This window comes from Edaphobacillus lindanitolerans, assembly GCF_900156305.1.
GTDB classification, from domain to species: Bacteria; Bacillota; Bacilli; order Bacillales_A; family Planococcaceae; genus Bhargavaea; species Bhargavaea lindanitolerans.
In genome coordinates this window covers 1-57,671 of record NZ_FTPL01000001.1, presented here as the reverse complement: position 1 = coordinate 57,671, position 57,671 = coordinate 1, and the positions used below count along the sequence as shown (strand labels likewise).

The 57,671-nt window shown below is 55.3% G+C and carries 43 protein-coding genes, 1 other RNA gene, 1 pseudogene and 1 riboswitch (1 of these 46 running past the window's edge); of the genes and pseudogenes, 39 read left to right on the top strand and 6 right to left on the bottom strand.

The genetic code is table 11. From position 1 onward, the window contains the following. The 5 genes from B0B07_RS00230 to B0B07_RS00210 all read left to right on the top strand — a co-directional run. Positions 1–2,118 carry the 3' portion of a DEAD/DEAH box helicase gene (locus tag B0B07_RS00230; protein WP_076757432.1) on the top strand. It extends 150 nt beyond the left edge of the window, so 2,118 of the gene's 2,268 nt are visible here — the last part of the coding sequence; its start codon lies off the left edge, out of view; the stop codon is at positions 2,116–2,118. Between the two features lie 6 nt (positions 2,119–2,124). After that, a complete protein-coding gene (locus B0B07_RS00225) occupies positions 2,125–3,387 on the top strand; it encodes a ribonuclease H-like domain-containing protein (RefSeq protein WP_076756377.1) in 1,263 nt (420 codons plus the stop codon). 283 nt (positions 3,388–3,670) lie between these two features. Beyond that, positions 3,671–3,970, top strand: coding sequence for a cell division regulator GpsB (gene gpsB, locus B0B07_RS00220; RefSeq protein ID WP_076756376.1), 300 nt, complete (start codon positions 3,671–3,673; stop codon positions 3,968–3,970). A gap of 121 nt (positions 3,971–4,091) precedes the next feature. Then, positions 4,092–4,472, top strand: an RNA gene (rnpB, locus tag B0B07_RS00215) — RNase P RNA component class B. A 114-nt stretch (positions 4,473–4,586) separates the two neighbouring features. Next, on the top strand, positions 4,587–5,717 hold the full coding sequence (locus tag B0B07_RS00210; protein ID WP_076756375.1) for a THUMP domain-containing class I SAM-dependent RNA methyltransferase: 1,131 nt from the start codon (positions 4,587–4,589) through the stop codon (positions 5,715–5,717). Positions 5,718–6,161: 444 nt separating this feature from the next. Here the strand turns inward: B0B07_RS00210 and B0B07_RS00205 are convergent, their stop codons facing one another. Beyond that, positions 6,162–7,154, bottom strand: coding sequence for a nuclease-related domain-containing protein (locus tag B0B07_RS00205; RefSeq protein ID WP_076756374.1), 993 nt, complete (start codon positions 7,152–7,154; stop codon positions 6,162–6,164). Between the two features lie 333 nt (positions 7,155–7,487). Here B0B07_RS00205 and B0B07_RS00200 point away from each other — a divergent pair, with 333 nt between their 5' ends. The 8 genes from B0B07_RS00200 (at position 7,488) to B0B07_RS00165 (ending at position 17,840) form a co-directional block, all read left to right on the top strand. Beyond that, entirely contained in the window at positions 7,488–8,006 is a 519-nt protein-coding gene (locus tag B0B07_RS00200) for a sigma-70 family RNA polymerase sigma factor (RefSeq protein ID WP_076756373.1), read from the top strand. Continuing rightward, complete coding sequence (locus tag B0B07_RS00195; protein ID WP_076756372.1) at positions 7,999–9,306, top strand: DUF4179 domain-containing protein; 1,308 nt, start codon at positions 7,999–8,001, stop codon at positions 9,304–9,306. Before B0B07_RS00200 ends, B0B07_RS00195 begins: the two co-directional genes overlap by 8 nt. Before the next feature lie 186 nt (positions 9,307–9,492). Next, positions 9,493–11,379, top strand: coding sequence for an ATP-dependent DNA helicase (locus B0B07_RS00190; RefSeq protein ID WP_076756371.1), 1,887 nt, complete (start codon positions 9,493–9,495; stop codon positions 11,377–11,379). A 137-nt stretch (positions 11,380–11,516) separates the two neighbouring features. After that, on the top strand, positions 11,517–15,164 hold the full coding sequence (locus B0B07_RS00185; RefSeq protein WP_076756370.1) for a dynamin family protein: 3,648 nt from the start codon (positions 11,517–11,519) through the stop codon (positions 15,162–15,164). After that, positions 15,161–15,988: a sulfurtransferase gene (locus B0B07_RS00180; protein WP_076756369.1), complete on the top strand. Its 828-nt coding sequence runs from the start codon at positions 15,161–15,163 to the stop codon at positions 15,986–15,988. The genes B0B07_RS00185 and B0B07_RS00180 overlap by 4 nt, the downstream gene beginning before the upstream one ends. Positions 15,989–16,060: 72 nt before the next feature. Beyond that, complete coding sequence (locus tag B0B07_RS00175; protein ID WP_076756368.1) at positions 16,061–16,765, top strand: DUF421 domain-containing protein; 705 nt, start codon at positions 16,061–16,063, stop codon at positions 16,763–16,765. Beyond that, entirely contained in the window at positions 16,762–17,358 is a 597-nt protein-coding gene (locus B0B07_RS00170) for a metallophosphoesterase family protein (protein ID WP_076756367.1), read from the top strand. Before B0B07_RS00175 ends, B0B07_RS00170 begins: the two co-directional genes overlap by 4 nt. 80 nt (positions 17,359–17,438) lie before the next feature. Next, positions 17,439–17,840: a VOC family protein gene (locus B0B07_RS00165; RefSeq protein ID WP_076757431.1), complete on the top strand. Its 402-nt coding sequence runs from the start codon at positions 17,439–17,441 to the stop codon at positions 17,838–17,840. A gap of 47 nt (positions 17,841–17,887) precedes the next feature. Here B0B07_RS00165 and B0B07_RS00160 read toward each other — a convergent pair whose 3' ends face one another. After that, positions 17,888–18,283: a reverse transcriptase-like protein gene (locus B0B07_RS00160; protein ID WP_076756366.1), complete on the bottom strand. Its 396-nt coding sequence runs from the start codon at positions 18,281–18,283 to the stop codon at positions 17,888–17,890. Positions 18,284–18,396: 113 nt separating this feature from the next. Here B0B07_RS00160 and B0B07_RS00155 point away from each other — a divergent pair, with 113 nt between their 5' ends. Next, entirely contained in the window at positions 18,397–18,585 is a 189-nt protein-coding gene (locus B0B07_RS00155; RefSeq protein ID WP_076756365.1) for a zinc-finger domain-containing protein, read from the top strand. Between the two features lie 99 nt (positions 18,586–18,684). Here the strand turns inward: B0B07_RS00155 and B0B07_RS00150 are convergent, their stop codons facing one another. After that, the gene (locus B0B07_RS00150) at positions 18,685–18,894 is read right to left on the bottom strand and encodes a cold-shock protein (protein WP_076756364.1); all 210 of its coding nucleotides are present in this window, start codon (positions 18,892–18,894) and stop codon (positions 18,685–18,687) included. 179 nt (positions 18,895–19,073) lie between these two features. Between B0B07_RS00150 and B0B07_RS00145 the strand changes: the two genes are divergently transcribed. From B0B07_RS00145 to B0B07_RS00110, 8 genes are all read left to right on the top strand, one after another. Next, positions 19,074–19,796, top strand: a complete 723-nt coding sequence (locus B0B07_RS00145) for a gamma-glutamyl-gamma-aminobutyrate hydrolase family protein (protein ID WP_076756363.1) — start codon at positions 19,074–19,076, stop codon at positions 19,794–19,796. Positions 19,797–20,025: 229 nt separating this feature from the next. Then, positions 20,026–20,805, top strand: coding sequence for an enoyl-ACP reductase FabI (fabI, locus tag B0B07_RS00140; protein WP_076756362.1), 780 nt, complete (start codon positions 20,026–20,028; stop codon positions 20,803–20,805). Positions 20,806–21,023: 218 nt separating this feature from the next. Next, a riboswitch (FMN riboswitch) is annotated at positions 21,024–21,158 on the top strand. A gap of 135 nt (positions 21,159–21,293) precedes the next feature. Continuing rightward, positions 21,294–22,451 carry a bifunctional diaminohydroxyphosphoribosylaminopyrimidine deaminase/5-amino-6-(5-phosphoribosylamino)uracil reductase RibD gene (gene ribD, locus B0B07_RS00135; protein ID WP_076756361.1) on the top strand — a complete coding sequence of 386 codons (1,158 nt, stop codon included), beginning with the start codon at positions 21,294–21,296 and terminating at the stop codon, positions 22,449–22,451. Then, complete coding sequence (gene ribE / locus B0B07_RS00130) at positions 22,379–23,041, top strand: riboflavin synthase (RefSeq protein ID WP_076756360.1); 663 nt, start codon at positions 22,379–22,381, stop codon at positions 23,039–23,041. Before ribD ends, ribE begins: the two co-directional genes overlap by 73 nt. Before the next feature lie 83 nt (positions 23,042–23,124). After that, positions 23,125–24,318 carry a bifunctional 3,4-dihydroxy-2-butanone-4-phosphate synthase/GTP cyclohydrolase II gene (locus B0B07_RS00125; protein ID WP_076756359.1) on the top strand — a complete coding sequence of 398 codons (1,194 nt, stop codon included), beginning with the start codon at positions 23,125–23,127 and terminating at the stop codon, positions 24,316–24,318. Between the two features lie 25 nt (positions 24,319–24,343). After that, on the top strand, positions 24,344–24,808 hold the full coding sequence (gene ribH, locus B0B07_RS00120) for a 6,7-dimethyl-8-ribityllumazine synthase (RefSeq protein WP_076756358.1): 465 nt from the start codon (positions 24,344–24,346) through the stop codon (positions 24,806–24,808). Between the two features lie 660 nt (positions 24,809–25,468). Then, the gene (locus B0B07_RS00115) at positions 25,469–29,869 is read left to right on the top strand and encodes a S8 family peptidase (protein WP_076756357.1); all 4,401 of its coding nucleotides are present in this window, start codon (positions 25,469–25,471) and stop codon (positions 29,867–29,869) included. 176 nt (positions 29,870–30,045) lie between these two features. Next, entirely contained in the window at positions 30,046–30,243 is a 198-nt protein-coding gene (locus B0B07_RS00110) for a DUF2188 domain-containing protein (RefSeq protein ID WP_076756356.1), read from the top strand. Positions 30,244–30,580: 337 nt separating this feature from the next. Here B0B07_RS00110 and B0B07_RS00105 read toward each other — a convergent pair. Both B0B07_RS00105 and B0B07_RS00100 read right to left on the bottom strand, forming a co-directional pair. Then, positions 30,581–30,787: pseudogene (locus B0B07_RS00105) on the bottom strand (general stress protein); the annotation flags it as partial. Positions 30,788–30,833: 46 nt separating this feature from the next. After that, entirely contained in the window at positions 30,834–31,232 is a 399-nt protein-coding gene (locus B0B07_RS00100; protein WP_076756354.1) for a KGG domain-containing protein, read from the bottom strand. A gap of 299 nt (positions 31,233–31,531) precedes the next feature. Here B0B07_RS00100 and B0B07_RS00095 point away from each other — a divergent pair, with 299 nt between their 5' ends. From B0B07_RS00095 to pdxA, 10 genes are all read left to right on the top strand, one after another. Further along, positions 31,532–32,167, top strand: coding sequence for a hypothetical protein (locus B0B07_RS00095; protein WP_076756353.1), 636 nt, complete (start codon positions 31,532–31,534; stop codon positions 32,165–32,167). A gap of 417 nt (positions 32,168–32,584) precedes the next feature. After that, positions 32,585–34,510, top strand: a complete 1,926-nt coding sequence (locus B0B07_RS00090) for a 3'-5' exonuclease (protein WP_076756352.1) — start codon at positions 32,585–32,587, stop codon at positions 34,508–34,510. Positions 34,511–34,679: 169 nt separating this feature from the next. After that, positions 34,680–36,125 carry a YcdB/YcdC domain-containing protein gene (locus tag B0B07_RS00085; protein ID WP_076756351.1) on the top strand — a complete coding sequence of 482 codons (1,446 nt, stop codon included), beginning with the start codon at positions 34,680–34,682 and terminating at the stop codon, positions 36,123–36,125. 129 nt (positions 36,126–36,254) lie between these two features. Continuing rightward, positions 36,255–37,187, top strand: coding sequence for an HPr(Ser) kinase/phosphatase (hprK, locus tag B0B07_RS00080; RefSeq protein WP_076757430.1), 933 nt, complete (start codon positions 36,255–36,257; stop codon positions 37,185–37,187). A gap of 174 nt (positions 37,188–37,361) precedes the next feature. After that, a complete protein-coding gene (locus tag B0B07_RS00075; RefSeq protein ID WP_076756350.1) occupies positions 37,362–40,160 on the top strand; it encodes a sensor domain-containing phosphodiesterase in 2,799 nt (932 codons plus the stop codon). Continuing rightward, a complete protein-coding gene (locus tag B0B07_RS00070; protein ID WP_076756349.1) occupies positions 40,157–41,794 on the top strand; it encodes a thiamine pyrophosphate-binding protein in 1,638 nt (545 codons plus the stop codon). The genes B0B07_RS00075 and B0B07_RS00070 overlap by 4 nt, the downstream gene beginning before the upstream one ends. Before the next feature lie 351 nt (positions 41,795–42,145). Beyond that, entirely contained in the window at positions 42,146–43,726 is a 1,581-nt protein-coding gene (locus tag B0B07_RS00065; RefSeq protein ID WP_159438405.1) for a sigma-54-dependent Fis family transcriptional regulator, read from the top strand. A gap of 173 nt (positions 43,727–43,899) precedes the next feature. Beyond that, positions 43,900–44,892: a 2-keto-3-deoxygluconate permease gene (locus tag B0B07_RS00060; protein ID WP_076756347.1), complete on the top strand. Its 993-nt coding sequence runs from the start codon at positions 43,900–43,902 to the stop codon at positions 44,890–44,892. Between the two features lie 12 nt (positions 44,893–44,904). After that, entirely contained in the window at positions 44,905–46,182 is a 1,278-nt protein-coding gene (locus tag B0B07_RS00055) for a four-carbon acid sugar kinase family protein (protein WP_076756346.1), read from the top strand. Then, a complete protein-coding gene (pdxA, locus tag B0B07_RS00050) occupies positions 46,175–47,188 on the top strand; it encodes a 4-hydroxythreonine-4-phosphate dehydrogenase PdxA (protein WP_234982220.1) in 1,014 nt (337 codons plus the stop codon). The genes B0B07_RS00055 and pdxA overlap by 8 nt, the downstream gene beginning before the upstream one ends. 259 nt (positions 47,189–47,447) lie before the next feature. Here the strand turns inward: pdxA and B0B07_RS00045 are convergent, their stop codons facing one another. Next, on the bottom strand, positions 47,448–48,047 hold the full coding sequence (locus B0B07_RS00045; RefSeq protein ID WP_076756344.1) for a hypothetical protein: 600 nt from the start codon (positions 48,045–48,047) through the stop codon (positions 47,448–47,450). Positions 48,048–48,211: 164 nt separating this feature from the next. Here B0B07_RS00045 and B0B07_RS00040 point away from each other — a divergent pair, with 164 nt between their 5' ends. From B0B07_RS00040 to B0B07_RS00005, 7 genes are all read left to right on the top strand, one after another. Next, a complete protein-coding gene (locus B0B07_RS00040; protein ID WP_076756343.1) occupies positions 48,212–49,336 on the top strand; it encodes a DUF4145 domain-containing protein in 1,125 nt (374 codons plus the stop codon). A 97-nt stretch (positions 49,337–49,433) separates the two neighbouring features. After that, positions 49,434–50,183, top strand: coding sequence for an alpha/beta hydrolase (locus B0B07_RS00035; RefSeq protein ID WP_076756342.1), 750 nt, complete (start codon positions 49,434–49,436; stop codon positions 50,181–50,183). Positions 50,184–50,311: 128 nt separating this feature from the next. Next, positions 50,312–50,683, top strand: coding sequence for a hypothetical protein (locus B0B07_RS00030; RefSeq protein WP_076756341.1), 372 nt, complete (start codon positions 50,312–50,314; stop codon positions 50,681–50,683). A 108-nt stretch (positions 50,684–50,791) separates the two neighbouring features. After that, on the top strand, positions 50,792–51,358 hold the full coding sequence (locus B0B07_RS00025) for a hypothetical protein (RefSeq protein ID WP_076756340.1): 567 nt from the start codon (positions 50,792–50,794) through the stop codon (positions 51,356–51,358). 101 nt (positions 51,359–51,459) lie between these two features. Then, positions 51,460–51,708: a hypothetical protein gene (locus tag B0B07_RS00020; RefSeq protein WP_076756339.1), complete on the top strand. Its 249-nt coding sequence runs from the start codon at positions 51,460–51,462 to the stop codon at positions 51,706–51,708. Between the two features lie 516 nt (positions 51,709–52,224). Continuing rightward, the gene (locus tag B0B07_RS00010; protein WP_076756337.1) at positions 52,225–56,547 is read left to right on the top strand and encodes an AAA domain-containing protein; all 4,323 of its coding nucleotides are present in this window, start codon (positions 52,225–52,227) and stop codon (positions 56,545–56,547) included. Positions 56,548–56,734: 187 nt separating this feature from the next. Further along, positions 56,735–57,286 (top strand): restriction endonuclease, encoded by a 552-nt coding sequence (locus B0B07_RS00005; RefSeq protein WP_076756336.1) that lies wholly within the window; start codon positions 56,735–56,737, stop codon positions 57,284–57,286. Positions 57,287–57,671 lie beyond the last annotated feature (385 nt).

The window sequence follows — 57,671 nt, the reverse complement described above, 5'->3', positions numbered from 1 at the left end:
AAGGCGCTGGAATCGCGCGGGATCGGCTCGCTCTACACCCACCAGCGGGAGGCGTTCGACCTGGCGACCTCCGGCCGTTCCATCACAGCCGTCACGCCGACCGCGTCCGGCAAATCGCTCTGCTATCATCTGCCGGTCCTCCAGTCCGTGCTGGAAGACCGGGCGGCCCGCTCACTCTACCTGTTCCCGACAAAAGCGCTGGCCCAGGATCAGATGGCGGATCTCCACAGTCTCATCGAAGCGAGCGGAGAGGACATCCTGAGCCATACGTATGACGGAGACACGAGCCCGGGCATCCGCCAGAAAGTGAGGAAGTCCGGGCACATCATCATGACGAATCCGGACATGCTCCACTCGGGCATCCTGCCCCATCACACGAAATGGGTCTCGCTGTTCGAGAACCTGAAGTATATCGTCATCGATGAACTGCATACGTATAAAGGGGTTTTCGGCAGCCATGTCGCCCATGTGCTCCGCCGTCTCATCAGGATCGCCCGTTACTACGGCAGCGATCCGGTCATCATCTGCACGTCCGCCACGATTGCGAACCCGAAGGAACTCGCCGAAGAGCTCGCAAACCGGGAGATGGCGCTCATCGCAGACAACGGCGCTCCGGCAGGGAAGAAGCACTTCATCTTCTACAACCCGCCCGTCACCCACCAGACATTCGGCATCCGGCGCTCGGCCGTCCTTGAAGTCCGTGACCTTGCCAGACGGCTCTATGAGGAAGAAGTGCAGACCATCGTCTTCGCAAAAAGCCGGGTGCGCGTGGAAATGATCGTCACGTACATGAAGGAAATGACAAAAAAGAAACTGACCGACAAAACAATCCGCGGCTACCGGGGCGGCTATCTGCCGTCGGAGCGTCGGGAGATCGAAAGGGGCCTGCGCAGCGGCGAGATCCGGACGGTCGTCTCGACAAATGCACTTGAGCTCGGAGTCGATATCGGCCAGCTCCAGGCGTGCATCATGACCGGCTATCCCGGAAACATTGCGAGCGCATGGCAACAGGCTGGCCGAGCCGGCCGCCGGCAGGAAGAGGCGCTCATCATCTACGTCGCCCAGTCGATGCCCCTCGATCAGTATGTAATCGAGCATCCGGACTACCTGTTCGGACAATCCCCGGAAGAGGCGAGGATCCATCCGGACAATCTACTCATATTGATGGATCACCTGAAATGTGCGTCGTTCGAACTGCCGTTCCGGCTTGATGAACCATATGGAGAATTTGAAGTCCAGGAGCTGCTCGCCTACCTGGCGGAAGAAGGGATCCTCGTGGAAGCCGGCGGCAAATGGCACTGGATGAGCGAACGGTTTCCGGCGAGCGAAGTCAGCCTGCGGTCCGCATCGCAGGAGAACGTCATCATCATCGACAAGTCGGTTCCACGCGACACGACCGTCATCGGCGAGATGGACCGGTTTTCTGCGATGACGCTCCTCCATGAAGAGGCGATCTACATCCACCAGGGCACACAGTACCAGGTCGAGGAACTCGACTGGGAAGAAAAGAAGGCCTATGTGCGCGAAGTCGACGTCGATTACTTCACCGACGCAAACCTGGCCGTCGAGCTGAAGGTGATCAGCGAGGATGAAACGGAAAGCCTGGCAGGTAGGACCGCTTCATTCGGAGACATCGCGGTTCTCGCCATGCCGACGATCTTCAAGAAAATCCGGTTTGACACGCATGACAACATCGGGTCGGGGCCGATCACGCTTCCGGCCGAGGAAATGCATACTTCCTCCGCCTGGCTGTCGTTCGACCGGCCGGCGGACTGGAGCGAGTCGGACCTGACCGACACGATGACCGGCGCGGCCTATGCAATGCATTCTTTCATCCCGCTGTTCGTTTCGTGCGACCGGGCGGATATCCATGTCGTTCCGCAGGTGAAGGCGGTCCACACGGGCATGCCGACCTTCTTCGTCTATGACAGCACGCCGGGTGGAATCGGACTGTCCAAGCGGGTGCATGGCATGTGGGAGAACCTTCTCGCCCGCACCGCGCAGCACGTCGAGGCATGTCCGTGCGAATCCGGCTGCCCGGTCTGCATCGGTGCCCAGGAATCCGGAGGCCGCGTGAAGCGGCGCGTCACCGAGCTGCTCGGGAAACTGTCGGGGTGAAGCGACATGTCCTATGAAAACAAGCTGATGCAGATGAAGAAGATGCTGAAGAAGAAGGCGCCCGAAACACAGGCGAGGGAAACGGCTTTCCAAAAGCCGGATGCCCCGGAATACGCCGGGCGTTGGCAGGAGGCAGGACTTGAGCGGATCGACAATCAATTCGGCACGGTGTTCCTCAGGACCGTCCGGTATTCGCCGGAAACGGTGCACGGCACTTCTCCGCTCGGGGAACTGGAGGAAGCGGCCGGCGTCTGGGCCGGATCTGACGGCATCCATCCATTTGCAGAAGGGGATGTCCGGAGGCTGCTGTTTTTCGATACAGAGACCACCGGGCTGAAGGGGACGGGCTCGCTGATCTTCATGGCCGGCCTGCTGTCGGTCCGGGATGGGGAGTTCGTCCTCGACCAGTATGTGCTGGCAGGACCTGCGCATGAGACGGCCTTCCTTTATGAGACGGGTCTTTGGAAGCCCGGTTTTACCGTGGTGACCTATAACGGGAAAAGCTTTGACTGGCCGCAGCTGAAAACCCGCTGGACGATGTGCCGGGAGCATTTGCCGAAGCTCGGGGATCCGGATCACATCGATCTCCTGCAGGGGACCCGGCGGATCTGGAAAGGCGGCCTCAAGAGCTTCTCGCTGAAGTCGATCGAAGAGGAAATCCTCGGATTCCGGCGGGAGGACGACATTCCCGGCTTTCTTGCACCGATCATTTATACGGACGCCGTGAAGAGCGGCAGTCCCGATCTGCTCCTGGGCGTTCTCCGGCACAATGAGTGGGATCTGCTGTCGCTCGTCACCCTGTTCGTCCGGCTGACCTCCCTGCTCATGAAAGGAAACGAGGAGCCGACCCCGTTGCCGCACACGAACATCGGGAAGTGGTTCGGAGACCTCAAGGCCTATGGCCGGAGCCGCGAAGTGCTCGAGGAAGTGACCGACCTCTTCTTCGACGAGACCGACGAGGCACATTATCATCTCGGATTTCTGCTGAAGCGGGAAGGGCGCTACCCGGATGCGGAGGAAGCGTTCGAGCATGCATTCTCCGGAAAGCTCGATGAGTCGATGTCACTGAAGGCGCTCGAAGAGATCGCCAAGCTGAACGAACACCGGCTCGGCAACCTCGTGAAGGCCGAGATCAACTGTCTTCGGGCCATCGGGCTGCTGGAAGGAATGGACAGGCTGAAGCCGAAACAAAAACAGCGCTGGAAGGCTGCGTTTGAAAAACGGCTTTCGCGCATCCGCAGCAAAAGAGAAAAACAGTCCGGCAGTTGATTTCCCGTCATCCATCGGACGTGTATGGTAGAGTCGGAAGTGCGGGGGAATCGTTGTGGCCGTGCCGGCCGCTCTCCCGGCAGAGCCCGTGAAGCACCGTGAGACCGGAGCAGCGCCGAATATGAGGATGGCATGCCTCGGCGGAATCACCGGAATAAACCGAATATTTCCCGGGCAAGCGCATGAACCGACATAATTGCGCCGCCTTCCGACAAGGATGAACACCGGGGACCAAAATATGCTATACTTGAGCAAAGCATGCCTAGACGGAAGGACGAGAACGATGGAGACTAAACTGACCGCCAAAAAAATCCTTGAGCATGAATTCAAGACCGGTGTACGCGGCTACAAGCCCGACGAGGTCGATCATTTCCTCGATGAAATCATCCAGGACTATGAAGCATTCAACCAGCGGATTGCCGCCCTGCAAGAAGAGAACCACCGGCTGCAGGCAGAAATCGAAGAATTGAGCAGCCGCCCTGCCGCACCTCAGCCGCAGGCGGGCACGACCAACTTTGACATCCTCAAACGGCTGTCCAACCTGGAACGCCATGTGTTCGGCAGCAAGCTCGACGGGAACTGACTCCCGGAACCCGGCTGTGCCGGCGGGGATTCGGATTTGCCGAATTGAGCGGTAAATGGAACTTCTTCTGCCGAATTGAAAGCGAGGCCACACTGTGATATGATGGGTGTTGCCAAAGTCGCCATTCAGGCAATCGCTGCAACTTCGGGTTGTAGAGGAAAGTCCATGCTCACACGGACCTGAGACGGCCGTAGTGTTCGTGCCCGGCGAAGTCATAAGCCGGGGCAGGCCCGCTGGGTCTGACGGCGGGAGTAACGCCTAAGTCCTTAGGGATATGGCCGAGGCTCCCTGAAAAGTGCCACAGTGACGTAGCCGCATCGGAAACGGTGCGGGTGGAACGCGGTAAACCCCTCGAGTGAGAAACCCAAATTTTGGTAGGGGCATCCTTCTGAAGGAATCCAACGGAGGAAGGGACAGGCAGCTGCCTGTAGATAGATGATTGCCGCCGGAGTACGAGGCGAGAGCCGCTACAGTACGAAGGAACAAAACATGGCTTACCGAATGGCGACGGTACATATGAATTTTCCGGAACGCTCTCCATGACAGGGGAGCGTTTCTTTTGTACGATACATACAGCAGACTCGGCGGGCATGCCCCGCACGGAAGGGTGAATCGGATGACGACATTCAAGCTGGTGGCCACCACCGCGATGGGACTGGAAAAGCCGGTGGCGGATGAAGTGAAGGCGCTCGGCTATGAGCCGACGGTCGAAAACGGGAAAGTGTATTTTGAAGGGGACGAGACGGCGATCGCCAGGACGAATCTGTGGCTGCGGGTTGCGGACCGGGTGAAGATTGTGTTCGGGGAATTCAAGGCCACAACGTTCGATCAGTTGTTCGAAGGGACAAAAGCGCTGCCGTGGGAGGATCTCCTGCCGGTCGACGCAGAGTTCCCGGTTGCGGGCAAATCGGTGAAATCCCAGCTCGGCAGTGTCCGGGACTGTCAGGCGATCGTCAAGAAAGCGATTGTGGAACGGCTGAACGGGGCCTATGGCCGCCGCGGCATCCTGCCGGAAACCGGACCGCTCTTTAAACTCGAAATTTCCATGCTGAAAGACATCGCGACGCTGACCATCGACACGAGCGGCGCCGGCCTGCACAAACGCGGCTACCGGGTCGGACAGGGGGAGGCACCTTTGAAGGAAACACTGGCCGCCGCGCTCGTCCAGCTGACGAGATGGACACCCGACCGCCCGTTCCATGATCCATTCTGCGGATCCGGGACGCTGGCCATTGAAGCCGCGATGATCGGCCAGAATATGGCCCCCGGCTACAACCGTGAATTTGTGAGCGAAGGCTGGCCGTGGATGGACCCGAAAATCTGGGAAGACGTCCGAGCACACGCGGAGTCCGTCGCCGACTACGATGTCGAACTCGACATCACCGGGACCGACATCGACCACCGCATGATCAAGATCGCCCAGGACAACGCCGCCGAAGCCGGATTTGCCGGGCTGATCGACTTCAAGCAAATGCAGGCCGCCGACTTCACCACGCTGAAGGAAAACGGCGTCATGGCCTCCAACCCGCCGTACGGTGAACGCATCGGCGAAGTCGAAGAAGTGGAAGAGGCCATCCGCACACTGGGACAGGCCATGGAGGCTTACCCGACCTGGTCCGTCTACATGCTCTCCTCCATGGAACATTTCGAAGAACTGTGGGGCCGCAAAGCAACGAAGAAACGAAAACTCTTCAACGGCTTCATCCGGACTGACTACTATCAATTCTGGGGCCAGAGGAAGAAATAAGTTTGGGGAAACCGGGCGGATGCCCGGTTTTTTCTTTTGGGGAGCGGGTGACGCGGTGGAATTGGGCCTGGGAAGCGGGTTCGGAAAGGAGGTCATCCGGGAAGCGGGTCCGAAAAGGGCCGAAGCGGGTCCGAAATGTCCCCAAACGGGTTCGGAAAGGAGGTCCTCCGGGAAGCGGGTTCGAATAGGGCCGAAGCGGGTCCGAATTGCCCTCAAGCGGGTTCGAAAAGCAGATCCTCCGGGAAGCGGATTCGAATAGGTACGAAGCGGGTTCGAATTGCCCTCAAGCGGGTTCGGAAAGGAGGTCCTCCGGAAAGCGGATTCGAAAAGGGCCGAAGCGGGTCAGAAATATCCCCAAGCGGGTCCGAAAAGCAGGTCCTCCGGGAAGCGGGTCCGAATCGCCCGCAAGCGCCCTGAAAGTCCTGGACTTCCGCGCACCATCGGCTAGAAAGCGGGGATGATTAATTTACCTTCATCATCAAGAATCACTGCTGAGTAATTCAGCTGATACCAAGTGGCAACAGATTTGCCGTGCTTGGTGAAAAGGGGGAAGCGCAGCAAACCCTGGGCTTTGGATTTACTCACCCCTAAATAACCTTGTGCCTGTTCGATCGTCAATGTGCTGCTGCGAATCAAAAAGTAATCCACCAGTTTCTCGACAAAAGGAATCCACTGTCGGTTTCCGCAGGAAAGACAAATGCCCTTTCGGTTGGCAGCGCCGCATAGCATTCTGCCGGCGCATTGATTACAGAGAGGGGCATCGGATAGTTTCTCTGTCGCAACATGGAAATAAGGAGCGAGCGGATAGGGGTGAAATCGTTCTTCCTGTCTTCTCATGGCCTCTGCTGCCCATCGGAGAGTTTGATCGGTCACGGATGCGTCGCCGTTCAATTCTTTTTTTAGAAGAAAGGGTATTTCGGTCACCAGGTGGATTGGCGTTCCCTCCGGAAAGCGGACATCCACATTTTTGGACGCCAAGATGACTGCACCTTTCACCGGAAGCGGGATATCATGCATGAAAAGCCAATATGAAAGGGTATCGATCGCCAGATCAAGCTGGATCAGCGGGGAGCTGAAGTAATGGATTTTCCCGTCACTGCCGGTCCGTTTCAGGCGGGCCGGATTTTCTTCAAGCTCCAGACAACCGTATATATTTTTCACTTCCATCACATAGGCGATGGTCGTTGTCAGAATGAGGGTGTCGATCTGGACGGTTTCATTGCCAGGAATGGTCAGATGGAGATCATGAAGAATGATGGTTCCTTCTGGGAAGGGTGCCCTGCTGGTATAGCGGTCCGCGCGAACTTCACCTTGGTGGCCGAATGAAGTCGTGGTCTGTTCTGTCAAAATCCTCGTCCTCATCGGGTCTGCTGGATCCATGAGCGCCAGCAATCGCCCGGTCGCATACAAAAACAGTGGATAAGGTCGCTTCGCCATTCAACTCACTCCTTTTCCGCCATTAGACCCCGACGGATGCCCGAATGCAAATCGTCAAATTTCAATTTTGCCTGTAGAATTCGTGCCAAAATCGAATCTTTGATATTACCCGTTTGTGCAGAAGCCCTTCACCACGCCGTATCCCTCCTAATGAAATTCCAATTTTGATGGTCAGTGAAAATCCATCTCCCACACTGTCGCTCTTTTGTGACTTTCCTTTAATCTCTCTACACTGCCAACTCCCCAAAAATAAATCCAAACCCCCTTGAACTTTCCCGCCGTCCCGCTGTCTAATGAATAGAGACAGCAAGAATCGGGGGAGGTGGCAGGGGAATGGAAGAGACGGAGTGGGCAGCACGGGCTGCGAAGGGGGACCAGGAAGCCTTCATCCGACTGATGGAACTTCACAAAGCAACACTTTACCGGACGGCATTCGCTTTTCTGAAGGACCAGCATGCTTCGATTGAAGCGGTCCAGGAAGTGACTGCCCGCGCCTACAAGGCGGTCCGGCGCCTGAAAAATCCGGCGTTCGCCAAGACGTGGCTGACCCGGATCATGATCAACTACTGCCAGGATGAGCTGAAGCGGAGGGGAAGGGAGCCATCATCGGACCGGCTGCCGGATCCCGGGGCACGCGACGCGTACGACCGGTTTGAATTGGACGAAGCGCTTGAGGCACTTCCGGGCGAGTCCCGTCGGCTCATTCATCTGAAATATTTCGAGGAGATGAAAATCCGGGAAATCGCCGAACTGGAGCAGATCCCGGAAGGCACGGTGAAGTCGAGGCTTCATTATTCGCTCCGGCAGCTCCGTGAATTCTTTACCGGGAAAGGGGGCAACGCGGATGTTTGAAGAGGAAGAAAAGAAGCTGGCCCAAAAACGACATGCGCTCGATCACCTGGAAATCCCTGAGAAGGCCCTCAGTCATGCCATCCGGGCCGGTGTGGCCCAATCGGAAAAGAAGATGAAGAGAGCGCGCAAATCCGTCTTCACTTTGGCTGCCGTTGCCGTCCTGCTCCTCGCCTTCGTGACATCCGTCCGCGTCTCGCCGGCGTTCGCCAATATGGTAGCCAGCCTGCCGGGCATGTCGGCCATTGTGGACATGATCCAGTCCGACAAGGGCATGAAGGCGATCATCGACAATGAATATTACGAGGAAGTCCATGCAACCGACTCGGATGGAAACATCACAATCACGCTGAACGGCGTCATCGTGGATCAGTCGGGGATGGTGATCACCTACACGGTCGACTCGGCAACAGGCTTGAAGGACCCGTTGTTTGAAACCCCGGAAATCTATGCGGACGGCAAACTGATCGAGCCACAGGGGATTTCCTGGAATTACCCGGCCGCGGCCGATGCCCGTACGAGTGAACAGCTGATCGACTATCATTTCGCAGACCCCCTGCCGATCGGCACGACAGAATTTGAGGTGAGAATGCAGATCCGGGACGATGAATCCCATCACTTCAGACTGCCGTTCTCGATCAAAAAGCCGGTCGCACAAGGGAAGGTCTTTCCGCTGGACCGGACAGTCATCGTCGAGGGCCAGAAAATCATCATCCGGTCCATCACGATCCATCCTCTCCGGGTGGAGGTTGCGGTTGATTTTGACGAAGCGAACACGATGGACATCCTTCAGTTCGAAGACATGCGGATCGTGGACGGCAAAGGGGAGACCTGGAGCAGCATCAGGAACGGAATGTCTGCCACGGAAGAGGAGGACGGAACCCAAATCTATTTCCTTCAGAGCAACTACTTTGAGAAACCCGAACTCATGGTGTTCCGGATGAATGAAATGCAGGCGATCGACAAAAACGAGAAGCTCATCATCGATACCCGCCTCGGCAAAGTCATCCAGACACCGTCAGACGGAAAGCTGGAAGTGACGGGAATCTCCCCTCGGCGGATCGAGACCAAACTCCGGACCGGCGGGGAATTCGGATACGGGTATCTGATGGAAGCAACCGATTCAAACGGAAAACCGGTTGACCAGAAAAGCGGGGGAATGTGGAGCACGGACGGAAAAGGGGACACCTTTACGTACAACGACATGGAATTCGCAGATACCGACTATGCCAACCCGATCACCGTCCGTTTCTTCGCCTATCCGAACTATATCCGGGGTGACGTCACGCTCCGGCTCGATTGAACTGCGCTAAGTAAATACGGACGGTCGGGCAGGAATGATTTGTGGCTGAGCGGGATACACTAAGTGCGGGTGCTCCGCGTGTTTATCTTTCATCCCCGGACTTTTCATGGTATAGTATAAAAACTGTGCATTTTTCCGGCACCTTGCCGGAAAAGTGCATTTCATTACGTTTACAGGGGGCTTTCGATGAAACAGGCGATTCCGTTTGCGCTCGACCGGGACCGGTCGTTTTTTGAGTCGATGGATGACTGGATCGGCGATGTATTGTATGACGAACTGACCGAGAAGGGGTTCGATCTGCGTGATGAGCAGGTGTTCATGGCGTTCCAGATCGGCCAGGCGCTGAAGGAGAAATCGGTCCTGTTCGCAGAGGCGGGGGTCGGCACCGGGAAGACGATCGCCTATCTGCTTCCCGCGGTCGCCTACGCCCGGTATACTGGCAAGCCGGCAATCATCGCCTGTGCCGATGAAGCGCTCATCGATCAGCTCGTGAAGGAAACAGGCGACATCGGAAAACTGGAACAGGCGCTCGGCCTGACCGTCGATGTCCGGCTGGCGAAGTCACGCGAACAATATTTGTGCCTGAAGCGGCTCGATGAAGCCGGGAAAGGCAATGAAACGGCTAAATGGATCGACGGTGAACTGCCGGACTATGTGCACGGCCACTCTTCGATGATGAAGCTGGAACCGTACGGAGACCGGTCATCGTTCCCGGACGTATCCGACGATGATTGGAGCCTCGTCAATTACCATCCGCTCTGGCAGTGCAGCTCGTGCGATCTCCGGAACCGCTGCGGCCAGACCCTGCACCGGGCGCACTACCGGGAAGCGGCGGACCTGATCATTTGCTCGCAGGACTTCTACATGGAACACCTGTGGACGAAGGAATCACGGATCCGCCAGGAGCAGCTGCCGCTCCTGCCCGAGCCGTCCGTCCTCGTATTTGATGAAGGTCATCTCCTTGAATATGCGGCACAGAAAGCCTTCACCTACCGGGTGCAGGAACGGACGCTCGACACAGTCCTCTCGCGCATCATGGTCGACGGCGTCCGTGAAAAGACGCTCGTCCTGATGGAGCGGCTCATCGACTGCCATGCCGCCCTGTTCCTCGCCCTCCATGAACATGCAGAAGGGGAAGGAGAACGGCGCAAAATCGGCCGGACGGCGCAGATCGAAGCAGATGCCGCACAGGCCGTCCGGCTCGCCGTCGACATTCTTGAGGAACTGGTGTTTGATGCAGACCTGTATGTCATCCCGGACTATGACCTCAAAATCGCCGAAGAATACCTTGAGCAGTACATTCATTCGATGAAGCTGTTCACCGAAGGGGGCGAAGCGGTCGATTGGCTGGAAAATGAGAACGGCGACGAAACACTCGTCATCATGCCCCGGCTGGTCACCGACATGCTCGGAGAGCTGCTCTTTACCGGAAAGCTTCCGGTCATCTTCTCTTCGGCGACGATGTCGGTCGGCGGCAACTTCTCCTACCTGGCCGACTCTCTCGGAATCCATGACTTCAAATCGTTCTCGGTCGAATCACCGTTCGATTACGAAGAAGTGATGCAGATCCGGATGGAGGAGCCTGCCGACAAAGCGGCGGAAATTCTCCGTTCGATGGAGAACGGCGGCCAGACGCTCGTCCTCTTCCGTTCGAAGGCCTCCATGGAAGCTTTCCGGCGGCAGACAGCCGGCGATCCCCGTTTTCTGTTTGAAGGGGACCGTGCGCTGACCGCACTGGTCCGGGACTTCCAGGACGGCAAAGCGCAGGCGCTCTGCTCCTGGCATCTGTGGGAAGGACTGGACATCCCCGGAGAAGCCCTCACCCGGGTGGCGATCCATGACATGCCGTATCCGCCGGACGACCCGCTTTTCGAAGCGAAGCGCAGGTTCGCAGGCGACCCGTACGTGGATATCGATCTGCCGTACATGCTGCTCAGGCTCCGCCAGGGCATCGGCCGGCTCATCCGCACGTCGGACGACCACGGGGAAATCCTGCTGCTGACCGACGAGAAGGACAGCCGCGCAAAGGAAGACATCCAACGGGTCCTCCCGGTCCGGCCGGCAACCGTATAAGATCGGCAAAGGCCTTCCGCCGTCGGCGGAAGGTCTTTTTATGGTCTTCGGATCCGTCCAAAATCCCGGGGAGGTCCTCAACGCCCTTTGAAAATGTTATGATGAACCCAGTAAAACAGACAGAGGAGTTTCCATCCATGGCAGAAACGAAACATGTACCGATACAAGAGCAGGCAACACTAATCGAAGAAGCGGGCCGGCTGTCCGTGCTTTTCCGGCGGGACGGCGACAAAGAGCGCGAAGACCGGGCAGAGCGGTTTGCGCGGAAAGTGATCCGCAATGAATTTGTAATCGGGTTTGCCGGTCACTTTTCGGCAGGTAAGTCGAGCATGATCAATGCGCTCACCGGAGTGGACCTGCTTGCGACCGGACCGATTCCGACGAGCGCAAACATCGTGCGCATTCACAAGGCGGAGGAAGACTTCGCCATCATCCACCGGACGGACGGTCCGCCCGTCCGATTCACCGGAAACCTGGATCTGCAGTACATCAAGGAGTTCTCGAAGGACGGAGCGGGTGTTTCGGACATCGAAGTGGGGCATGCCGGATCGGCGCTTCCCGACGGCGTGACGGTGATGGATACCCCGGGCGTCGATTCGACCGACGACGCACACCGGTTGTCGACCGAATCGTCACTTCACATCGCGGATCTCGTTTTTTACGTGATGGACTACAACCATGTCCAGTCCGGCCTGAACTTCACCTTCACGAAAAACTTGATGCAGTACAATGAGAACGTGTATCTGATCGTCAACCAGATCGACAAGCACCGCGAGCAGGAGCTCAGTTTTGAAGATTTTCAGGAGTCCGTCCGCAGTTCGTTCGCCTCATGGGGCGTCCATCCAAAAGGAATCTTTTACACCTCTCTCAAGGACCCCGGCCTTCCCCACAATGACTTCAATCAAGTGAAGGCACTCATCAACGATAGCATCGGCAATCGGGATGAGTCTCTCCTGAAAACGGGCGCCGGCACGCTCCGCAAGTTGGCGGACGAGCATCTTGAGTTTCTCGGCGATGAAGTCGGGGAGCGGAAAGCGACATACGCAGAAATCATTACAGAAGAAGAGTGGAACCGCCGGTCCGAAATACTCCAAGAGGCGGAAGAAGCCGCACGCCGCGTCGAGCTGCTTTCGCCTGAACTGTGGGAAGACACGTTTGAGTCGGCCCGGAAACATCTGCTTGAAAATGCGGCACTCATGCCGTTTGAAGTGCGCGACGGGATGAAGGAATACCTGGAGTCCCGGTCGTCTTCCTTTAAAGTGGGATTCCTGTTCAGCTCCAAAAAGACGGAGGAGGAGCGACATGCACGCGAGGAGCGGATGCTCGGGCAGTTCCGCAAAACCGCCGATGCGCAGGCGACAATCCATCTCCGGTCTTTGATGAAACAGTCGCTTCGTGAAGCAGGCGCGCTGACTGATGAACAGGCGCTCGATATCGACCGGATGGACTTTGAAGTCCCGCTTTCGGTCATCGAGGGCGAAGTGCCCCAGGGTGCGCTCGTAACGGGCGATACGGTACTGAATTTTACGGAGGCCGTGCGGCAGGCGGTGATCCGCTGGTATATCCGTAAAACCGACAGTTGGAAAAAAGAACAGGCCATCAGGATTGCCGAGGCGGCCAACGACTCGACGGACCGGCTGGAACAACAGGCAGGATCCCTGTCGGACAAGGCGGGCGCCATCCGCGCCATCGAAGAAGCGGAAGAAGCGATGGACCAATTCAGGAAAGCCCTCGCATCCAAAGACACCAAGCTCCGTGAAGAAGCCGTGCAAACCGTCGCCGGCTGGCAGGAGAAAGAGCAGGCTGCCCGCAGATCGGTCGTCGATTTCGATCCGTCGATGGCACCCGAAAAGCCGGAGACCGCGGAAACCGGCGAAAAGACGGATCTGTCCGGCAGACCGGCGGTTTCCGAAGCGGCAGCCGACGAAGCCGTCCGCAATGCGCAGCTCGTCTCTGAACAAGTGCATGCCATTCCCGGATTCGCCGAAACGGCGGAATACCTACGGCGGAAGGCAGACCGGCTGGGAAGCAAAGATTTCACGATCGCCCTTTTCGGTGCGTTCAGTGCCGGCAAGTCGTCATTTTCCAATGCGCTGATCGGTGAACAGGTGCTGCCGGTGTCTCCGAACCCGACAACGGCCGCCATCAACAGGATCCGCCCCGCGGACACTGCAAATGGGAAGGCGAGCGGGACGGCCGATATCCATCTCAAGACAATCGAGGCGATGACCGAAGACGTGATCCGGGCATTTTCCGAGATCGGCCTCACGGTCCGTTCTTTGGAAGAGGCCCATCGGCTGGCAGACCAAGCGACGGCGAAAGAGGACATTGAGGACGGCAAGCAATTGCACCGCTCATTCATCCGGGCGTTCAAGGCCGGCTATCAGGTGCATGGCCCATTGCTCGGCAAAACGGTCAATGTCGCGGAAGCCGAGTTCCGGGAGTATGTCGCTGACGAAACGAGAAGCTGTTTTGTCGAGTCGATCGACTTTTATTATGACTGCGAACTGACCAGACGAGGAATCACGCTCGTTGACACGCCCGGGGCGGACTCGATCAACGCCCGGCACACGGACGTCGCTTTTGAATACATCCGGAATGCGGATGCCATCCTGTTTGTCACTTATTACAACCATGCATTTGCGGCGGCGGACCGTGAATTCCTCATCCAGCTCGGCCGGGTCAAAGATGCGTTTGAAATGGATAAGATGTTTTTCCTCGTGAATGCCATCGACCTTGCAGCCGACGGGGAAGAAGCGGATCTCGTCAAACGGTACGTGGCCGGCGAACTCCAGCGGTTCGGCATCCGCAATCCGCGCCTGTTCGGCATTTCAAGCCTGCTGGCGCTGGAAGAAAAGACCGCCGGGAAGGAACTCGGTTCCGGCATGGACGAATTCGAGAAAGACTTCCATCATTTCCTCGGCGAGGAGCTTAATGCACTCGCCGTGCAGTCCCTTCTGGAAGAAAGCCGGAAAGCGGTCAGTTCGCTCGGCGAGCTGATTTCCCGGACCGAGCAGAACCTGTCAAGGAAGGATGAACGGCTGGAGGAGCTCCGGCTTTACGAACAGGATCTGCGGAAACGCTATGCCCAGTCGGGGGCGCCGGTCATCATGAACGATGTGAAGGCCGAGCTTGACGAATTGGTCTATTATGTCTTGCAGCGGGTGTTCTACCGGTTCACTGAATTCTTCCGGGAAGCGTACAACCCGGCGACGTTCTCTTCACGCCCTGCAAAGGAGGCCCTGTCGGTTGCATTGAGGGAAGCGCTCGGTTCGGTCGGATTCGATATCGTGCAGGAGCTGAAGGTGACGGACCTGCGGCTTGCGAAATTTACGGCCCGCAAACTCACCGGCCGCTTCACGGCCGAGCAGCGGACGCTGCGTGAGATGGACCCGGTGTTCGGCCTCACTCCGTTCGAGCCGGATGAAAAAGACAGTCTGTCATTCCCTGAGGTTTACCCGGACCCGTCGGTTTATTCGGGTGTCAACCGGATTTTTAAAAATGACAAAGACTTCTTTGAGGGCGGCACGAGGGACAAACTGAGGGATGCACTCGAGGAAAAGGCGAAGAAAGATGCGGAGCAGTATCTCACTATCCAAAAAGAACGTATGCTGAAAAGCTTTGATCAGTGGACGGAGCTTGAAGCGGAAGGGCTCCGGCAACACCTTCTGCAGGGGGCACTTTCGAAAATTGCGTCGGAACGGGAGGTTCTGCAGGAAACCGGAAACCTCGCGGGCTGGAAAGAGATTTACGAAAACTTATCCCGACTGGAGGAAACAACATGACGGAAGTGTTTAAATCAGTGGATGACCTGGCGGAAGGCTACTGGAAATTGATCGATACCCGGTTTTCCCTTCAGGATCCGGATGCCGGTTCAAAGGCATACAAGGCCGGTCACATCGCGGGAGCGGTCCACTGGGATCTGGAAAAGGACCTGTCCGACATGCACTCGAAAAATGGCCGTCATCCGATGCCTTCCCGGGAGCATCTCACGGAACTGTTCAGGCGGAGCGGCCTTGGGCTGGATGACCGGATCCTTATCTATGACGGAGGCGGGGAGCCGTTCGCCGCACGTGCCTGGTGGCTGGTCCGATACGGCGGATTCCGGCAGGCCTACATATTGAGGGAAGGCCATGAAGGGCTTGTGCGAGCCGGCTATCCGCTTGAAACGGAAGAAGTGACGCCCAAGCGCAGCGAAGTGAAGCCGGAATGGCAGGAGCGGCTTTACGCGGACCGGGAACAGGTCCGGGACATTGTGGAAGGTCGGTCTCCGGGCGTGCTGCTCGATGCCCGTGCCGCAGATCGTTATGCGGGAAAACATGAGCCGCTCGATCCGGTCGCAGGCCATATCCCGGGGGCCCGGAACTTCGACTGGAGCCGGCTCATCACGGACGGTGAACTCTCAGCCGATGAGGAGACCGTCCGTGCGATCCGTGAAACCGTCGGACCGGATGAATCCGTCACGGTTTATTGCGGAAGCGGCGTCACGGCCGCACCGCTCCATGCGATGCTGACCCATCTGGGACATAAGGATCTCCGGCTTTATGTCGGCAGCTACAGCGACTGGGTGAGCGAGCCGGACGCACCCGTTGAAAACGGCGGCCGATAAGCCGGCAATTTGATTGATTATCAGACAGGCAGGGTACTCCATAATGAGGAAGACGATTATGGAGGAATGCCAATGGACTATTTGACGAATGCTTTGAAACTCATTGTCGCGCTGATTGCGCTTCTGGTAATCGTCCGGCTGCTCGGCAGGAAAGAGCTGGCCGAAATGACGCCTTTTGATATCGTTTACCTTCTCCTGTTTGGCGGCATTGTGGAAGAAACCTTGTTTGACAGCAAAATATCAGTCTGGAACTTACTGTTCACACTTGCCGTCTGGGCTTCCCTTATATTTTTGATTGAAAAGGTCGCACAACGCTCGGACAAAGGCAGGGTGATCCTGATGGGCAGGCCGGTCTATCTGATCCGAGACGGAAAATTGGACACAGAGGCGTTCAAGTCGAATGCGCTTGAAATGGAACAGTTGAGGATCATGCTGCGGCAAAGCGGGATCTTCTCTCTCCGTGAGGTAAAGGATTTATTCATCGAAACGAACGGAGCATTCTCGATCAACACCTTTGCCAAGTATAAACCGGCAACTGTCGGTGATCTCGGTCTGATTGAGAAAGAAGAGGAACCGAGTGTTCTGCTCATCGACAGGGGGACCGTCAAAAGGGAGATGCTCAGAACAATCGGCAAGAAGGAAGAGTGGCTGCTCGATTCGATGGCCGACCTCGGCTACGGCGGAGTTCAGGATATTTTATACTGTGAATGGTCAAAATCGGACGGGTTTTACGTCAGGACCTATGAAGACACCATGAAAGCGGGGGAGATAGAATGACATATGCGATATTCGGAGACATCCACTCCTCCGTACAGGATCTGGAGGAAGTGCTGGCGCACATCCGGCAACACGCACCCGGGGCCGCATTGATCGGGACCGGTGATTTGTTTGAATGCACGATCAGCAAGAAACGGGCACCGTTCGAGCGCTTCGAACGGCTGGATGAGGTGATGATCATGCCGGACGGTCTGTTGGATCTTCTCAATTTCCCTTCGGTGATGGGAAACCAGGAAGAGCGGATTGCGATGATCACCGAATCGGACGAACCGCTGCTTGAGAAAATCCGTAAGATGCCGGACCGCCTTGAAATCGGGGGTGCCGAAGTCATCCATGGCCATCAATGGACGTGGGGCGGGGACCCATGGACGCCGACTTTCCCCGAAGAAACCAGAGATCTTGTTTTCTACGGGCACAGCCATGAGTCTGGCCTTTACATAGACGGGGAGCCGATTGATATCGGTTTCGGCGTCCCGTATGATACAGGGAAGGGCCGGACGTTCGTCAATGTCGGACCTGTCGTCGGCAACCGCGAATGGGTGCTGTATGATCCGAAGGCGAAAACCGTTACATTCAGAAAAGTGATCGATTGAAAAGAGAAATGAAAAACAGCAGGGCAAAACCGGTCTGGATTGCCCTGCTGTTTTATTCGACTAAAAGGAGTGTATTCAGGATGGAGAAGGCAACACCGTTTTTAATGTTCCAAGGCGGGAAAGCAGAGGAAGCGATGAATTTCTACACGTCCCTCATTGAGGATTCGGAGATTACGGAAGTCGTCCGATACGAAGCGGGCAATCCGGGCGGTGACGAAGGGACCGTGATGCGCGCAAGTTTCACCCTGAAAGGCCGGGAATTCATATGCATCGACAGCAACATCCAACACGGATTTGACTTCACCCCGTCTTTTTCGATCTACCTGACTTGCAGCACGGAGGAAGAGATGGACCGCCTGTACGGTGAGCTGATCGGAGGCGGACAAGACCTGATGACACCTGGCGACTATGGGTTCAGCAGAAAGTTCGCCTGGCTCAACGATCGCTTCGGGGTTTCCTGGCAACTGGACCTTCCGTTCTGACACCGATCGAATTAAAATCCGGTTTCTGTCCAAAATCATAGTTCCGGTCAAAAGCTGCAGGCCTTCCGGATCCCTTCCCGTGCCAGGGCATCCGCCGCCCGGTTTTCCTCATCCGGAATCCATTTGATGAAGAGAAAATCAAAACCGTCCGAGATGGCGAGCGCGCGTTCCAGCAAGTCCCGGTGAACCGGATTTTTGGCATAGCGCTTCTCGACCGCGGACACGACGGCCTTCGAGTCGGACCTGACCGAGACGAGACCGGTCGTCCGCTTGGCCGCTTCCTCGATGCCGCGGAGAAGGGCAGTGAACTCGGCGGTATGATTGTCGAGGATTCCGGCATGCTCGGACACTTTGTCCAGATAGCCTTCGCCCCGTATGAAAATGCCGATGCCGCTCTCGCCGGGATTGCCGGCGGACGCACCATCTATGAATACTTCAAGCATTTCGCTGAACCTCCGTTCGGGGATCAATTTGTTTTCTGGGCGTTCCCTCATACTTGAAAGAAGACCGGGAAGACTATACAATATGGGAATCAAATTACATGGAGTGACACTCATTGAACAAAGTCAACCTCATCCAGGATATAGACGAGCTGCTGGACCGTTATTGTGACGGCTGCTTCCTGAAAAAGCAGCTGCGCGAAGATCACGGCAAGGCGGCAGCACACAAATTCTGCATTGACGGCTGCACCGTCGGAGAACAGCTTCGGTTTCTCGGCACGGAGCTGAATAAGATCGGACATTAAAAATCCCGCATGCACAGAAATGCAAGGCGGGATTTTGCTTGTTGATCAGTAAAATGCGCAGTTTGGCCGGGGACAACCGGATGATGCGCAGAGCCATCCTCACTCGCCGTCCAGCTTGACGACATTCGCCGCCTGCGGGCCACGGTTTCCTTCGATCACCTCAAAAGAAACAGACTGGCCTTCCTCGAGTGTCTTGAAACCGTCTCCCATAATGCCGGTGTAGTGGACGAATACATCCTCTCCGTCCGACATCTCGATAAACCCGTAACCCTTATCGTTGCTGAACCATTTCACTTTGCCCTGGTACATTATCCATCCCCCCGACGAGTCAAATGTCATCCGATACAGGGTATCCGGACCCATCTTTCAATATACATCATTCGACAAAACAGGTCAAACAAATGCGGAACTTTTCTGACCGGTTTTTCTGTCACGGACTGCGGGAATACTTAGTCAGGATAGAACGACAAAGAAAGAAGAGTGAGATCATGAAACCGATCATCGGAGTAACCGCACAAATGCAGGAGAACTTGTATGATTATCAGTTACAGCCTGTTTATATTTCCGCCATACTTCAAGAAGGGGGGATTCCGATCGTTCTCCCGATTGTGCCTCCCGAGGAAGTGGAAGAGGTACTGGATCTAGTGGACGGGATTGTCATGACCGGAGGATGGGACATCGATCCGAACTACTACGGAGAAGAACCACTGCCCGAAACCGGCATGCTGAATTTTGAGATGGATGAGTTCGACTCGACCGTGGTGAAGCAGGTGATCGCACGGGACATGCCATTCTTCGGGACATGCCGGGGCATGCAGATGCTGAATGTCGTGACCGGCGGAACACTTTATCAGTCCGTTCTCGACCAGATGGACCATCCGATCAAGCACAAGCAGGACCACGGCCGAAAGTTCCCCGTCCACCATGTGGAACTTGTGGGCGGAAAGATTCTCCAGCCGCTGTTTGAAAATGGCCGGACCCGGGTCAATTCGTCCCACAATCAGGGGGTCAAAACCGTCGGAGACGGCGTCACGGTCGCTGCAAAGGCACCCGACGGCCTCGTCGAGGCGATTGAACTGGAAGACAAGCGATTCATTCTCGGAACCCAATGGCATCCGGAGAACTTTGCCGTGAACGGACATGAACCGTCCCGTGAAATCATCGCGGAATTCATCCGTGCGGCTGTGGAGTACCGGGATACCCGAGGCTGAGCGAGCGCATTTGTTGGTGTACGGCCGTCACAGAAGGGTTTTCCCTTCCGGGGCGGCCTTCCGCATTCTCATCGGATGAAGGAGCATTGCGACCCGATCCGGTTCAGTCTGTTCTTTCTCCGGCAAAACCGCTCACCCGGCGGTTCCCGAATTCGGTCCGCTATGGTATACTTCACGTTAGCACCAGCTACTAAAGCTTGGTATAAACAGTTCGGGAGGCGTTCGGAAAATGGGAGATCTGCTGAAGTTGGAAGGTAAAAACATCGTCGTGATGGGGGTGGCGAATGAACGGAGCCTTGCCTGGGGGGTCGCGAAATCCCTCTATGAAACCGGCGCGAACCTGATCTTCACAAACCGCCAGGAACGCTCGCGCGCAAAGCTTGAGCGGATCCTTGAAAAAGAGGGCAGGGAAGCGAAGCTCATCGTACAGTGCGATGTGAATGATGATGAAAGTGTCAAGGAAGCGTTCCGCAGGATCGGCGATGAAGTCGGCACCATTCACGGCATCGTCCATTCCCTTGCATTCGCCAACGGGGATGACCTGAAAGATGACTTCATCAACACTTCCCGTGACGGCTATGCGTTCGCTCAGGACACGAGCGCCTACTCGCTCGTCGCAGTTGCGCGTGAAGCCCGCCCGTACATGACCGAAGGCGGTGCCATTGTCACGATGACCTACCTCGGCGCAGAGCGTGTGCTTGACGGCTATAACGTCATGGGGGTCGCCAAAGCCGCACTGGAAGCTTCCATGCGCTATCTGGCGAATGATCTGGGCAAAGACGGCATCCGCGTCAACGCCATTTCCGCAGGCGCCATCCGCACGCTTGCTGCCAAGGGGGTTCCGTCGTTCAACCAGATCCTCCATCAGGTCGAGGAAACGGCCCCGCTGAAGCGCAATGTGGATCAGCGGGAAGTCGGCGACATGACGACCGCCCTCCTTTCCAATATGGGGACCGGCGTGACAGGCGAAGTGATTTATGTGGATGGCGGATACCACATCATGGGATAATCCGCACAGGACAGCCGTTTGAAGACGGCTGTTTTTTTGTTGGCTGAAGAAGCATGAAAGGGAAGCCGGCGGCTTTGGCGCGGCCGGACAGTGCGTCACCCGTCCGCCGATTCTAGTTCTCCACGCAGAGCCGGTATCCGCCTACCCGGTGAAAGCGAAGAAGATTTACCCTTGAAGTGCCGAAAGCGTTATGAAATAATGAAATCGTACTTGAATAGGCAATCCTTCGGGGCGGGGTGAAATTCCCCACCGGCGGTGATGGCGCATGCCTCAGTCCGTGACCCGCATACGTTGCGGTGGATCCGGTGAAATTCCGGAGCCGACAGTGAAAGTCTGGATGGGAGAAGGATGTGCGTTGGAAAACGGCTGTTTCCAACGTTTCTTTAGGCATGTTTTTGACTCATGCACGCCCCGTATCTTCACTTGATACGGGGCGTTTTTGTATTTTTTTAGACGATTGGTCATCTGAACCGGAGGGAGGAAGACAATTGACGGAAGACCGATACATGGAGCTGGCCCTGGACCTCGCGGAAGGCGTGGCGGGCCAGACATCACCGAACCCGCCGGTCGGTGCGGTCGTGGTGAAGAACGGACGGATCCTCGGAATGGGGGCCCACCTGAAGGCGGGCGGCCCGCATGCCGAAGTCCATGCACTCAATGAGGCGGGGGAAGCTGCAGGGGATGCCCGGCTGTATGTGACCCTCGAGCCTTGCTGCCATACCGGGAAGACACCGCCATGCACCGAGGCAATCATCCGTTCCGGGATCACCAAAGTGATCGTCGGAACGACGGACCCGAACCCGACAGTCCATTACACCGGAATAAACAGCCTGCAGAAAGCCGGAATTGAAGTCGAAGTCCTGCATCACCCGCGGGCAGAGCGGATCATCCGGCCGTTTGAGCATTTCATCCGAACAGGCAAACCTTTTGTCACGATCAAAACCGCCGTTACAGCCGACGGCAAGACTGCCGCGCATACCGGTAACAGCCGCTGGATCACCGGCCCGGAAGCGCGCGAAGATGTCCACCGGCTCCGAAGCCGGCATGATGCCGTTCTCACCGGCGTCGGCACCATCCTTCACGACAACCCTCTCCTGACCTCCCGCCTGCCCCGCGGAGGAAAACACCCCATTCGAGTCATCTTGGACACGGATCTCCGGACACCGGTTCACTATAACATCATCATGAATACGGACGCTTTGACATGGATCGTCTGCGGAAGCGGAGCGCCCGAAGAACGCGAGCACGCACTTGCCCGGGCCGGTGCCGAAGTGATCAGACAATCCACCCCTGACATCCGGATTCCCGAATTGCTCCGACAGCTCGGCGGCCGGAACGTCCAGTCCCTGCTTGTGGAAGCGGGAGGCAAAGTGAATGCCTCGTTCATTGAAAGCGGTCATCTCAACCAATTTGTCCTGTATGTCGCCCCAAAGCTGATCGGCGGCTCGGGCTCACCAACGGCATTCGGCGGAACCGGTTTTCCGGATATGGGCGAAGCAGCCGGTCTTTCCTTTGAAGAGATCGAGCGAATCGGACAGGACATCAAAATCACGGCAATCAAGGAGGAGTCTGCATGTTCACAGGGATCATCGAGGAAATCGGGACAATCCGCACCTTCGCCCTCTCGGGTCAGTCCGCCAAGATGACGGTTGAAGCCGAGAAGATCCTTGAGGACGCCCATCTCGGCGATTCGATCGCGGTTAACGGGGTGTGCGTCACGATTTCAGGTTTCACCCGCAGCGGATTCACGGCCGACCTCATGCCCGAAACGGTAAAGTCGACGGCCCTCCGTCAATCAAAACCGGGAACCCGGGTCAATCTGGAGCGTGCCATGGCGGCCGGCGGGCGGTTCGGCGGCCACCTCGTTTCAGGCCACGTCGATGCAGTGGCTGAAGTGAAGGCAAGACGCCCGGAAGCCAATGCACTATATCTCATGCTCGGGATTCCCCCTGAGTTTGCACGGTATATCGTGAAAAAAGGTTCGGTTGCTCTCGACGGGACGTCGTTGACGGTTTTCGGTGCCGGAGAGGATTCGCTGACGGTGTCACTCATCCCCCATACCCAGGAAATGACCGTCCTGGCGAAAAAGAAACCGGGGGACCTTGTCAATCTGGAATGCGACATGATGGCAAAATACACCGAGCGACTGCTCGTTCAGGGCGGAAGACATGAAGAAATGCCGCATCGGCAGACTTCAATCGGACTGGAGCTGCTTCGGGAAAACGGGTTCGCATAAAACGTTCCATGCCCAAACCAGCGCGGAACGGAATCCAAAATCCCCTATCAAACAGACGGCCACATCAGAAAGGACGGATCTGCATGTTTTCAACAGTCGAAGAAGCGATCGAAGATTTGAAGAACGGCAAACTGATCATCGTGACGGACGACGAGGACCGCGAGAATGAAGGAGACCTGCTCGGCCTCGCAGACCTGGCGGACGCGGCCATGATCAACTTCATGGCCACTCACGGCAAAGGGCTCATCTGTCTGCCGATTGACGGTGAACGCGCCGCACGGCTCGGTCTGGAACCGATGGTGAACCGCACGAACGACAAATTGCATACGGCTTTCACAGTCAGCGTCGACCACAATTCTTCCACAACCGGCATCAGCGCATTCGAACGGGCCCGGACTGCACGCGAACTCATGGACGAACGGTCGGCCGCCGGAGACTTTATCAGGCCGGGCCATATGTTCCCGCTCGTCGCAAAGCCCGGCGGAGTCCTGGAGCGTCCCGGTCACACGGAAGCGGCGGTCGATCTCGCCCGGCTCGCCGGCCATTCACCGGGCGGCATCATCTGCGAAATCATGGATGAGGACGGATCGATGGCAAGGCTTCCGTCACTGACCCGGATGGCCCGGGAGCACGGGCTGAAGCTGATCAGCATCAAACAGCTGGCGGAGTACCGGAAAGTGCATGACCCGCTTGTCATACGGGAAGCGGAAACCGCGCTGCCGACCGATTTCGGTCCTTTCACCGTGTCCGGCTACACAGAACGGAACACCGGCCGTGAACATGTTGCCCTTGTCTGCGGAAACCTCTCCGGAGAAGGGCCGGTTCCGGTGAGAATTCACTCTGAGTGCCTGACGGGCGACGTATTCGGGTCGTGCCGGTGTGACTGCGGTCCACAGCTCCGGGCTGCCCTGCGGCAGATCCAGGAAGGCGGCAGGGGCATCCTTCTGTACATGAGGCAGGAGGGCAGGGGAATCGGACTCATCAACAAGCTCAAGGCATACAAGCTGCAGGAAGACGGCCTGGATACGGTCGAGGCGAACGAGCGGCTCGGCTTTCCAGACGACGCGCGCGAATATGCGACGGCTGCCGGCATTCTGCACGATCTTGGTGTGAAGGAAATTTTGCTCATGACGAACAATCCGCGCAAGATCGCAGGGCTTGAAGAATCCGGAATCCGCGTTTCCGGCCGGATTCCGCTTGAAGCCGGCCGCCGCGAGGAGAATGAACGCTATATGCAGACGAAGGCCGAAAAGCTCGGTCATCTGCTTCAAATCTGATAAAATCCTAAAGGAGAGACCCGACATGAATCGACTGGAAGGAAACTTGATCGGCAGCGACCTGCACATCGGAATCGTCGCGGGGAGGTTCAACGACTTTATCACTCGGAGCCTGGTGGACGGTGCACTCGATGCGCTGCGCCGCCACGGTGTGGCAGATGAGAATATCACGGTTGCACACGTTCCAGGTGCCTTCGAAATCCCGCTCATTGCGCGAAAAATGGCTGCCGGCGGCAAATACGATGCCATTGTCACGCTCGGCGCAGTCATCCGCGGGGCGACGGCCCACTTTGACTACGTCTGTTCAGAGACGGCCAAGGGCGTTGCACATGCCTCGTCCGAGTCGGGCATTCCCGTGATCTTCGGGGTTCTGACGACCGACACGATTGAGCAGGCGATCGAGCGGGCAGGAACAAAAGCCGGCAACAAAGGCGCAGAATCGGCAATTGCCGCGATTGAAATGGCCAACTTGCTCAGAATCATCGACTGAATTTAGGAAATGAAATGGATCCCCCGGAAGAGGCAGCCCTCTTCCGGGGGTTTTTATATGACAGTTGCATGACAGAAGGGAGACGAAGGACATGTTTCCTGATCTGGTACCAATTACGCAATATTTCGACTTCATTTGAGAAAAAAGCGACGCCTATTTTCAATCACCCGCCAAAAGGCACATCGGTTTGTTGGTTATGATAGATGAAAAGGCTCGTTTCCATCAGATTGTTTTATGCATCTTATTTCCGGAACGGACTTCAATCCGACTTTTTATTCATTTTAACTGCTCTTTTAAAATATGCATCGTTGCATAATCAAAAGACCTATAAAGAAAATTGCATCATCCCGGCCTTTTCGGCTTGGTCACGGTTATACGGGCGGTTGCGGGATTCCGCCTTTAGTCCCTGTCGGCAGCCGGGCCGATTAGTCGGAAGGGGGCATCTTTTTTTACCAGACTTCAATCGGTCGAAAATACTGATTTTTTTATTATATGATGGGATTAACATCCAGAGGTCGAATTGCACACCGAAGAGACAAAACCAAATCAGCGGAAAGGAGGCAGAAGGGGAGGATCGTCTCCCTTCCCGAAGGGCAGATGGTCCGGGGGTTGCAGAACGCACCACACTATCATCGCCATCAAAAGGGAGGTAAAAACGGTATGCCGGTAACGAAGAAGAAGCAAAAAACGTCCAGGCTGTTGAGCATGGCCGCATCGGTTCTCATGGTGTCGTCCCTGATCGTGCCTGGTATCGTGTCGGCGGAAAGCAGGACAAGCGTTTCGGCGGTCGACACCGGAAAGGTGATCGGAGAAAAGCTGAGTGATCGGCTGATCAGCGAATTCAAAAAAGACGACAAAGTAACATTCCTCGTCAAATTCAAGGAACAGGCAGACACCGAGACTGCAGCGGCGGAAGCAAGAAAAACCGCCAAGGACGAAAAATTATCGGCGCATAAAGCAAAACTCGCCCAGCGTTCCGCTGTCGTATCGGAATTGAAGGCGACCGCACAGGAATCCCAGGCAGATGTCAAGAAGTATCTCAAGCTCATGGAAAAGAGCGGAGACGCGGAAAATATCCGTTCCTATCACATCGTGAACGGGATGGCCGTAACGGCCACGAAAGATGTAGCGGAAAAGATTGCCTCTTTCCAGGAAGTGGAGAAAATCCTGCCGGATGAAACTAGGGAATTGAATGTGACCAAGACACCGGAAGCGAAAACCCCGAAATCCAAAACCGCCAACGTCGAATGGAACGTTGAACGCGTAAGGGCTCCCGAGACTTGGGCACTCGGAATCGATGGTGCGGGCACGGTGGTTGCGAGCATCGACACCGGCGTTCAATGGGATCACCCGGCACTGAAAGAAAAGTATCGCGGGTACAATGCAGCGACCGGAGAAGCGAACCATGACTTCAACTGGTTTGACGCAACTGCAGGCCGAGGCACGCCATATGATGACCAGGGGCACGGAACGCACGTGACGGGCACGATGGTCGGAAGCGAGCCGGGCGGAAACAACCAGGTCGGAGTGGCACCGGGTGCAAAGTGGATTGCCGTAAAAGCATTCACGGCTGCCGGCGGTTCGGACAGCGACTTGCTCGCAGCGGCCCAGTGGATCCTGGCTCCACGGGATGCTCAGGGCAATGAGCGTGTCGATATGGCACCGGATGTCGTCAACAATTCATGGGGCGGAGGACCGGGACTTGATGAGTGGTACCGGGACGTAGTACGCAATTGGCGCGCTGCAGAAATTTTCCCTGAGTTCTCGGCAGGGAACACGACGTTGGGCAACCCGGGCGGACCGGGATCGGTCGCATCGCCGTCCAACTATCCGGAATCGTTTGCTACGGGAGCCACTGATATCAACAACAAAGTGGCCGGCTTCTCCCTCCGGGGACCATCGCCGTATTCCGAGATCAAACCGGATATTTCTGCACCGGGCGTCAATATCCGGTCGTCCGTGCCTGGCAGCGGCTATGAAGGCGGATGGAACGGAACATCAATGGCCGGTCCGGCAGTTTCTGCGGTTGCAGCGATGCTCCGCCAGGTGAATGCCGACATCACCGTGGACGAGATGGAGCAGATCCTGATGGACACGGCGAAGCCTTTGACCGACAGTGAATATCCGACATCTCCGAACCACGGGTACGGATATGGGCTCGTTGATTCATTCTCGGCTGTTTCCTCACTGATCAGCGGTATCGGAGGAATCGAAGGCCGTGTGATGAAAGAAGGCGACGACAGCGAGGCGCCCGCGTTTGAACATGAGGCACCTGCAGAAACATATGCGGGCATGGATCTTGAACTCTCGATCCGCGCAACGGACAATGTGTCGATTTCAAACGTGACGCTGAATTACACGGATGCTGAAGGCAACGAACAGACGAAGGAAGCAGTCCGTGTTTCCGGCTCGTTCACGGACGGCACCTATGCGGTGACGGTTCCGGGTGAGCATATCGCCGGAGACAGCTTCGATTACAGCTTTACGGTCAACGATTTTGGCAACAACACTGTAACCGCAGGTCCTTACTCGGTCAGTGTGCAGCCGGGCATTACAACCGGTTACTTCACCGATTTTGCACAGAAACCAAACGGATGGGAATCGTTCGGCGAGGCTGACAGCTGGGAGTGGGGTGTCCCGACATCTGGACCGGGATCCGCTGCCAGCGGTGATAATGTGTATGCCACCAACCTGTCCGGACCATATGCCAACTATATGAACGCCACGCTCGTCATGCCTCCGGTCGACCTTCCGGATGGCCAGAGCTTCCTGCAGTTCAAGCACTGGCATAACTTCGAGGAATCCTCGGCAGGACATGCATGGGACTACGGACATGTGTTCATTTCGACAGACTATGAAAACTGGACCCAGCTCCGGAAGATACAGGGCAGTTCCGGCGGCTGGATCGACACGGAAGTTGATCTGTCCGACTATGCCGGCCAGCGCGTTTACATCGGGTTCAACGCATATTCCGATGTCAGCGTGACGCGTGACGGATGGTATATTGACTCCGTCGGCCTGTCCGATGCCTCGAACGCACCGGATGCGTCCAAGGACAAGCCGGGCAAAGGGAAGGACAAAGGAAATGAAGAGAAAAGCGATGACAAGCCGGGCAACCAGCTTGCAAACATCCTGGGCAAAGGTCTTCAGCCTGAAGCGATCAAGGACAAAGGGCCTGGACTCACGCTGAAAAAACCGGTCGATCCGACAAAGATCAAACCGGTGATGCCGAAAAAGGAAATCAAGCCGATTGAAGACGGCAAAACACCGGCTCCTGTTCTCCTGCCGCTCGGCGCAAAGGTGAACGTACTGGAAACGGGCAGCTCGGTTTATACAAACCCTGCAAACGGCACCTACTCGATGCGCACTCCGGCGGGCGACTACACGCTCATGGCTGAAGCCTACGGATACCGCTCCGCCGAGCAGAACGTATCGGTGGCACCGGATGAAACATCGAACGCCAACTTTCTTCTTGAAGAAGTTCCGATGAACACGGTCAGCGGGTCGATCACTGACGCCTCCGACGGCGAGCCTGTAGCCGGAGCAACCGTCTATCTGGTCGAAGACGCGAACGTCGCACCTGTGGAAACGGGCGCGGACGGCGGCTATTCGATCTCCGCATACGAAGGCAGCTACACGGTGAAAGTGGTCGCGAACGGATATCACGGACAGGAAGCAAGGGTCACCATCGGCGAAGACGGCGCGGTCCAGAACTTTGAACTCGAGCCGTTCTATACGGTGCCGGGTGATGAGATCGGATACGATGACGGGACTGCCGAGAATGCCCGTGCCTTCTATGACGCCGGCAACGGCTGGAGCGTCAAAATGACATTGCCTGAAGGGAAGGAACAAGGCATCGTCTCGGCAGGGGTCTTCCGCTTCTGGGATACCGAATGGCCTGTTCCTGGCGGGACTGAATTTGCGGTAGAAGTGTGGGATGCAAAAGGTGCGGACGGTGCCCCGGGCAAGAAGATTGCCGGACCATTTGATGCCACCGCACTCCGCAATGGGGAATGGACGGTCGTCGACCTGAGCGAACACGCCATCACGGTCGGAAAAGACTTCTATATGGTCTACATCCAGACGAAGGCCAATCCGAATACTCCGGGCCTCGCTACGGATGAAAACGGACCGAACGCAAAGCGGAGCTACCAGTTTGTCGGCGGCGCCTGGTCGCCAGCACCGGCAGATGAAGGCAACTACATGATCCGCGCACGTGTTGATTTTGAAGTCGTGGCTCCGGTCATCACCTCTCCGGCGGAATCCAGCCTGACAAACGAGCCGGCACTCACGGTTGAGGGAACCGCTTCTCCTACGACGGATATCCGCCTTGACAACAACGGGGAAGAAGTGGGAACGGCCACTGTGGGCGACGACGGCAAATTCAAGTTTGACGTGACACTCCAGGAAGGTGAAAACACGTTCACTGCAACATCACTGCTCGGAGGCAAGACAACCGGCACATCCGAACCGGTAACGGTCACACTTGATTCTGCGGCGCCTGAGTTGTCAATCGACAGCCCGGCCGACGGGGACAAGACGAATCGCGAAACGGTCACGGTCCAGGGGACGGTTTCCGATGACCATCTTGATTCGGTGACTGTAAACGGACAGGCTGCGGATGTCAAGGACGGCAAATATTCCAAGCGGGTCCTGCTCGACAACGGCCGCAACAAGATTGACGTGGTGGCGACCGACGGTGCAGGAAACCGGTCTGCCGCAAGTGTGACGATTACGGCGAAGTACGATGCGCCGAAAATCTCGAACCTGACTCCGGCAGAAGATGTCCATGTCAAGACCGGGCAGACCGTCAAGTTTGAGTTCGACAGCGATCCGGGACTGAAGGCGAGCTTCTTCATGCACATGCCGCTGACAAACCATGTCAGCCAGGCAACAGAGCTCCCGATGATGGAAACGGCACCGGGCCATTATGTCGGATACTGGACGGCGCCTTCTAGCCTGACGGCTGATGGTGCACGGCTTGAAGTCAAGATCCAGGATGACTTCGAAAACGTGACAAGACAAGTCGCTCCGGGCAAGATCTTCGTCAATATGGATTGATCCGACCCGGAAGGCTCCGGAAGCAACCATTGCTTCCGGAGTTTTTTTTGAACAATTATAAGAATAGAGACTGACTTGAAAAATAAGTTTGACAAATTGGTGAATAGGATACAGAATAGTAATAGGTCATAATGCCCGGTAACAGCCGGACCCCATTAAAGGAGTGGAAAACGTTCATGCAGTGCTATCGTGTTGCACCGGACAAGGACGCTTCTCGTTGGATCATCTCAATCGGAAACCTGTCAGAGGGGGAAATCTTCAGATACAAGGACGAAGCAATCGCAGAAGCCATCATCCTGGCGAAAGCGAGCAGTCCGAGCAAAGTCGAGATATTCGACGAAAGTCAAAAGGTGGTCGACAAGCGGAAATTTTAATGGATTCCTGATAATTATTATTCTTAGACCGCAGACCGCCTGGAGCGGGAAAGCATCGTCCGATGCTTTCCCGTTTTTTTATTCCCGAAATCCGGGGCGAGTCCGGATCACGGTACCCGGCCGGGTTTGATGCCGCCTGCGGGGGATGTCTTTCCGGAAAAGCATCGGAAGCAACGGGAAGTACGGAGGGGAGGGGGCAGTCAACTATTTTCCGAAGAGCCGTATAAAAAAGCTGCAGGGAACACACAATCGAAATAACACCCCTGAATGTTTTCCATGCAAAAGAGGCTGCCCGGTTGTGGACAGCCTCTTTCGGACAACCATCTTATTTGTTGTTGTCTTTATTGTGGCGTGCTTCTCCGCCTTTTTGGCCAATCTCTTCGTAGAACTCCCGGTCATGATTGTCCGAAGTCGCTTCTCCGCCTTTGCGGCCGATTTCTTCGTAGAACTCACGATCGTGTGTCCGTGCCGTTTCTTCTCCGCCTTTGCGGCCTGCTTCTTCCACTGACATTTTTCCGTCTTTTCGATTATTGTTGTCTGCCATGTTGATTCCCTCCCATTAAATGAATGAATGACTTATAGCTTGATGATCAGTTGTTGTTGTTGTTGTTTTGGCGTGCTTCTCCGCCTTTTTGCCCGATTTCTTCATAGAATTCGCGGTCATGGTTTTCTGAAGTGGCTTCTCCGCCTTTTTTGCCGATCTTTTCATAGAAGTCCCGGTCGTGATTCTCTGAAGTGGCTTCTCCGCCCTTCTTGCCGATCTCTTCGTAGAATTCCTTGCCGTGACTGTCGGAAGTGGCTTCTCCGCCTTTTTGCCCGATTTCTTCGTAGAACTCACGGCCATGGTTTTCGGATGTAGCTTCTCCGCCCTTGCGCCCGATTTCTTCATAGAAATCACGGTCATGAGTACGTGCTGTTTCTTCTCCGCCCATGCGTCCTGCTTCTTCTACGGACATTTTGTTGTTGTTGTTACGCTTGTTGTCTGCCATCGTGCATTCCTCCTCGAAAGTTTTTGGCTAGAAGCTCTTTCAGCCTCACCCTCTGTATTTCCCCTTCTCGTAATTATAAACAAGTGGAGAAGAACCGTAATAATCGAAACAATTGTAATCATTATGTAATAGACGGTCGAATGCCTGGCTCCGTAAGACACACACTCGACTGATCTCTTTAATTATTTATATTCTACGTAAAATAATATCCGTCTATATTCGGAGAATTCTTTGGAAATAGACATTTTGCCAAGAAGTGGATTCTATATTAATATAATGATAAAATGAGGGTGTAAAGAATGAATGAACGTTTACCGTCCAGTTATCATTCGATACAGAGAGAGGGAACTGCCGGTGTCCGGCAGTCTGATAACAAAAAACAGTGGGGCGAAAAAGGGAAAGTGGAAGAGAAAATCAGATTTATCATCCGGCGTGTCTTGAAACGCACCGGTTTCGGTTTGGAAATAAAGGTGGACCGCTGCGGCACCAACATGACATATGATTTCATCCATGACTATGTCACGTTCGACCCGGACAGAATTGTCCAGGCCGTATCCGAGCAGAAGGTCCCCGTCGATCTGGATGCTTACGTCACGGCCATCACATTGCATGAATTGGGGCACGCGATTGACCGTAACGCTTTGCTCGATTCTGTTGCCCGTTCCATAGAAGTTTTTAATTCGAAGCGGGGAATCCCGGTACAGGCGCAATACCGTGATCCAGCGATTCTTCAAATGCTGATTGGCGAAGAGGAACGCAATCTGGTGTTTGAGAAAACGGCATGGGAAAATGCAGAAATGCTCAATGCGATGCATCGCTTCGTCGAACCTGCCAAGTTCAATCCGATTGCTGCCCAGTCTCTCGGCACATACGAAAAGAAACTTGCCGGACTTGTCGGCAAAATGACTGAACTGAACGGCAGCGCGACCGCATAAAAAAACAGTTCCCGGCCCGGTAGAGGGCGGGGAACTGTTTTTTTTGTATCAGGGGTTAAAATACGCAGCCGGTTTCATCCGGGCTGCTCAGTATGGAGTCGTTGGTGGAGAAATCATTCAAGGAGTCCGTCTGCGGAAAACCGGATGTCCCTGCTGGCAGCGCCGTCCGGAAGCCATCTCTCGTTGCATCGTCTAGGGTGTATCCGGCTTCCGATTCAACGCCGTGCTTATTTTATATCCGTTTCCTGAAGAGGTAAACGTCATTTCCGGTATTTTTTACGGACATCGAAGGCGCGGATTGCCGTCAGGAGCTTAAATTGATTGGGGTATCCTTGCACCTATCGGAAAATTATGGCGAATTAATAGGGGATATGCTGTATAATGGAAGGAAGTTGATGGGAAGGGAAAGTGAGAGACATGGCCTTCATGATTCCGGAGTCGATCCGGACTTCGGCAACGGCGGGAGAACGACTCTTGTTCAGAACGATGAAAACAGTGCTGCCCGACGATGTCATCGTATATTACGAACCGGAAATCCGGGGAAGGCGGCCGGATTTCGTCATTATCGGCCCGGACTTCGGACTTCTTGTCCTGGAAGTCAAAGACTATACCAAAAGCACACTCCATGAACTCAACCCGGATCAATGGACACTGCTCACCTCCCAGGACGGACGCCGGATTGTCCCGAGTCCGATGCTCCAGGCACGGAAATATATGTTCCTCATCAAAGAAGCACTGGAACGGGATGCGGGGCTGGTCCATGCGGAGGGGAAGTACGAAAACCGGCTCAAGTTCCCTTGCGGCTACGGGACCGTCCTGACCAGGATGCATACAGACGACCTGCTCCGGCTTGGACTGGACCGGGTGCTTGAACCATGCCAGACCTTCGTGAGGGATGAAATCGATCCGGATCATCCGAATTTTTCGGAAGAGCTGTTCATCGAGAAAATATACAGCATCGCGGGGATGGCTTTCCCTCTGCGTGACCCGCTTGGACGCCGGGAGATTGATGCCATTCGCTATCACCTGTTCCCTGAAGTCCGGATCAGTGCCGAATACCGCGAACCTGCCGTTCATCAAGATCAGATGCTCCTGTCGCTTAAAGATATAAAGGCGATGGACCTCCATCAGGAAAGTTTGGCCAAGCAGATCGGTGACAAAAACCGGCTTATCCGGGGTGTTGCCGGAAGCGGGAAGACACTCATCCTTGCGAGCCGGGCGAAGCTGCTCATGAAAGAGCATCCTGATTGGAAGATTCTGATCCTATGCTACAACATCTCCCTCTCCAGGACGATTGCAGCGATGGTCCGGCGCATGGTAAACGAACCGGACAGCCTTTTTGATTTTGATTTCTCTGAAGGGGAGAAAGAACGGAACCTGCCGGATACCGGGAATATTGAAGTCCGCAATTTCCATGAATGGCTGAAATTCGACCTGAAAATAAAAGAAGAACAGATTTCCTATTATATTGGAAAGCTCAATCGCAAAGAGGCCATACTGAAACGGTACGACGCCATCCTGATCGACGAGGGCCAGGATTTTGAGCCGGAATGGTTCACCCTCGTCAGCCGCCTGCTCAACCCGGAGACAAAATCATTTCTCCTCGTGGAAGATCGGGCTCAATCGATCTATAAGCGTAAGCGGTCTTACATTCAGGACACGGGATTCGATTTCCGCGGCCGCTCAAAAGTGCTGAACATCAATTACCGGAACACAGAGCAAATTGTGTCGTTTGCATGGGATTTCTACAGAGCGCACTCGGAGGTTAGGGGAGTTGTCGGCAAACAACTTGACGGAGAAATCATCGCACCGCTCAGTTCAAAGCGAAAAGGATACGCACCGGGTCTCATCCGTGCCAAGAACTTCGGCCAGGAAGCGGCATTCGTGGCCAGACAGATCCGGCTGCTCCATACGCAGCGGAGCATTCCGCTGTCCGGCATGCTCATCCTCTACCGGGTGCGAAGATGGGGTTCAACCGACTATGTCGCAGAGCTGGTGCGTGCACTGGAAACGGAAGGCCTGCCGTTTTACTGGCTCGCCGAATCACCGGATTCCAAGCGGAATTACGACCGGGACGGAGAGAAAGTGACGATCAGCACGATCGACAGCAGCAAAGGCCTGGATTTCCGGGCGGTCTTCGTCGTGAACATCGACAATATGCCGCTTCCGTTGGAGAAAGACCCCGAACGGGAGGCTTCGCTGCTTTACATCGCGATGACCCGTGCACAGGAATATTTGTGCCTCACTTACTCGGGCCATTCCGTCTACACGAATTACTTCGACCGCCTCCGTAAATCACCGGAGCCGGAACATGAGAAAGCCGAAAACAATGCCAGTTCCTGAAGCCGGGCCTTACTTTGAAAGGTTCCGGCTTTTTCGCGTCACCGCCCCGAAGGAGTGTTCCGCACCGGTTTTCCGGCCGCGATTCCGCATACACTGATCAAAAGGGTCAAACAACCGAGTTTTGGGTAGACATGTGGCAATGATACGTTTTGAAGGGGTGCAGCCAAGGATGGAAATGGAAACGTTAAACCATTGGGTCAAAAAGCTTCTTCCTTATATGGAAGGAGTCCGGATTGACGATATTGAGTTGGAGACGTTGGAGGATGATCCGGGCAGCTGCATGCTGGTCCGGAGAAGTTCCGGTGAGACGATTGCAGAAATGGTGCTTGACGGGGACGGGGAACTCCGCTTTTTCTCGTGTTTTCGGGCGACGGAGTTTGCGCCGGTCGTGACGCTCGCACCGCATATGATCCGGAAAATCTCGGAGCAGTTCATCCGGGCGGTGTTCTCTGACGACGCCAACACGCTGGCCTTCTCTTCCGTCGTGGACCTGGACTCGATCTACTCTGTCGATTTCGTGCGAAAGGACATGGACGGGATTGAACTGCCGAATTCGGGGGTGAGCTTCTCCTTCTGGAAGGACGGACGGCTCCTTGATATGACCAACCATCTCGGGCCGCTCATTCTCGTCAACGAGGAGGAAGCCATTTCTCCGGAGGCGGCACTCGATCTGTTCATGGCCAACCTGAACGGTGACCTCAAGATCAGCCGCTATGATTCGGAAATCTACGTGGACGGGGACGATGATTTCCACCTGATCTACGATTTTCTCACCGGCACGCCCGATGAAGTGAAGATGGACGGAACGGTCTTTTCATTGGCGGAAGAAATGGGTTATTTTCTGCCGGAATTCGAAAAGCTGGACCATTCACATGTGAATCCGGTCCGTGTCGAAGAGGCAATGGGAATCGGCGGGATGAAGCGGATCCATGAAGAAATGCTGGATGACATGAGCTTTGAAATATATAGCGGGAGCGCGGAACCTCTTAAAGAAACCATGCGTCTATATGATCCCGAAGAGCCGGTGGAACATGCGGTCAAATTGATCTCCGATCCCCGGACGAACCGGATCCGCAGCGCCGTCGGCTTCCCTGTGCCGGGCAAGGATTCAGGACCCGCAGGAAGAAAAGAGGCCTATGAAACGGCATTGGCCATCCTGTTTGGCGAGTTTCCGGATGCCCGCAGTCTGTTCCAGCTCCGGAAAGAGGAGCCGGAACTCTACGGAGAGACCGACGGGGAGATAAAAGTGGAAGGTTATCAGTTTATATTTGACCGGTTTCACGGCGAATTGCAGATCGAAGATGAGTGTGTGGAAATAGACATCGACGCGCAAACTGGCCGGGTAGTGCGATACCAGGCGTCCGGCAGCATCGACTTTGACGGTGAAGCCCTGACGAGTGAGCCTCCTATTGATATGAGTGCGGCCAAGGCGCTTTATATGTCCAATATCCGGATGCGCCCGGTGCGTGCCAGAAATGAAAACGACGGAGGGGCCCCGGTGTATGAACTGGTCTACGTACCGGAATTTCCGCCGCCCGGCGGCCACATCCATGCGATTGATGCTCACTCCCTCGAGAAGTGGACAGTGGATACAGGGGCACTTCTCGAAGAATGACGTACGTTCATTCTAACCGCTTTCATTCGACGCGGTTCACTGTATAATAGAATCAGCAGGGCCCGCACTGTCTCCGGATGGCTGCGGGTCGACTAAATGACATGGGATTTCCCGGATTCGGAGAGAACGATGGAGAACAAAAATGTAATGGTCAAACAGATCCAGAATGCCTTCTCGCTCGAGGTGCTTGCCGGTAAAGATGAATTGCACCGAACGATCGACAAAGCCCAGGTCCGGCGGCCGGGTCTTGAGTTTCTCAATCATTTCGATTTCATCGCCACCGGCCATGTCCAGATCCTCGGACGGAATGAAATCAGCTACCTGCACACGCTGGACGAAGACGAGGCCCGGCACCGGATCGGAAACATGGTCACCTACGATCCGCCGTGTGTCATCATCACCTCGAACCAGGAAGAGCCGGACGGTTTGCTCACTTATTGCGGGGAAGCCCGCATCCCGGTTCTCCGGACACCGGATTCGATGACCGAATTCGTCCAAAAGCTGAATGGATTCCTTGTGAAGAACCTGGCCGAAGAAATCGCCATCCACGGCGTATGCGTGAATGTTTCCGGAATCGGCGTGCTGCTCCGCGGCAAATCAGGTGTCGGAAAAAGCGAGACGGCCCATACGCTCATCGGGCGGGGACACCGCCTTGTGAGCGATGACATTGTCGTCATCCGCAAACTGAGCCCTCAGACCCTTCTGGGCACCCATGACGGCAGCAACAAAGAATTCCTCGCCCTCCGGAGCGTGGGGCTGCTCAACGTGGTTCGGATGTACGGACGCACGTCTTTCCAGGAAGAGACCAGGCTGACACTCGACATTGAGCTCATCGAATGGCAAAAGGATGCGCTCAACAATGAGCTGGAAGTCGACATGAAGTACAAAGAATACATGGGTGTCAGCATTCCGCATATCCAGATCCAGCTGCAGCCCGGTCGGGATGTAGCGGGCCTGATCGAGGCCGCAGCAAACAACTGGTATTTGCGGATGCAGGGATACAGTGCAGCGGAGGAATTCCGCCACCGCCTGGAGGAAGCGTTTCACGACGAAGAAGAATGAGCCCGGACAGTGAGCCTCCTCCCGCGTGCACGAAAGGCCGCCCTCATACAGGAGAATCCTGCATCCGCATGCCGGACTGCGGGATTCTTCATTTTACCGGACGCATGCGGCTAAAGAGAGTCGGGTTGGGGTAAAGAAATGGGAACGGGACCTGTACATAAAGGATGTGAAGCCATGAAGGACCACACAAGATATCGGCAGCTTGCCAATCTTACGAGGCTCATCAATACTAAACTTCAATTGAAGGAAATGCTGGAAGCCGTGACGGAGGCAATTTCCGAGGAAGTGTTTCAGTGTGACTCGGTCGGCATCTACCTTCCGCAGGAAGACGGTACTTTCCGCGGCTATACCGGCAAGCCGGAACTGATGAACGGCATGACGATCGATATGCATTTGATCGATCCGGAAAAAGATGCACTCGTGAAGGAAGTCATCGCCACAAACAGGCCGGTCTATATCCCGGACACCGCTTCCGATGAGCGGCCGAGCGATTGGGCTGTGGATTCGTTTGAGATCAGGTCGCTGCTCGTCCTGCCGATTTCGTTCGGCGATGAACTGTTCGGCCTCGTGTTCCTTTTCAACTATGGACAACCGATGAACATCACGAGCGAGCAGCGGGAAACGGTCGAGGCTTTCGTCAATATGGCGGCGGTCGCCATCCGTAACGCGAATGATCTGCACAGAAAAGAGGACCTCCTGCAGGAAAAGCAGTTTCTCCTCGATGTGAACCGGGAGCTGTCGCGCTGTGAGAATATGCAGGACGCGGTCGACATCTGCTTCAAGTTTATCGGGGAAGTCCTAAAGAACGATAATGCCGGCATCCACTTGCTCGACCCGCTTGCAGGCAGGAGGATCAAGCCGGCCAAGCTGTCCAAAAACAGCAGCTGGAATGAAGAAGAATGGCTTGAAACGCACACGATGACAGTCGAAGACATTTTGTCCGACCGGGTCTATCAGGAGGTGGTGCAAACGAGGAAGCCGATCTTCATCCCGGATGTGACGAAAGACAGCCGGCCGGATCCGGAAGTTACAAGAGCGTTCGGTATACGGGGGCTGTCCGTCTTTCCCCTCGTGGCCATGAACGAAGTGCTCGGTTTCATTGCGGTTCCGAACCTCAGCGACGAAGTCATCAAGTACCCGAAATCCGTCCAGCAGCTTGCGCAGTCAGTCGTGGATTCAACCGCATCGACCTTGTCAAATTTGCTTTATATGGACAAGCAGGAAGTCATCATCGAAGAGCGGACATCGGAAGTTCGGGAGAAAAACCAGCAGCTTGAACGTGTGGTCACCGAACTGGAGAATCTGTCCAGGGAAAAAGAACTCATCCTCAATTCCGCCGGCGAGGGGATATTCGGACTGGACCTCCAGGGCGGCATGACATTCTGCAACCCGGCGGGACTCAAGATGCTCGGATACGAGAGGGAAGAAGACATCATCGGGATGCCGTGCGGTCAGATCTTCTGGGGAGACCCGGCGAAGACGGACGGCTGCGCGGTAGGTCCCGGCAATAAACCGTTTGTGCTGACAGATCTGTTTTACAGGAGGGACGGCGTTGGTTTTCCGGTCGAATATGATCTTTCGCTCATCCAGGAGGGCGATGAGGTGTTCGGCCAGGTTGTCATCTTCAAAGATATCACCGAACGCCGTCAGCTCGAGGATGAGATCAAGTACTACGCTTACTATGACAACCTGACAGACCTGCCGAACCGGTTGCTGTTGCGGGACCGGCTGGATAATGCGTTGACGAATGCGGAACTGAACGACGAAAAGCTCGCAGTCCTGTTTCTCGACCTCGACCGTTTCAAGCTGATCAACGATACGTTCGGTCATAGCTTCGGCGATCTTCTCCTCAAAGAAGTGGCCATCCGGCTCAGCAAATCAATTCCGGACAATGGCATCGTATCCAGGCAGGGCGGGGATGAGTTCATGATCATCCTCCTGGACGTGAAAGCAAAAGAAGAAGTGATCCAAGTGGTCGACCGGGTGAATGAGGCGTTTGCCGAACCGATCCAGCTGGAGGGCCATGAAATCTTCATCAAGAATTCCATCGGCATCGCGGTCTATCCGGATGACGGGGCGGATGCAGAGGCGCTCATCCGAAAAGCGGACACAGCGATGTACCGGTCGAAGGAAGTCGCAGGGGGAAGCTTCCACTTCTATCATGAGGGTATGGGCCGCCGCACGGTGGAGAACGTGAAATATGAGAACGCACTGTACCGAGCGCTCGAGCGGGATGAATTTGTCTTGTTCTACCAGCCGCAGATCGACTACTGTTCCGGCAGGCTGACCGGTGTGGAAGCACTCATCCGCTGGAACCATCCGGTGGAAGGCCTCGTCCCGCCGGGCATTTTCATCCCGCTCGCAGAGCAGACGGGGCTGATCGTCCCGATCGGGGAGTGGGTCATGCGGGAAGCGGCAGGCCAGCTGAAAAAATGGCTGGATGCTGGATATCCGCCGATCAGCATGGCAGTGAACCTGTCCGCTGCGCAGTTTGAACAAGACGATCTGGTGTCAGTCGTCGAGCGGGTGCTTGAGGAGACCGGCATACCGCCCGGCACTTTCCATCTTGAACTGACCGAGAACCAGCTTATGCGGGATTCGGAGCTCGCCATCGAGACGATGCACCGCCTGAAAAAGCTCGGTGTCCATCTGGCCATCGACGATTTCGGAACGGGTTATTCGTCTCTCGGTTATCTGCAGAAGTTCCCCGTCAGCACACTGAAGATCGACCGCTCGTTCATCCGTGACCTGATGGATGACGATGATGACCGGGCACTGACGGACACGATCATCACGATGGCCGGAAACCTCGGGATGAAGGTCATCGCCGAGGGGGTCGAAACGAAGCCCCAGGCCGATTATCTGGCCACGAGGAAATGCACGCTCATGCAAGGCTACTTTTTCAGTCCGCCGATTCCCGCCAGGCAGCTTGAAAAGGAGTTTCTAAAAAACGAAAAGGGGATGTTGAAATGAAAGCAGGGATTGCAGTTCTGGAGTATTTCCGAAAAATAGGTGTGGATAAAATATTCGGCATTCCGGCCGGCAGCCTGAACGTGATCTATGACGGGCTGAACGACTATCCGGATATCGTTCCGATCATCACGAAGCATGAGGGAGCGGCCGGCTATATGGCGGCGGCATACGCCAAATATTCGAAGACGATCGCTGTGGCTGCCGGTTCAAGCGGACCGGGGGCGACCAATCTTCTGACGGGCGCAGCGAATGCAATGCGCGAACATTTGCCGGTGCTGTTCCTGACGGGCGCAGTGCCGATGAGCACTGTCGGCTTTAATTCATCGCAGGAACTGGACGTCTCCCCGTTGTTCGCACCGGTCACAAAGTATTCAAAACGCGTCGAACGGGCAGAGGACCTCGTGGGCGAGATCGACAAGGCGGTGCGGATCGCCATGGACGGTGTCCCGGGTCCCGTACATATCGCAATGCCGCTCAACGTCCAGATGGGGATGATCGACCCTGCGTTCCCGGAAGATCCGGTCACGTTCAATCCGCCGGAAACCGACACCGCTGCGGTGAAGGCGGCGGCCCAGGAGATGAAGCGCCGCAAATCCGGCATCCTGTTTGCCGGCCAGGGCGTCCGGGGCATGGTCCCGGAAGTGATGATGCTCTCCGAACTGCTCGGCTGGCCGGTCGTTTGCACGCCGGTTGCCAAGGGTCTGTTCAAGGACTCGCATCCCCACTTTGCCGGTGTCTACGGATTCGCGGGACATGAATCTACGACCAAACTCGTCCAGGAGGGCGATTTCGAGACGCTTGTCGTTCTTGGATCCAGTCTCGGGGAAACTGCGACGAGCAACTATAATGCGAATTTGGCGAAAGACCGCTTCGTGATCCATGCAGACATCGATGAAACGGTATTTGACCGAAAGTACCCAGCCGATCTTACGGTAATCGGCGACCTGCACGAAGTATTGCCGAAATTCATCCGCGAACTGAAGCAGCTCGGTGCTTCGCCAAAACCGGTGAAAACCCCGTATAATGCAGCACCGCTGCAGGCGGGTGAGGAGTTCACGACGAAAAATGTCATGCTGAAGCTTCAGAGCCTGCTGCCGGAAAAAACGCGCTGGGCGATTGACATTACGGAAACGGAAGCCTACGTCATCCATGACATGAGCGTCCTCTCAAACGATGCATTCGATATCAATGTCCATTTTGGTGCGATGGGAAGCGGGCTTTCCACCGGCATTGCAGCCAAGCTTGCCGACCCGGAGCGGCCGACCGTTACGGTCACCGGAGACGGGTGCTTCTACATGCACGGCATGGAAATTCTCACGGCAAAGGAATACAATATTCCGCTCTTGTTCATCGTCATGAACAACGCCCGACTCGGACTTGTGTATCACGGGCATAACCTGCAGTTCAAGCGCACCCATACCACTTTTTCGACGAAGCCGTTCAGCATAGCGGCCATGGCTGAAGCGATGGATATTCCGAGTGCACGGGTCGAATCGATCGATGAGCTTGACCGTGAGACGGTTGAACGGCTCATGCAACAGGACGGACCGTCGCTCCTTGAGATAGTGCTGGTCGACGACAATCCGCCTCCGATGGGTGACCGGGTGAAATTCCTTTCCGGATTCGGAGAATGAACCGTACGCGCAAACCAGGCCGGCATTGATGAATCACGGAATGTTCGGCATGGACATGCAGATGTTTCCAGTCTGTTAATAGGGTGGCCATGGAAACAGGGCCACTCGTCAAAACGCACGCAGAAAGCTCGGGGTTGCGGCCAGCCCTGAACTCAGTTTGTAGCAACCGGATCCGGATTCATTCCAGGTCCGGTTTGTCATTTTCATGGAAACTTGAACGATCAGCGCGCATTCTTTGCCAACATGTTACGATGAAAGCGGGTGAGAAAAATGAACATAAAAAGTTATTGGATTGCACCGTATCCCGCGATGAAAAGCGTGATTCACGGCAGTATCGCAAGGATGCAGGGAATGACCGTGGAAATCCGGGAAGGCAACCTCGGTGCTGCCCTCCCGGTACTGAAGGAAGCGGAAGCGGCCGGAGCGGATGTCATTGTCAGCCGCGGCGGCACTGCAAAACTGCTGAAGTCCCGGACTTCACTTCCGGTGATTGATATTCACATTTCCGGATATGATGTGCTGCGGGCGGTGACCGTTGCCGAAGGGTATCCCGGCAGAAAGGCGATCGTGGGCTTCTCGGGCATCACAGCCGGTGCACGGGTCATTGTGGATCTTCTTGGTCTGAAGATTGAATTGCATACTGTCGAGGATGAATCCGAAGTGACCGGGATCATTGGCCGTCTCAAAGAACAGGGGATCCGTCTGGTCATGGGGGATGTGGTGACGGTCAATTCAGCCACTGGGATGGGGCTCGAAAGCATCCTGATCCAGTCCGGAGCGGAGTCCATTCTGGATGCCTATGAGCGGGCGAAAGACATTCAAAGGCTTCTTTCGGGAGCGAAGCGGGAACTGGCGATGTTCCGGTCCGCAATGGCCCATCAGGCGGATGGGGCCGTCATTCTGAATGAAGCGGGAGAGCCGGTCTGGTCAGGCGGACAGGTGCCTGTTTCCGGTCCGTCTGCCGGTGCCGGTTATGGATCGCTGGCTTCTTCCGTGTCAGTCCGCTTGGCAGAGACGGAGTACGGGACCATGAAAGTCACATCGAAACCATTTCACAGTGAAGGGGAGGATGGGACCCTTTTGCTGTTTGAGAAACTCAGGGAGCATCCATCACAAGCGGAATACCAGACTGTGCACCATCCCCCGGTCATTATTGCGGAAAGTGACGCCATGCAAAAGTTGATGGGAGAAATTGAAGAACGGATCGGGAAGCGGTTGTGGGTGATCCTGGGTGAGCGAGGGACGGGAAGATCGGCCTTGGCTGCACATATCCATTATCGAAAGCACCAGGATGAGGGACTGATGTTGACCGTTCCTGCCGAGGAAGCGCTCATTCAGTCTCCATTGGATCGGGACATCCGGACGGTCTGTCTGACCCGATTGGATATATTGACTGCTGATCAGCATGCAGGGCTGGCGGAAAGGGTCGACGAATGGCTGGAAAAGGGATTGACAGTCATCCTGGCTGCTGAGCCGGAGTTCCGTTTCTACCAAGCCTACGGTGAAGCGGTCTGCCTGAACCTTCCCCCCCTTCGGGAGAGAAGCGAGGACATCCGGGCATTGGCGGCATGGTGTGTGGCCAGATTCCATCAGGATGAAGGATCACCCGTTGTCAGGATCGGAGAGGACGCTGAAGAGCGGCTGTCTTCTTATCCGTGGCCGGGAAACGGAATCGAGCTCACCCAAGTCATCCGGAAAGCGGTGCGCAACTCGGAAGGAGCCGTGATGAGTTCGGCGGACCTCGAGTGTCTGATCCCCCGGGAACCAGAGTTTGAGAATAGCCATCCCGACCCTTTACTGACAGGTACGCTGGAAGAAATCGAGAGAACCATCATTGAGCGGATACTCGAGGAAGAACAAGGAAATCAAACGAAAACTGCGAAACGACTGGGGATCAACCGGACAACGCTATGGAGGAAGCTGAGACTCTAAAAGAGAATCAGCTCCTTTTTTGTTGATGGATGTGTTGCTTTATGCAACTATTTATTCAGCGCGCCGTTTTCTTCATGGAATTACCGTTGCATTTTGCACTCTAATTGATTAAGATGATTTTGCAAACGATTGCAAATCGCTTATGGATTGAGGATAGATAAGGGGGAAAACAAATGAGGATCAAGGCAACGCTGGAACGTATTCCCGGCGGAATGATGGTCGTGCCGCTTCTGCTCGCGGCAACCATCAACACGCTGGCTCCGGACCTGCTGCGGATTGGAAACTTTACAGAGGCGCTGTTTGTGGATGGGGCCCCTACATTGATCGCACTGTTCCTGTTCTGTACGGGTGCACAGATCAACTTACGTTCATTCGGGGTCTCTGTCGGCAAAGGGGCGACACTGCTTGCGACAAAGTGGATCGTCGGTGCTGCGGTCGGTCTTATTGCCTATATGCTGGCGGATTCGAACGGCCTCTGGCTCGGACTCGCGCCGATTGCCATCATCGCCGCCATGACCAACAGCAACGGAGGCCTCTATATGGCGCTCGTCGGCCAGTACGGAAACAAAGAAGACCGGGCGGCCTACTCGCTGCTCGCACTGAATGATGGGCCGTTCTTCACGATGGTGGCCCTGGCCATCTTCGGAACGATGGGCTTTGTCGACGGAATGTTCTCGATTGTATCGTTTGTGGCTGTTCTGTTGCCGATCCTGATCGGTATGATTCTCGGAAACCTGGACGAAGAGATGCGTGTGTTCTTGGATAAGGGAAGTTCGATGCTGATTCCATTCTTCGCATTTGCACTCGGTATGGGAATCGACTTTAAAGCGATCATCGAAGGCGGCCTGACCGGGATTATCCTCGGTCTTCTTACGGTATTTGTGACCGGGACTGCCGGCTATTTCATCTTCAAGGCGTTCAAGTGGAATCCGCTTGTGGGAGCAGCTGAAGGATCCACGGCGGGCAACGCGGTTGCCACTCCGGCGGCGATCGCCGCTGCCAATGCCAGCTTCGCCCCGTTTGTCGAGCTCGCCACTGTGCAGGTGGCGGCATCCGTCGTGACGACAGCCATTCTGCTGCCGCTCTACATGGGCTTCCTGGTGAAGCGATTGGAGAAGAAAGGCTATCGCGTTGAAGAGGGCGACCTCGTCAAAATGCAAGGTTGAGGAGGATCATTGTTGAGGAACAAGTTTGGAATCATTGCAGATGATCTGACCGGCGCGAATGACAGTGGCGTGCAACTGGCAAAAAAAGGGCTGCGCTCCACGGTGCTCTTAAAGGAAGATACCGAAGCACGCGAGATCCTTGCCGATGCCGTTATCCTGGACACCGACAGCCGCTCTGCCGCTCCCGGGACGGCTTCGGATAAAGTAGGCCGGGCTGCCCGCCTGCTGAAGGAGATGGGCGTGACTCATTTCTATAAAAAGCTGGATTCCACGATGAGGGGGAATGTGTCGGAAGAGCTGGCCGCCATGGAAGCGGTATGCAAGCCCGACATCCTGGTCATCGCTCCCGCTTTTCCGAAACTGAACAGGACCACGCGTGACGGAAACCATTATGTGAACGGCAAGCTGATTACGGATACGGAATTTGCGAAAGATCCGAAGACACCGGTTACGGAAGGGCATCTGCCGTCACTGTTCGAAAAGGTGGCCAGAGGACGGGTTGTGCTTCTCCCGCTGGAACAGGTGCGGCAGGGAACCGGGCACATTGCAGATTTTGCGGAAGCCGCTGCCTGCAAAGGGCAGACCTGGATTGTCTGCGATGCCGAAACGGATGAGGATTTGAAGCTGATTGCGGAAGGGTTCGCGATGACGAATGCCAATATTGTCTGGGCGGGCTCAGGCGGACTGGCCGAACCGCTTCCGGATGCCTTGAAACTCACATCCGGGCACCGTCCGGCGTCGCAAAAGCCGGCAGCAGAAAAAGTGTTGGTCGTTTCGGGCAGCCTGTCCGATGCGACCCGCCTTCAACTGGAAGAATTGCGGTCGCAGGCAGACATCCATATGATCGAAGCGGATCCTGCAAAGTTTGTTCGGAGAAAAGACTTCAAGGCAGATATGGACTGCCCGCCAGGCAAACACATCGTGCTGTTTGTCGGATCAGGTGAAGATCAACGCAAATCTGCACTGCAGGCAGGAGAGGCTCTCGGATTGGACAAGCAGCAGATCGGGGAAAGAATAGCAGAAGGTTTGGGCAGGACAGCCCAAGAACTGATTCGGAATCATCCGGAGACTGATGCACTGATCCTGACCGGGGGAGATACGGCGAAAACCGTATGCAACCGGCTTGGACTCGATCGGATGCAATTGATTGATGAAGTGGAACCGGGATTGCCGTTTGGGCGGTTGAGAGGAGCGGAAGGCGATTACTGGGCTGTCACGAAAGCGGGCGGCTTTGGCAACCCGTCTTCCCTCGCGCATGCCCTTCGCTTGGTAACAGGAAAGGATGAGTAAAGTGAATTCGGAAAAACCGATTATTGGGATCACGATGGGGGACGCTGCCGGCGTAGGGCCGGAAATTATCCTGAAAAGCCTTCGGCATCCGGAGATGCACGACATCTGCCGGCCGGTCGTCATCGGTGACATCGCAATGCTGGAACGAGCCAAATCCTTTGTGGGAAGTGAAATTCCCGTTCGGGCCATCACAGAGGACGAGCTCGAGGGCCTGCCTGAAGACAGCGGAACTGTGTACTGCCTCGATTTGGATCTGCTGCCCGCTGATCTTCCGGTAGGTCAAGTGTCACCGGAAGCGGGCCATGCGGCTTTCGAATATCTGGCCACGGCGATCCGGCTGGCCATGGACGGGAAGATCTCCGCAATCTGCACGGCACCGCTCAACAAGGAAGCCCTTCAAAAAGGGGGCCATCTATACCCGGGCCACACCGAAATCCTGGCAGACCTGACCGGAACCGAAGAGTACTCCATGATGCTGTCGGCGCCTAACCTGCGCGTCATCCATGTCACCACGCATGTCGGCATTGTGGACGCCATCAACATGATCAATCCGGAAAGGGTGTACCGAGTCATCCAATTGGCTCATGAGACCCTCCGCCGTTCAGGGCTGGAGAACCCGAAAATCGCCGTCTGCGGCATCAACCCGCACGCCGGGGAAAACGGGCTGTTTGGATACGGCGAAGAAGAAGAAAAAGTCATTCCGGGTGTCGAACGCGCCCAAGCGGAAGGCATCGACGTCGTCGGTCCGCTTCCGGCGGACACCCTCTTCTTCCGCGCCGTCCGCGGAGACTTTGATATTGTCGTTGCCATGTACCATGACCAGGGTCACGGCCCGGTGAAAGTCCTCGGACTGGATGCAGGCGTCAACATCACGGTCGGATTGCCGATTGTCCGGACGAGTGTGGACCATGGCACGGCATTCGATATTGCAGGGACCGGTATTGCCGATGAGAAAAGTCTGATGGAAGCGATTCGCCAGTCGGTTGATCTGGCGCCGAAAAAATGATCCGATAATCTTGATACATTCAGAAGCAGCCGGGATGGCTGCTTCTGAATGCAGACAAACCGTATCCAGGAAATTGCTCCTGGCTGATTTGTCATTTCAGTGGACATTCCTGAACAACCGACCGCCGGGCCGATTCAACTGCTTCCCGGTCAAGCGGCTAATCATTTCAGGAAAGGAAAAACTGCAGACAAGCGTCGGTACACTGACATTGTCTGCAGTCTGAGTCCGGGGCCGGTCGCGCCCCGGGCTTTTTGTTTGTTCACTGGTCCGTAAACGGAAATTCTTCAAAGTACCGGGTGATCGCCATGATGGTCTCCGTCTTGAATTCTACGGGGATCGGCTGTCCGTCCGGCTCTTCATGATAGGCGTGGCCGTCCCGTTCGACGTATCCGATCTGTTCCAGTCGGCGGATCAGTTCGTCCGGCAACCGTTCGCAGCCGGTCACGGTGACGAATGCCTCGGTCGGAGATACGACGACGTCGAGGTCCCGGTAGCCGCCGGCGATCAACACGAGATCCCCCTCGTGACGCTTCACCCAATTGTCTTTTGAACGGATCGAAATCGGCGCTTTCTCGATTGCCACGATGCCGTCCAGGTTCGTCCCGAACATTTTGAGCAGCAGCGGACGGACATGCTCCCCGGTCAGTGCCGGGAGTTTCTCAAGCTCTGCCGCCAAAATCCTGCAATTCGATAAATCAGCCCTGTATTCGAGCAGGACCGGAATCCGGTGGTAGTCGAATCCGAAAAGTTCGTTCACGGCCGCGAAAATCTCCTCCGCCGCAGCCATCCGATCATGCTCATCCAGTCGTTCCAGTCTCTCTTCCAGCAGCTGAATCCGGTCTTTCTCCTCGGTAGACATCTGTTAACCCTCCTGAATTTCTTCAACGATCTTTGTTAGCTTAGTATGACACAGATTGCCGAATGCCGGATACCGGACCGGAAAACTTTTCTCAGATAAACCCGCACGCTTCATGAGCGGGCTCATGCTAAAATGGTAGAAAGAATGTAAAAGGGGAATCCATCATGACTGACCACCATTTTTACTCATTCCTCAAACACAAGCAGCTGGCTCTCGTTGCAAATGAGCTTGAGCAAAGCGTATACACAAATCCCCGGACGATGCTGACTCACGCACGGGTTCTTGTCGAATCCGTATTGAAGCTCGTCATGCGGGAAGAGCGGATGCAAGACCCGCCATATATGACGCTGAAAGACCGGCTTGACGAAGTCGACCGGCAGGGCCTGCTGATCCATGAAGTGAAGGACGCATTGGAACTCATCCGCCGAAGCGGAAACCTGGCGGCACACGAGACGAGAGGGTTCCGTGCGTCAGAAGCCCTCAAGTCATGGGAAGCGATTTACATCGTCCTGAAATGGTACACCGAGGTATATGGGGATCCGTCCTTCGAGTTTCCTGAATACCGGGACCCTTCGCCGCCTGCCCAGCAATCATTCGAGCTGCCTGAACTGGAAGCACGGCTCGAGCGGCTGGAATCGCTCCTTCTCCTGCAGGTCGGTGGGGCAGATGAGACGATGGGAGCGGAAGCGGAGGCAGAGGCAGCGGTTGCCGTCGAAGAAGAAACTCCGCCCGAGCCTCCGGGCTACACGACCGTCCGGCGCATCCGATACCGCGGCCGGTCGCTTGATATCCCGTATTTTCTGCGGGATGCCTTCCTGCTGCCGCAGCGTTTCGAGAAATCCGTCCGGTTCCTCGTCAAGCTTGGCGGAGCGGAAGAAGCCCGGATCATGAGTGAGCTGCCCGCCGACCTGGACGGCCTCCACCATGCCGTCACCCGGTACAATGAAAAACACGACGAGCAGCTGTTTGATGAGCTGGGCGAGTTCATTGCAGAAGAAAAGGCCCGTCGGAAAATCCGGCTTGATCGTCCGGGAGAATTGTTCCTGTTCCACCGGGCGGACTGGGTGACCGTCACCGAAAGTCTTGCCGGTGCGGAACTGACGAAAGAAAACTTTCCGTCACTCACCCCGGGATTCACCCGGCAGCTGCATGAAAGCGGGATCCGGCGTGCGGGGCAGCTTCCTCAGGAACTCGTCATCCTGGCAAAATACAAAAATGTGGGGACCGGGTCCATCGAAAAGCTGTTCGAGGATCTGAAGGAACGGCAAAAAGCCCGGACGTCCGACTGATGACGAACCGGGTCGTTCTCCTTGTTCAAAATGAAGGAAACCCGGCCATCTTTCCCGAAATGTAAAAAAAGACATGCATTTTGGAGGAGGCAAAACAATGGAAGAGCATTACCCGATCCTTGAAGGCGCAGAACCGTTCAGCATTGAAGGCGGCCGCACCGGTATCCTCATCTCGCACGGATTCACCGGCACGACGCAGAGCATGCGGCCGCTCGGCGACGCTTATGGCGCAGCCGGCTACACGGTGTACGGGCCTCGGCTGACCGGCCACGGCACCCATCCGGAAGACATGGAGCGGTCCAGCCGTCACGACTGGATCCGATCGGTGGAGGACGGCTACGAATGGCTCAGGGAGCGCTGCGATACCATCTTCATGACCGGCCTTTCGATGGGCGGCACGCTGACGCTCTACATGGCCCAAAAGCATCCGGATATCCGGGCCATCGCCCTGATCAATGCCGCCGTCGACATTCCATCGATGAAGCAGGTCCATGAACTGCAGGATGTCCGTTTTCTCGAAGCGATCGGCTCGGACATCAAAAAAACAGACGTCACCGAGCTCGCCTACGATCAGACGCCGGTCAAGTCGGTGAAGGAAATTCTTGCCCTGATGGAAGAAGTCAAAGCGGATCTGGACAGTGTCGCCTGCCCGGCACTCATTTTTGTATCCGACGAGGATCATGTCGTTCCGCCAGATAATGCGGACATGATCGAAGCCGGCATTTCATCGGAAATCAAAGAATTGAGCCGGATGCACGACAGCTATCACGTTGCCACGCTGGACAACGACCAGGGCAAGATCATCGAGGAGACACTGGCGTTTTTCAAACGGTTCTCAGCTGTTTAACGAAGGAGGGAAAGCCGCATTCCGGCTTTCCCTCTGTAGTTTTCCCGGATATGGTACACTGACAAAAGCCCGGTTCGACCGGTATCTATACATACGATCAATTTTGAAATGAAGGAGGCGCCCGGCCGTTGAATGCATTCAAAAAACAACGGGAGATCATCAAGGACAGTGCCTCGGAAACAAAACATAACTGGAAAGCCATTCGCCAAGGCGGAGGCAAAAAAGAGGGCACGAAAATGTTCGGGCTCTTCTGCTTCAGTGCGGTTTTTTTCGTCACTTATGTGGCTATTTGCTACGTGACCGTGCTTTTTGCCCTGGTCGGCGTCTTCGGCGGGCTTTATCTGAGTTTCACGAGCAGCCCATACTACTTGTACCTTCTGTTGTTGCCGGTCTTCTCGATGGCCGTCTTGACGATCGCCGGGTCACTCTGGAGAGTTGTTTATCCGACTTACAAAAAGGAATACATCAAAGAGACGGGACTTGACGGGGCTTCATTGTAAGGTGATCCAGTAGAGGGGAACCCGAATGATTACGATGGTGGCCAGACTGGACAAACGTGAAAAGATAGAGTGGATCGTGTATGCGAAACTGCCTCCGGGAGGTACAACATGAAGAGACGACTGATGGCTTTGACCCTTTCGCTTTCCCTGATTGCGGGATGCAGCACCGGGAACGGGAAAGAGGTTCAAACAGAAAAAGGAGCCAAAGTGCCGCAAAACGAAAACGAGCCCGCACTGCAGATCCAGGTGCTGAAAGCGGATGAGGAGAATGGACTGACCGAGGAAAACGAAATGTACCAACAGCTTTCAAGCCTTCTGGAAGCCAATCCCGGCCTCGGAGTGCCTGAAGATTTCAGTGTCCATGCCCTCAATCTCGTGCCGACACAGTCCGGCGGCAATTCGTTGCTGTTTTTCGGCATCAACCGGCTTGATCAGCCGATCCGGAATATAGAATTTGACTACACACTCGGCATTGAAGAGAACGGTGAGCAAAAGCTTGTGCTGGACAAGGAACATGTTGAGCTTACCGAAGGGGAAACCGGCAGCATCCAGCCAGCCCATGCCATTCCCTTCACAATCGACGTGACATCCGAAGGTTCTGAAATCCTTAAAAATATGACCGAGGAAAACAAGATCGTCAAGCTGGAAAACGTGAAGTATGAACTGGGTCAGTGATCCGGATCGCTCCGCCGGTCGGAATATATTCATCGGAAGAACGGCGGAGCGGCGAAAACCGGAAGAATCCATTCTTTACATTTGAAGCGGAGGTCGGATGAATGAACCAGAAATACCGGGTCAGTTATTCCTTTACAGACGGCAGCAGCCTGGTCTATACGTTCCCCATCGGTGAATCCGGTGTGGAAGCGCTGAAGGAAAAGTTGATCACCGGACTTTTCCAGGGAGAGAAATGGGTGAGCTTCAACGAACCGATGACCGGCAATGAAGTATTCATCAATGGCAGCAGTGTCGTCAAAATCACGGCGATGATCATGGACGAAGAGATGACCTCCGGCGTAGAAGAATGACCGGAATCCGGGAAAATGAGATCAGGCGCCTCCGCATTGCACGGAGGCGCCTTTCTCTTTTAAGGTCTGTGATGAACGGCTCAATTCCGAAAATGACGAGATATCCGTTGATCCCCGCCCCAAAGAACACAATCCCCAACAGCAGCCTGCAAAGCAGAACTGCACATCCCGGTATGATGATCACTCCTGTAATGGATCTATTCATTGTCAGTATACGCACTGTGACAGGTGCATTTGTCCAAGTGGGTATAGGATCGATTGGAGACATACGCCCTTTTCAGGCATGGAGCATGAAGACCCATCGATAGGTGTGTGAACAATTCAATTATAGCGATCAATTTATGTTTTGAGGGATGGCTTTTAAATTCAATGGAAACATCAAGATACAGCTTCTCTTGGACTTTGGCCTTTTGGGGTGCCGGTCTTGTCGAGCGCTTCCGTTTCCTCTTATAGTATAGACAGATTACTTCCTCACTTACCAAGCCTCTTCAACAGGGCGAAAGGCGGCCGATATAGATGGTTCAACTCGCGGGTCAGGAGAAAGCGATTAACTTTTTCGAGTACCTCCGTTCATTGAATATGCTGACAGGAAAGATCAAGCGGGATTACCGGGAGCATGATGCAGTTTGGTTTGTGGATGACATCATGGCCGGCTTTGATTGCCGGGTACTGGATGGAGTTTCTGAAAAGGGAGCAGTGCTGGAAATCCGGCGTCCGAGGATTTCGGCTGAAGAGCGGATGGCTCCTGCAGCGCCCCGCATTTTGGATGGCTGGCTAGGGATCGGGGCGGTTGGGTTGTCATCATTCCCGAAGCCGCTGGAACAAAAGGTCGAAAAAAACAATGAAGGAATTAGCCGGTCACATTCGTTTGTCCAGAATGCCGACCGGGTGAAGGCATACGAACGCTGGCAGCAGGAGTGGGCGGAATGGTCCGTTAATCTTCAGGCCAAAGAAACCGCGATGCAGTTGTATGAAACGTTCTTCAATCTGCTGACGCGGTTTGAAAACGAAGGGGAGAGCCTTGAGTTTGTGCTGGGGCAAGGGCTGATCGTCTGGCATCATCCGGATCCGTCGGTTGGCACGATCCGTACGCCGGTCCTTTCGATGAAGCTGGAGCTGTCACTGGATGCAGAGAACGGCATCATCCATGCCAAGCCGGTTGAGGACATGTTTGAGTTCGAGCAGGAACCTTTCCTTGGCGTTCCGTTTCCGCAGTCCGGCCAGGTGCAGTCGCTGATTGAGAGACTTCCGGAAATTGCCCCCGACGATCCAACCGAGATCGTTCAGTTCCTGAAGGAATTCGTACATTTGGCGGACGCAGGAGGCCGGTATTCCGAGGCGGACGAGATGGCAAAGCCGGCCGGCTTCCCGGTCGTCTACCCGAAGGGGCTGTTCATGCTCCGTTCCAAGCAGTCCAGGGTCATCCGCGATGACCTGGCCCAGATCATCAACGGAATAGAAGACGGCACGGTCAACCTGTCCCCTTCCGTCCTGTCGGTCCTTGGAGTGGATCCTCCTGTCCAGCAGGAAATTGAGCGCACAGCGGACGAAGAGGATGACATCCTTTATTTCCCGCTGCCTTCCAACGACCAGCAAAAAGACATCGTCAAACGGATCCGAAGGCACTTTGGCGTGACGATCCAGGGACCACCGGGGACGGGAAAGACGCATACGATCGCAAATCTTGTCTCCCATTTCCTGTCGGAAGGAAAAAGAGTGCTCATTACGAGTCAGAAGGAGAGCCCGCTAAAAGTGCTGAAAAACAAAATCCCGGAAGGCATCCGGGACTTGTGTGTTCCAGTGCTTGGCGGCGGCCGGGAGTCCCTGCAGGACATCGAGTCGTCCACCAGGCTGATCAGCGAGAAGCTCGGAGAACTAGACCCGGATCAGCTCAGGCGCCATGCCGGACGGGACAGGGAAGAACTGATCGCCAGCCGTGAACGGGAAGAAGAATTGCTCCGTAGGCTGTGCGGGTATGCGGAAGCGGAAGGGACGGCGATCCATTACCGTGACGAGCGCCTGACAAAGCCCGAAACAGCCAAACGGCTCGCCGAATCTCCGGCAAATGCCGGCTGGATCCCCGACCCGGTTGCACTGGAAGAAGAATTTCCGCTCGAAGAAACGGATTTTCGCAAGTTATGGAATTTGAAAAACAAAATCGGCCCCGACTGGTTTGGCTTGGCGGACCAGTGGCTGCCTGATCCGCAGCAAGATCTCATTTCCCTTCAGCGGTTGAAGTGGCTCGTCAATGACCGAACGGTATTGGAAAAAGGCCAGGAGGAAGCCAGGATGCTCATTGAACGGCACGGATGGCCGGATGACACCGAATCTCTCCGGAATTTTGAGGAGACGGTCCGCCAGGCTGTGGAGAGCCTGAGGGAGATCGATCTGGAACAGCACGCCGTCCTGATCGGCGATCTCGCCGCGGGCGGCCAGCGGGCCCGGCGCTGGGTCGACTGGCTTGCGAAAATGGATGAGATGAACGACACGCTCGCCTCGCTGTATGCGGAGCTCGCCAGCCACCGGCTTGCACCTCCGCCGTTCCCGGTGAGTGAAGTGAGGGACCATCTGGACATTCTGGCGGATGAGCTGGAGGACGGAAAGGAACCGGGCCTGTTGTTTTTCATGGGCAAAGGAAGAAAAGCAAAATATCTCTGGCAGCACGACTGGCTGGACGGACATCCCATCCGCACGCAACGGGACATCGACGTGTTCCGGAAGTTCGTGGACTACCAGGACCTCAGATACACGCTTCTCCGGATCTATAATGCGCCATCTCGGGAATCCGGGATGTCGGAGATGAGCGCGGATGCCCGGCGTTTCCCGTATGAAATGGAAAAGAATCTTTCGGTTTTCAAGAAAATCGTTGCACTCACGACAGAGATCGAATCACTCAGGCAGTCACCGTACACCAGGAGGACGGATGAAGAAGCGTTCTATGATCCGGAGCGTCTGGAGAACAGCCTGCTCCGGGAAGTCCGCATTGCGCGCAAATATCCGGCATTTGAAGAGTGGAAGGAAACGATCCGTTCCCTCGCAATGCAACTGCGCGAAGGCAATTCACGGGAAGACGCGCACCCGGTCGTCGGGCAGATGATCGGGGCAATCGAGATACTGGATGAGGAGGTTTATGCGGAGCTGCTTTCCCGCCTGGAAGAACTGCATGCCCGACAGGCGGAGGCACTTGAGTTGAAGGGGCTCCTCTCCAAGCTGTCGGCCATGCTGCCACTTACAGCGGCCCGGCTTCAGGAGCGACTCGGCGTTGAGGAGCCGTTTCCGGAAGACTGGGAGGAGGCCTTCGGCTGGCGGATGCTGAAGACATGGGTGGATACATCGGCGGATATGGATACGGAATCGATCCGCAGGCAGATCGCCGAAGAACAAAAGGAACAGGCGGACCTCATCAATCTCATCGTCAAGAATTCCACATGGGCCAATCTGCTCGAAAATATCACGGAACGGGAGAAGAATGCCCTTTCCGCATGGAAGTCGAGCATCAAGCGGTACGGCAAGGGGACAGGGAAACATGCCAGGTATTATCTAAAGACGGCCCGTGACAACATGAAGGTCGCGCAGAGCGCCATACCGGTGTGGATCATGCCGATCAACCAGGTGCTTGAGAATTTCCCGGCCACCAATGAGAAGTTCGACGTGATCATCTTCGATGAGAGCAGCCAATGCGACATCTATTCGGTGAATGTCCTGCTGCGCGGAAAAAAAGCGATCGTCGTGGGAGATGAAGAACAGATCAGTCCCCAGGCGATCGGCGTGAAATTCGACGATGTCCGCGAACTCGGCCGGCGTTTCCTGAAAGGCGTGCCGAATTTCAGCCTGCTCGATGGAAACACATCTCTCTACGAGCTGGCGGAAGCCACGTTCCCCAAAGGCGGCAAGCTCATGCTCCGTGAACATTTCCGTTCCGTTGAACAGATCATCCAGTTCTCCAACAGGCTAAGCTACGATGGTGAAATGGTACCGATGCGGGTGCCGTTTGAGAAGGAGCGATTCCACCGGCCGGTGATGGCTGTGGAAGTGGAGGACGGGGAAAACGATGAACTGCAGAAGGATCTGAACATCCCCGAAGCCGACCGTATCGTTCAGGATATTGTCAGGATGGTGAGTGATGCGCAATATGACGGACAGACATTCGGCGTCATTTCACTGCATGGACAAAAACAGCACCGCATGCTGGAGACAAAAATCCGAAATGCCATCGGAGATCGTGAATTTGTCCGTCGGCGGATCCTCTGTGGTTCGCCGTACACGTTGCAGGGAGACGAGCGGGATATCATCTTCCTGTCAATGGTCGTGGCACCGAACCGCAGATTCTGGGCACTCACCGGCATGGCAGACAAGCAACGGATCAATGTTGCGGCGAGCCGGGCTAGAAACCAGATGCGCCTGTATCACTCGGTCGGCCTGGAAGATCTGAACATAGAGGATCTGCGTTACCGGCTGCTGGGCTATTGCATGCAGACGGAGGTGGAAACAGAGCGCCTCGCCGATCCGGAAAGCTTGTGTGAGACCCGATTTGAACTGGATGTATATCATACACTCGAAAGTGAAGGATACCGGGTCAAGCCGAAGGTGAAAGTAGGCCGCTACATGATCGACTTTGTCATCGAGGGGGAAAAAGACCGTCTGGCCATCGAATGTGAAGGCGACAAATGGCAGGGGGCGGACCGTTTTCTCTCGGGTTTCCGGCGCCGGCAGTCGCTTGAACGGGTCGGCTGGGAATTCCGGTCACTGCGCGGGAACGAATTTTACTTCAACCGGGAAGCGACGATGGAATCCATTCAAAGGCGACTTTCGGAAAAGGGAATAGAACACAAATCATAAGATCGAGTTTGGACGAACCGGCCGGCGGGAATGCATTCCGCCGGCTGGTTTTCGTTTAACGATCATTGCGGCTGTCCGGAGAAGCCAGGACCGGTTATAATGATAATAATTGTTATATCTGTTAAATTGCCAAATCCCCGAAACAGATACGAATGGGATCAGATCTTAATCAGAAAAGAGAGATTGGATGGCCAGGAAGAAGAAAGATCAGGTGCCCGGCGCGCTGACGGCATTGCTGTTCGCTGCCGGCGGATACACTTATTTGAACACATCATCGCCGGCAACGGCAGCAGTCGTTTTCGTCGGAGGCTTGACGCTGATCCTGCTGGCCCTCTTCGCGATATCTTTGCTGAAAGCACGGAAGCTCAGCGCTTCGGGAATTTTGCAGGTGGACCAGATGACCGGCAGTCAATTTGAAGACTTTCTTCGACTGCGGTATCAGGCACGCGGATACAGGGTCAGGCAGACGCCGTACCGGAATGATTTTGGGGCGGACTTGATTCTGGAGCGCGGCGGCCAGCGCATCGTGGTCCAGGCGAAGAGATATAAACACAATGTGGGCATCAGGGCCGTCCAGGAGGTCGTTGCAGCCCGCCAGCATTATAAGGCGGATGCCGCGTGGGTCGTAACGAACAGCCAATTCACCAAGGCAGCGACCGAACTTGCCAATAGCAACGGGGTCCGGCTCGTCGACCGGGTGCAGCTCATCCATATCTTGATGGAGGAAAAAGCGGGCTGAACAGAAGAGTGCAACTTGAAACTTTGGATAACAGCCACGACGGCAACACCGGTATGTAAATGTAAGATTCCGACTATGCAAGAAGAGCTTGCACGGAAGTTTGCCCGATGGTATATTAGTCAACGTTGTGATTTTAACCGATCACAGCCGCGAGAAAAAAGAATGAAAAAAGTTGTTGACTCGGACAGCTGGCGGTGCTATACTAATAAAGTCGCCAAAAACGAGCGGCAACAAACTGAACCTTGAAAACTGAACAGCAAAACGCTGATAAAACTGTTCCCGGAACCCGGCCCCGTCGGGCGAACGGAACAACTGATTCGGACATATCAAGCAGATATGCCAGCAACAAAGTATGAGCTTACTCATACTCTCTTATGGAGAGTTT

What these genes read in the sequence shown, in the direction of transcription:
- B0B07_RS00225 (WP_076756377.1), top strand. Translation starts at nt 2,125, where the DNA reads ATGTCCTATGAAAACAAGCTGATGCAGATGAAGAAGATGCTGAAGAAG.
- B0B07_RS00005 (WP_076756336.1), top strand. Translation starts at nt 56,735, where the DNA reads ATGGCCAGGAAGAAGAAAGATCAGGTGCCCGGCGCGCTGACGGCATTG.
- B0B07_RS00070 (WP_076756349.1), top strand. Translation starts at nt 40,157, where the DNA reads ATGAAAGCAGGGATTGCAGTTCTGGAGTATTTCCGAAAAATAGGTGTG.
- B0B07_RS00095 (WP_076756353.1), top strand. Translation starts at nt 31,532, where the DNA reads ATGAATGAACGTTTACCGTCCAGTTATCATTCGATACAGAGAGAGGGA.
- B0B07_RS00020 (WP_076756339.1), top strand. Translation starts at nt 51,460, where the DNA reads ATGAACCAGAAATACCGGGTCAGTTATTCCTTTACAGACGGCAGCAGC.
- pdxA (WP_234982220.1), top strand. Translation starts at nt 46,175, where the DNA reads ATGAGTAAAGTGAATTCGGAAAAACCGATTATTGGGATCACGATGGGG.
- hprK (WP_076757430.1), top strand. Translation starts at nt 36,255, where the DNA reads ATGGAGAACAAAAATGTAATGGTCAAACAGATCCAGAATGCCTTCTCG.
- B0B07_RS00065 (WP_159438405.1), top strand. Translation starts at nt 42,146, where the DNA reads ATGACCGTGGAAATCCGGGAAGGCAACCTCGGTGCTGCCCTCCCGGTA.
- B0B07_RS00090 (WP_076756352.1), top strand. Translation starts at nt 32,585, where the DNA reads ATGGCCTTCATGATTCCGGAGTCGATCCGGACTTCGGCAACGGCGGGA.
- B0B07_RS00165 (WP_076757431.1), top strand. Translation starts at nt 17,439, where the DNA reads ATGGAGAAGGCAACACCGTTTTTAATGTTCCAAGGCGGGAAAGCAGAG.
- B0B07_RS00035 (WP_076756342.1), top strand. Translation starts at nt 49,434, where the DNA reads ATGGAAGAGCATTACCCGATCCTTGAAGGCGCAGAACCGTTCAGCATT.
- B0B07_RS00210 (WP_076756375.1), top strand. Translation starts at nt 4,587, where the DNA reads ATGACGACATTCAAGCTGGTGGCCACCACCGCGATGGGACTGGAAAAG.
- B0B07_RS00075 (WP_076756350.1), top strand. Translation starts at nt 37,362, where the DNA reads ATGAAGGACCACACAAGATATCGGCAGCTTGCCAATCTTACGAGGCTC.
- B0B07_RS00160 (WP_076756366.1), bottom strand. Translation starts at nt 18,283, where the DNA reads ATGCTTGAAGTATTCATAGATGGTGCGTCCGCCGGCAATCCCGGCGAG.
- B0B07_RS00150 (WP_076756364.1), bottom strand. Translation starts at nt 18,894, where the DNA reads ATGTACCAGGGCAAAGTGAAATGGTTCAGCAACGATAAGGGTTACGGG.
- B0B07_RS00045 (WP_076756344.1), bottom strand. Translation starts at nt 48,047, where the DNA reads ATGTCTACCGAGGAGAAAGACCGGATTCAGCTGCTGGAAGAGAGACTG.
- B0B07_RS00010 (WP_076756337.1), top strand. Translation starts at nt 52,225, where the DNA reads ATGGTTCAACTCGCGGGTCAGGAGAAAGCGATTAACTTTTTCGAGTAC.
- gpsB (WP_076756376.1), top strand. Translation starts at nt 3,671, where the DNA reads ATGGAGACTAAACTGACCGCCAAAAAAATCCTTGAGCATGAATTCAAG.
- B0B07_RS00125 (WP_076756359.1), top strand. Translation starts at nt 23,125, where the DNA reads ATGTTTTCAACAGTCGAAGAAGCGATCGAAGATTTGAAGAACGGCAAA.
- B0B07_RS00145 (WP_076756363.1), top strand. Translation starts at nt 19,074, where the DNA reads ATGAAACCGATCATCGGAGTAACCGCACAAATGCAGGAGAACTTGTAT.
- B0B07_RS00025 (WP_076756340.1), top strand. Translation starts at nt 50,792, where the DNA reads ATGAAGAGACGACTGATGGCTTTGACCCTTTCGCTTTCCCTGATTGCG.
- B0B07_RS00170 (WP_076756367.1), top strand. Translation starts at nt 16,762, where the DNA reads ATGACATATGCGATATTCGGAGACATCCACTCCTCCGTACAGGATCTG.
- B0B07_RS00185 (WP_076756370.1), top strand. Translation starts at nt 11,517, where the DNA reads ATGGCAGAAACGAAACATGTACCGATACAAGAGCAGGCAACACTAATC.
- B0B07_RS00060 (WP_076756347.1), top strand. Translation starts at nt 43,900, where the DNA reads ATGAGGATCAAGGCAACGCTGGAACGTATTCCCGGCGGAATGATGGTC.
- B0B07_RS00115 (WP_076756357.1), top strand. Translation starts at nt 25,469, where the DNA reads ATGCCGGTAACGAAGAAGAAGCAAAAAACGTCCAGGCTGTTGAGCATG.
- B0B07_RS00190 (WP_076756371.1), top strand. Translation starts at nt 9,493, where the DNA reads ATGAAACAGGCGATTCCGTTTGCGCTCGACCGGGACCGGTCGTTTTTT.
- B0B07_RS00205 (WP_076756374.1), bottom strand. Translation starts at nt 7,154, where the DNA reads ATGGCGAAGCGACCTTATCCACTGTTTTTGTATGCGACCGGGCGATTG.
- ribH (WP_076756358.1), top strand. Translation starts at nt 24,344, where the DNA reads ATGAATCGACTGGAAGGAAACTTGATCGGCAGCGACCTGCACATCGGA.
- ribE (WP_076756360.1), top strand. Translation starts at nt 22,379, where the DNA reads ATGTTCACAGGGATCATCGAGGAAATCGGGACAATCCGCACCTTCGCC.
- B0B07_RS00175 (WP_076756368.1), top strand. Translation starts at nt 16,061, where the DNA reads ATGGACTATTTGACGAATGCTTTGAAACTCATTGTCGCGCTGATTGCG.
- fabI (WP_076756362.1), top strand. Translation starts at nt 20,026, where the DNA reads ATGGGAGATCTGCTGAAGTTGGAAGGTAAAAACATCGTCGTGATGGGG.
- B0B07_RS00085 (WP_076756351.1), top strand. Translation starts at nt 34,680, where the DNA reads ATGGAAATGGAAACGTTAAACCATTGGGTCAAAAAGCTTCTTCCTTAT.
- B0B07_RS00195 (WP_076756372.1), top strand. Translation starts at nt 7,999, where the DNA reads ATGTTTGAAGAGGAAGAAAAGAAGCTGGCCCAAAAACGACATGCGCTC.
- B0B07_RS00110 (WP_076756356.1), top strand. Translation starts at nt 30,046, where the DNA reads ATGCAGTGCTATCGTGTTGCACCGGACAAGGACGCTTCTCGTTGGATC.
- B0B07_RS00180 (WP_076756369.1), top strand. Translation starts at nt 15,161, where the DNA reads ATGACGGAAGTGTTTAAATCAGTGGATGACCTGGCGGAAGGCTACTGG.
- B0B07_RS00100 (WP_076756354.1), bottom strand. Translation starts at nt 31,232, where the DNA reads ATGGCAGACAACAAGCGTAACAACAACAACAAAATGTCCGTAGAAGAA.
- B0B07_RS00200 (WP_076756373.1), top strand. Translation starts at nt 7,488, where the DNA reads ATGGAAGAGACGGAGTGGGCAGCACGGGCTGCGAAGGGGGACCAGGAA.
- B0B07_RS00040 (WP_076756343.1), top strand. Translation starts at nt 48,212, where the DNA reads ATGACTGACCACCATTTTTACTCATTCCTCAAACACAAGCAGCTGGCT.